This window comes from Acinetobacter sp. UBA6720 (assembly GCF_002454215.1).
GTDB lineage: Bacteria > Pseudomonadota > Gammaproteobacteria > Pseudomonadales > Moraxellaceae > Acinetobacter.
In genome coordinates this window covers 1-57,519 of record NZ_DKIK01000188.1, presented here as the reverse complement: position 1 = coordinate 57,519, position 57,519 = coordinate 1, and the positions used below count along the sequence as shown (strand labels likewise).

60 protein-coding genes (1 of these 60 only partly in view) are annotated in these 57,519 nt (G+C 40.0%); 32 read left to right on the top strand and 28 right to left on the bottom strand.

Features of this window, described 5'->3' with window-relative positions; genetic code table 11:
• Together mtlD and B4F08_RS16055 are read left to right on the top strand one after the other, a co-directional pair.
• Positions 1 to 1,775, top strand: the 3' portion of a protein-coding gene (gene mtlD / locus B4F08_RS16060; RefSeq protein WP_291375324.1) for a bifunctional mannitol-1-phosphate dehydrogenase/phosphatase. Its footprint begins 367 nt before the window's first position; 1,775 of the gene's 2,142 nt are visible here — the last part of the coding sequence; its start codon lies off the left edge, out of view; it ends in the stop codon at positions 1,773 to 1,775.
• 114 nt (positions 1,776 to 1,889) lie between these two features.
• Positions 1,890 to 2,378 carry a winged helix-turn-helix transcriptional regulator gene (locus B4F08_RS16055; protein ID WP_151706596.1) on the top strand — a complete coding sequence of 163 codons (489 nt, stop codon included), beginning with the start codon at positions 1,890 to 1,892 and terminating at the stop codon, positions 2,376 to 2,378.
• 2 nt (positions 2,379 to 2,380) lie between these two features.
• Here B4F08_RS16055 and B4F08_RS16050 read toward each other — a convergent pair whose 3' ends face one another.
• The 4 genes from B4F08_RS16050 to tusD are packed head-to-tail and all read right to left on the bottom strand — an operon-like array spanning position 2,381 to position 3,762.
• On the bottom strand, positions 2,381 to 2,692 hold the full coding sequence (locus B4F08_RS16050; RefSeq protein ID WP_291375323.1) for a TusE/DsrC/DsvC family sulfur relay protein: 312 nt from the start codon (positions 2,690 to 2,692) through the stop codon (positions 2,381 to 2,383).
• Between the two features lie 14 nt (positions 2,693 to 2,706).
• Positions 2,707 to 2,988 carry a DsrH/TusB family sulfur metabolism protein gene (locus tag B4F08_RS16045; RefSeq protein WP_110974917.1) on the bottom strand — a complete coding sequence of 94 codons (282 nt, stop codon included), beginning with the start codon at positions 2,986 to 2,988 and terminating at the stop codon, positions 2,707 to 2,709.
• A gap of 10 nt (positions 2,989 to 2,998) precedes the next feature.
• Entirely contained in the window at positions 2,999 to 3,349 is a 351-nt protein-coding gene (locus tag B4F08_RS16040; RefSeq protein ID WP_086209226.1) for a hypothetical protein, read from the bottom strand.
• Positions 3,350 to 3,393: 44 nt separating this feature from the next.
• The gene (gene tusD, locus B4F08_RS16035; protein ID WP_086209225.1) at positions 3,394 to 3,762 is read right to left on the bottom strand and encodes a sulfurtransferase complex subunit TusD; all 369 of its coding nucleotides are present in this window, start codon (positions 3,760 to 3,762) and stop codon (positions 3,394 to 3,396) included.
• Between the two features lie 71 nt (positions 3,763 to 3,833).
• On the opposite strand from tusD, the gene B4F08_RS16030 reads away from it, so the two are divergent.
• From B4F08_RS16030 to B4F08_RS16015, 4 genes are all read left to right on the top strand, one after another.
• A complete protein-coding gene (locus B4F08_RS16030) occupies positions 3,834 to 4,841 on the top strand; it encodes an NAD-dependent epimerase/dehydratase family protein (protein WP_291375322.1) in 1,008 nt (335 codons plus the stop codon).
• Positions 4,842 to 4,952: 111 nt separating this feature from the next.
• Complete coding sequence (gene fumC, locus B4F08_RS16025) at positions 4,953 to 6,347, top strand: class II fumarate hydratase (protein WP_291375321.1); 1,395 nt, start codon at positions 4,953 to 4,955, stop codon at positions 6,345 to 6,347.
• A gap of 106 nt (positions 6,348 to 6,453) precedes the next feature.
• The gene (locus B4F08_RS16020) at positions 6,454 to 6,945 is read left to right on the top strand and encodes a hypothetical protein (protein WP_110974920.1); all 492 of its coding nucleotides are present in this window, start codon (positions 6,454 to 6,456) and stop codon (positions 6,943 to 6,945) included.
• Positions 6,946 to 7,168: 223 nt separating this feature from the next.
• Entirely contained in the window at positions 7,169 to 7,771 is a 603-nt protein-coding gene (locus B4F08_RS16015; protein ID WP_291375319.1) for a nitroreductase family protein, read from the top strand.
• 71 nt (positions 7,772 to 7,842) lie between these two features.
• Here the strand turns inward: B4F08_RS16015 and B4F08_RS16010 are convergent, their stop codons facing one another.
• The 4 genes from B4F08_RS16010 to putA form a co-directional block, all read right to left on the bottom strand.
• Positions 7,843 to 8,091, bottom strand: coding sequence for a hypothetical protein (locus tag B4F08_RS16010; protein WP_119063921.1), 249 nt, complete (start codon positions 8,089 to 8,091; stop codon positions 7,843 to 7,845).
• Positions 8,092 to 8,300: 209 nt separating this feature from the next.
• Positions 8,301 to 8,525 carry a hypothetical protein gene (locus tag B4F08_RS16005; RefSeq protein WP_151706623.1) on the bottom strand — a complete coding sequence of 75 codons (225 nt, stop codon included), beginning with the start codon at positions 8,523 to 8,525 and terminating at the stop codon, positions 8,301 to 8,303.
• Positions 8,526 to 8,768: 243 nt separating this feature from the next.
• Positions 8,769 to 9,851: a tRNA (uridine(54)-C5)-methyltransferase TrmA gene (trmA, locus tag B4F08_RS16000; RefSeq protein WP_291375317.1), complete on the bottom strand. Its 1,083-nt coding sequence runs from the start codon at positions 9,849 to 9,851 to the stop codon at positions 8,769 to 8,771.
• Positions 9,852 to 10,117: 266 nt separating this feature from the next.
• Positions 10,118 to 13,873: a trifunctional transcriptional regulator/proline dehydrogenase/L-glutamate gamma-semialdehyde dehydrogenase gene (gene putA, locus B4F08_RS15995; RefSeq protein WP_291375316.1), complete on the bottom strand. Its 3,756-nt coding sequence runs from the start codon at positions 13,871 to 13,873 to the stop codon at positions 10,118 to 10,120.
• Positions 13,874 to 13,990: 117 nt separating this feature from the next.
• On the opposite strand from putA, the gene B4F08_RS15990 reads away from it, so the two are divergent.
• Positions 13,991 to 14,485, top strand: coding sequence for an Lrp/AsnC ligand binding domain-containing protein (locus tag B4F08_RS15990; protein ID WP_291375314.1), 495 nt, complete (start codon positions 13,991 to 13,993; stop codon positions 14,483 to 14,485).
• 66 nt (positions 14,486 to 14,551) lie between these two features.
• Here the strand turns inward: B4F08_RS15990 and putP are convergent, their stop codons facing one another.
• A complete protein-coding gene (putP, locus tag B4F08_RS15985) occupies positions 14,552 to 16,075 on the bottom strand; it encodes a sodium/proline symporter PutP (RefSeq protein WP_086209215.1) in 1,524 nt (507 codons plus the stop codon).
• A gap of 424 nt (positions 16,076 to 16,499) precedes the next feature.
• Between putP and aspA the strand changes: the two genes are divergently transcribed.
• From aspA to B4F08_RS15960, 5 genes are all read left to right on the top strand, one after another.
• On the top strand, positions 16,500 to 17,948 hold the full coding sequence (gene aspA, locus B4F08_RS15980) for an aspartate ammonia-lyase (RefSeq protein ID WP_086209214.1): 1,449 nt from the start codon (positions 16,500 to 16,502) through the stop codon (positions 17,946 to 17,948).
• Between the two features lie 127 nt (positions 17,949 to 18,075).
• Positions 18,076 to 18,435 (top strand): hypothetical protein, encoded by a 360-nt coding sequence (locus B4F08_RS15975; RefSeq protein ID WP_171494530.1) that lies wholly within the window; start codon positions 18,076 to 18,078, stop codon positions 18,433 to 18,435.
• Between the two features lie 140 nt (positions 18,436 to 18,575).
• Positions 18,576 to 22,034, top strand: coding sequence for a transcription-repair coupling factor (mfd, locus tag B4F08_RS15970; protein ID WP_291375313.1), 3,459 nt, complete (start codon positions 18,576 to 18,578; stop codon positions 22,032 to 22,034).
• A gap of 231 nt (positions 22,035 to 22,265) precedes the next feature.
• On the top strand, positions 22,266 to 22,700 hold the full coding sequence (locus B4F08_RS15965; RefSeq protein WP_291375311.1) for an HIT domain-containing protein: 435 nt from the start codon (positions 22,266 to 22,268) through the stop codon (positions 22,698 to 22,700).
• Positions 22,701 to 22,757: 57 nt separating this feature from the next.
• Entirely contained in the window at positions 22,758 to 24,221 is a 1,464-nt protein-coding gene (locus B4F08_RS15960) for an adenylate/guanylate cyclase domain-containing protein (RefSeq protein ID WP_291375310.1), read from the top strand.
• A 75-nt stretch (positions 24,222 to 24,296) separates the two neighbouring features.
• On the opposite strand, the gene fdx is transcribed toward B4F08_RS15960, so the two are convergent.
• From fdx to B4F08_RS15920, 8 genes are all read right to left on the bottom strand, one after another.
• Positions 24,297 to 24,635, bottom strand: a complete 339-nt coding sequence (gene fdx, locus B4F08_RS15955) for an ISC system 2Fe-2S type ferredoxin (RefSeq protein ID WP_086209211.1) — start codon at positions 24,633 to 24,635, stop codon at positions 24,297 to 24,299.
• A 16-nt stretch (positions 24,636 to 24,651) separates the two neighbouring features.
• Positions 24,652 to 26,511, bottom strand: coding sequence for a Fe-S protein assembly chaperone HscA (gene hscA, locus B4F08_RS15950; protein ID WP_086209210.1), 1,860 nt, complete (start codon positions 26,509 to 26,511; stop codon positions 24,652 to 24,654).
• 37 nt (positions 26,512 to 26,548) lie between these two features.
• The gene (hscB, locus tag B4F08_RS15945; protein WP_086209209.1) at positions 26,549 to 27,064 is read right to left on the bottom strand and encodes a Fe-S protein assembly co-chaperone HscB; all 516 of its coding nucleotides are present in this window, start codon (positions 27,062 to 27,064) and stop codon (positions 26,549 to 26,551) included.
• A 122-nt stretch (positions 27,065 to 27,186) separates the two neighbouring features.
• Entirely contained in the window at positions 27,187 to 27,507 is a 321-nt protein-coding gene (gene iscA, locus B4F08_RS15940; protein WP_086209208.1) for an iron-sulfur cluster assembly protein IscA, read from the bottom strand.
• Between the two features lie 37 nt (positions 27,508 to 27,544).
• Positions 27,545 to 27,931 carry a Fe-S cluster assembly scaffold IscU gene (gene iscU / locus B4F08_RS15935; protein ID WP_086209207.1) on the bottom strand — a complete coding sequence of 129 codons (387 nt, stop codon included), beginning with the start codon at positions 27,929 to 27,931 and terminating at the stop codon, positions 27,545 to 27,547.
• Positions 27,932 to 28,035: 104 nt separating this feature from the next.
• Positions 28,036 to 29,253 carry an IscS subfamily cysteine desulfurase gene (locus B4F08_RS15930; protein ID WP_291375309.1) on the bottom strand — a complete coding sequence of 406 codons (1,218 nt, stop codon included), beginning with the start codon at positions 29,251 to 29,253 and terminating at the stop codon, positions 28,036 to 28,038.
• Position 29,254: 1 nt separating this feature from the next.
• Positions 29,255 to 29,728 carry an Rrf2 family transcriptional regulator gene (locus B4F08_RS15925; protein WP_004697011.1) on the bottom strand — a complete coding sequence of 158 codons (474 nt, stop codon included), beginning with the start codon at positions 29,726 to 29,728 and terminating at the stop codon, positions 29,255 to 29,257.
• A gap of 113 nt (positions 29,729 to 29,841) precedes the next feature.
• Positions 29,842 to 30,489, bottom strand: coding sequence for a hypothetical protein (locus tag B4F08_RS15920; RefSeq protein ID WP_291375308.1), 648 nt, complete (start codon positions 30,487 to 30,489; stop codon positions 29,842 to 29,844).
• 193 nt (positions 30,490 to 30,682) lie between these two features.
• On the opposite strand from B4F08_RS15920, the gene B4F08_RS15915 reads away from it, so the two are divergent.
• The 3 genes from B4F08_RS15915 to B4F08_RS15905 all read left to right on the top strand — a co-directional run bounded on the left by B4F08_RS15915 (position 30,683) and on the right by B4F08_RS15905 (position 33,588).
• Complete coding sequence (locus tag B4F08_RS15915) at positions 30,683 to 31,150, top strand: phasin family protein (protein ID WP_110974930.1); 468 nt, start codon at positions 30,683 to 30,685, stop codon at positions 31,148 to 31,150.
• Between the two features lie 168 nt (positions 31,151 to 31,318).
• Positions 31,319 to 31,591, top strand: a complete 273-nt coding sequence (locus tag B4F08_RS15910) for an HU family DNA-binding protein (protein ID WP_004697018.1) — start codon at positions 31,319 to 31,321, stop codon at positions 31,589 to 31,591.
• Positions 31,592 to 31,722: 131 nt separating this feature from the next.
• Positions 31,723 to 33,588, top strand: coding sequence for a SurA N-terminal domain-containing protein (locus B4F08_RS15905; protein WP_291375306.1), 1,866 nt, complete (start codon positions 31,723 to 31,725; stop codon positions 33,586 to 33,588).
• Positions 33,589 to 33,669: 81 nt separating this feature from the next.
• On the opposite strand, the gene B4F08_RS15900 is transcribed toward B4F08_RS15905, so the two are convergent.
• Positions 33,670 to 34,539, bottom strand: coding sequence for a DUF2797 domain-containing protein (locus tag B4F08_RS15900; protein WP_110975748.1), 870 nt, complete (start codon positions 34,537 to 34,539; stop codon positions 33,670 to 33,672).
• Positions 34,540 to 34,573: 34 nt separating this feature from the next.
• On the opposite strand from B4F08_RS15900, the gene B4F08_RS15895 reads away from it, so the two are divergent.
• Entirely contained in the window at positions 34,574 to 35,041 is a 468-nt protein-coding gene (locus B4F08_RS15895) for a DUF6231 family protein (RefSeq protein WP_086209201.1), read from the top strand.
• 102 nt (positions 35,042 to 35,143) lie between these two features.
• Entirely contained in the window at positions 35,144 to 35,764 is a 621-nt protein-coding gene (locus tag B4F08_RS15890; RefSeq protein ID WP_119065053.1) for a YidB family protein, read from the top strand.
• Positions 35,765 to 36,196: 432 nt separating this feature from the next.
• On the opposite strand, the gene B4F08_RS15885 is transcribed toward B4F08_RS15890, so the two are convergent.
• From B4F08_RS15885 to B4F08_RS15865, 5 genes are all read right to left on the bottom strand, one after another.
• On the bottom strand, positions 36,197 to 37,249 hold the full coding sequence (locus B4F08_RS15885) for a porin (protein ID WP_086209199.1): 1,053 nt from the start codon (positions 37,247 to 37,249) through the stop codon (positions 36,197 to 36,199).
• Positions 37,250 to 37,521: 272 nt separating this feature from the next.
• Positions 37,522 to 37,935 (bottom strand): HIT family protein, encoded by a 414-nt coding sequence (locus B4F08_RS15880; protein WP_086209162.1) that lies wholly within the window; start codon positions 37,933 to 37,935, stop codon positions 37,522 to 37,524.
• Positions 37,936 to 37,966: 31 nt separating this feature from the next.
• Positions 37,967 to 38,236, bottom strand: a complete 270-nt coding sequence (locus B4F08_RS15875) for a YARHG domain-containing protein (protein ID WP_078426548.1) — start codon at positions 38,234 to 38,236, stop codon at positions 37,967 to 37,969.
• Between the two features lie 83 nt (positions 38,237 to 38,319).
• Complete coding sequence (locus tag B4F08_RS15870; RefSeq protein ID WP_291375301.1) at positions 38,320 to 39,192, bottom strand: NAD(P)-dependent oxidoreductase; 873 nt, start codon at positions 39,190 to 39,192, stop codon at positions 38,320 to 38,322.
• A 15-nt stretch (positions 39,193 to 39,207) separates the two neighbouring features.
• Positions 39,208 to 40,278: an alpha/beta fold hydrolase gene (locus B4F08_RS15865; RefSeq protein WP_291375300.1), complete on the bottom strand. Its 1,071-nt coding sequence runs from the start codon at positions 40,276 to 40,278 to the stop codon at positions 39,208 to 39,210.
• Positions 40,279 to 40,420: 142 nt separating this feature from the next.
• Here B4F08_RS15865 and B4F08_RS15860 point away from each other — a divergent pair, with 142 nt between their 5' ends.
• From B4F08_RS15860 to trpB, 9 genes are all read left to right on the top strand, one after another.
• Positions 40,421 to 41,608 carry an O-succinylhomoserine sulfhydrylase gene (locus B4F08_RS15860; protein WP_291375298.1) on the top strand — a complete coding sequence of 396 codons (1,188 nt, stop codon included), beginning with the start codon at positions 40,421 to 40,423 and terminating at the stop codon, positions 41,606 to 41,608.
• Between the two features lie 27 nt (positions 41,609 to 41,635).
• Positions 41,636 to 41,965 carry a YbaB/EbfC family nucleoid-associated protein gene (locus tag B4F08_RS15855; protein ID WP_004984648.1) on the top strand — a complete coding sequence of 110 codons (330 nt, stop codon included), beginning with the start codon at positions 41,636 to 41,638 and terminating at the stop codon, positions 41,963 to 41,965.
• Between the two features lie 16 nt (positions 41,966 to 41,981).
• Positions 41,982 to 42,578 carry a recombination mediator RecR gene (gene recR, locus B4F08_RS15850; RefSeq protein WP_086209166.1) on the top strand — a complete coding sequence of 199 codons (597 nt, stop codon included), beginning with the start codon at positions 41,982 to 41,984 and terminating at the stop codon, positions 42,576 to 42,578.
• Positions 42,579 to 42,781: 203 nt separating this feature from the next.
• On the top strand, positions 42,782 to 43,924 hold the full coding sequence (locus B4F08_RS15845; RefSeq protein WP_086209167.1) for a ribonuclease D: 1,143 nt from the start codon (positions 42,782 to 42,784) through the stop codon (positions 43,922 to 43,924).
• A 129-nt stretch (positions 43,925 to 44,053) separates the two neighbouring features.
• The gene (locus B4F08_RS15840) at positions 44,054 to 44,362 is read left to right on the top strand and encodes a YcgL domain-containing protein (protein WP_086209168.1); all 309 of its coding nucleotides are present in this window, start codon (positions 44,054 to 44,056) and stop codon (positions 44,360 to 44,362) included.
• A gap of 22 nt (positions 44,363 to 44,384) precedes the next feature.
• A complete protein-coding gene (locus B4F08_RS15835) occupies positions 44,385 to 44,768 on the top strand; it encodes a hypothetical protein (protein WP_110975744.1) in 384 nt (127 codons plus the stop codon).
• A 24-nt stretch (positions 44,769 to 44,792) separates the two neighbouring features.
• Entirely contained in the window at positions 44,793 to 45,644 is an 852-nt protein-coding gene (locus B4F08_RS15830) for an AAA family ATPase (RefSeq protein ID WP_058869668.1), read from the top strand.
• A gap of 13 nt (positions 45,645 to 45,657) precedes the next feature.
• Positions 45,658 to 46,845: a vWA domain-containing protein gene (locus B4F08_RS15825; RefSeq protein ID WP_086209170.1), complete on the top strand. Its 1,188-nt coding sequence runs from the start codon at positions 45,658 to 45,660 to the stop codon at positions 46,843 to 46,845.
• Positions 46,846 to 46,885: 40 nt separating this feature from the next.
• Positions 46,886 to 48,094: a tryptophan synthase subunit beta gene (gene trpB, locus B4F08_RS15820; protein ID WP_119065059.1), complete on the top strand. Its 1,209-nt coding sequence runs from the start codon at positions 46,886 to 46,888 to the stop codon at positions 48,092 to 48,094.
• Between the two features lie 100 nt (positions 48,095 to 48,194).
• Here the strand turns inward: trpB and B4F08_RS15815 are convergent, their stop codons facing one another.
• The 3 genes from B4F08_RS15815 to B4F08_RS15805 form a co-directional block, all read right to left on the bottom strand.
• Positions 48,195 to 48,626: a CBS domain-containing protein gene (locus B4F08_RS15815; protein ID WP_110975742.1), complete on the bottom strand. Its 432-nt coding sequence runs from the start codon at positions 48,624 to 48,626 to the stop codon at positions 48,195 to 48,197.
• Between the two features lie 132 nt (positions 48,627 to 48,758).
• Positions 48,759 to 49,139: a DUF2750 domain-containing protein gene (locus B4F08_RS15810; RefSeq protein ID WP_110975741.1), complete on the bottom strand. Its 381-nt coding sequence runs from the start codon at positions 49,137 to 49,139 to the stop codon at positions 48,759 to 48,761.
• Positions 49,140 to 49,281: 142 nt separating this feature from the next.
• Complete coding sequence (locus B4F08_RS15805) at positions 49,282 to 49,515, bottom strand: hypothetical protein (RefSeq protein ID WP_004697075.1); 234 nt, start codon at positions 49,513 to 49,515, stop codon at positions 49,282 to 49,284.
• A gap of 217 nt (positions 49,516 to 49,732) precedes the next feature.
• On the opposite strand from B4F08_RS15805, the gene B4F08_RS15800 reads away from it, so the two are divergent.
• On the top strand, positions 49,733 to 50,092 hold the full coding sequence (locus B4F08_RS15800) for a hypothetical protein (RefSeq protein WP_086209174.1): 360 nt from the start codon (positions 49,733 to 49,735) through the stop codon (positions 50,090 to 50,092).
• A 130-nt stretch (positions 50,093 to 50,222) separates the two neighbouring features.
• Positions 50,223 to 50,546 carry a hypothetical protein gene (locus tag B4F08_RS15795; RefSeq protein WP_291375286.1) on the top strand — a complete coding sequence of 108 codons (324 nt, stop codon included), beginning with the start codon at positions 50,223 to 50,225 and terminating at the stop codon, positions 50,544 to 50,546.
• Here B4F08_RS15795 and B4F08_RS15790 read toward each other — a convergent pair.
• A complete protein-coding gene (locus B4F08_RS15790; RefSeq protein WP_291375284.1) occupies positions 50,470 to 52,050 on the bottom strand; it encodes a M16 family metallopeptidase in 1,581 nt (526 codons plus the stop codon). The genes B4F08_RS15795 and B4F08_RS15790 overlap by 77 nt on opposite strands.
• 11 nt (positions 52,051 to 52,061) lie before the next feature.
• A complete protein-coding gene (locus B4F08_RS15785; RefSeq protein ID WP_291375282.1) occupies positions 52,062 to 53,441 on the bottom strand; it encodes a M16 family metallopeptidase in 1,380 nt (459 codons plus the stop codon).
• A 190-nt stretch (positions 53,442 to 53,631) separates the two neighbouring features.
• On the opposite strand from B4F08_RS15785, the gene ftsY reads away from it, so the two are divergent.
• From ftsY to B4F08_RS15765, 4 genes are all read left to right on the top strand, one after another.
• Positions 53,632 to 54,738 carry a signal recognition particle-docking protein FtsY gene (ftsY, locus tag B4F08_RS15780; RefSeq protein ID WP_291375280.1) on the top strand — a complete coding sequence of 369 codons (1,107 nt, stop codon included), beginning with the start codon at positions 53,632 to 53,634 and terminating at the stop codon, positions 54,736 to 54,738.
• A gap of 193 nt (positions 54,739 to 54,931) precedes the next feature.
• Positions 54,932 to 55,618 (top strand): nitroreductase family protein, encoded by a 687-nt coding sequence (locus tag B4F08_RS15775; protein WP_291375279.1) that lies wholly within the window; start codon positions 54,932 to 54,934, stop codon positions 55,616 to 55,618.
• A gap of 178 nt (positions 55,619 to 55,796) precedes the next feature.
• Positions 55,797 to 56,390 (top strand): nitroreductase family protein, encoded by a 594-nt coding sequence (locus tag B4F08_RS15770; RefSeq protein ID WP_086209179.1) that lies wholly within the window; start codon positions 55,797 to 55,799, stop codon positions 56,388 to 56,390.
• Between the two features lie 196 nt (positions 56,391 to 56,586).
• The gene (locus B4F08_RS15765; protein WP_151707615.1) at positions 56,587 to 57,249 is read left to right on the top strand and encodes a DUF2057 family protein; all 663 of its coding nucleotides are present in this window, start codon (positions 56,587 to 56,589) and stop codon (positions 57,247 to 57,249) included.
• Positions 57,250 to 57,519 lie beyond the last annotated feature (270 nt).

The window sequence follows — 57,519 nt, the reverse complement described above, 5'->3', positions numbered from 1 at the left end:
TTGCTGAAGAGTATTTAATCAATGCCAATGTTTATAAGTTTTTTGATGTCTTGGTCTGTGGTGATGAAGTTGAACAGGGGAAGCCGCATCCTGAAATTTTCCTTAGTGCAGCTCAAAAGCTGAACCTCGCACCTGCACAGTGTTTCATGTTTGAAGACTCTGAAAATGGCATCCGTTCAGCACATGATGCTGGGGGCATCTGTGTACTGTTCAAAGATATTAAAGAACCGAATGAAAGTATGTTGGCTCATGCCAATTATTATTTTGAAAATATGTATGACTATCTAATGGAATTAGATATCTACAGCTCGCATCTGGAAATGCCCAATTTACAAGAAAGCTTTCCTCAAACTTTAAATCAACTCACTGTTGGAATTCACGGCTTTGGTGCGATTGGTGGCGGTTATATCGCACAAATTTTATCGCATTGGGATGGTTATACGCGTCCTAAAAAAATCTATGCGTCTACACGGAATAGCTTATATCGCTCAGCCGTTAACGCATTTGGGGCATATTGTATTCGCTATGGGCAAGTGTCTTATGATGAACGTATTGAAAATATGCATATTATTGATGCTGAAGACTTACAGCAGATGCATGCCATGTACGTCGAGTCGAGTTTAATTGCGATTTGTTTAGCTGAAAATGCTCTAGTCAGTGAAGCAGCAACCATTGCACAGGGCCTCTATGCACGCTATTTGGCACAAGATGAGCAAGTTCAAACTCCACTGACGCTGTTAATTATCTTAAATAAAATAGGCGCCAAGCAGTTGGTTCTTGAGCAGGTACGTAAAGCCTTGGTGGAATTAACAGACCATGCTGTTGCCGACTTTATCTTAGAACAACACTATTTCTGCGATACGGTAGTCAACCGTATGGTGTCTAAGCTAAGCGATAAAAATCTATATCGTCAACTGTGCATTAAATACAATATTTTTAAGCAATATCAACTTGATGATGAGAGTAATCAAATTGAAGTTGAAGATGTCAGTAAACTCAGTGTAGAACAAGAGCGCCGTGCCAGTGAATATGTTGAGGATTTGAGACAAAACTTTCAACCGAGCCATATTTTACAACATATGGATTTAATTCTATTCAATGCTGAAATGGATATGCCAATTTATGTAGAAAACAAAAGTCCCTTACTCAGTAAAATGCGTCAAATGATCTTGGTCGATCAAATTTCAGATATTCAGCTGATTAAAAACCGCTTATGGAATGGCGTACATGCCATGACTGCGTGGTATGCAAGCCTACTCGGGCATCAGACCATTGGTGTAGCGATGGGCGATCCGCGAGTGCAGTACTATGTTGAAAAACTGCTTGCAGAAGTGACGCAAGGTCTGACGCATTACCTGCCAAAACGCAAAAATGATTTAATACGATTGGCAAAAAGTTTTGATCAGTCATGCCAGTATGCTTATAAAGACCCATGCAGCCGTGTTGCGCGTGACCCACTGCGTAAGTTGAGCGCATTTGAACGTGTTTTTTCATCGGTTGCTTACAATGTCTCGCATGGATTTTCTTTTGAAGCCTTATTAAGTGGTGCAATTTTTGGCTATGCATACCTGATGATAGAAGATGATCAGCCAATAGCAAGCCTTTTGGTTCATTTGAAACAACAGCTTCAACAGATGTCGCTGTCTAAAGAACATAAAAAAGCTTTGTATTATGTCATGGAAAAACGTCTCAATGAGCTACAAAACGGTGAAATTGAAATAGTAGACTTTATGTTCCAGACGCAGCAAAAGGCTTTAAAAGCCAGTTATGTGTAATGGAGTAGTGCATAGCTACAATTAGATGTTTAAAGAGAAGTCCAGGTAAAAGGGCTTTTCTTCTGTCTTTAAATCTTTTAACGTTACGGGAACAATCAACATGGTTCTTTTGTAATGAAATGGGATGAGATCGGGGAGCAGCCTTGTTCAATTGCACGAACACTATCGGTAATTGGTGACCGCTGGACTGTGCTGATTTTACGAAATGCATTTTTAGGAACGCGTCGATTTGAAAGCTTCCAAGAAAATTTAGGTATGACTCGGCACCTGTTGTCTGCTCGATTAAAGCGCTTGGTTGAACATGAAATTTTGGAGAAAAGACCCTACACGGATCGTCAAGCAAGATTTGAGTACTGTCTAACTGAAAAAGGCTTGGCTTTATATCCAGTGCTGATGTCGATGGCAACATGGGCCGATCAATGGATGGACGAGGGGCAAGGTCGTCCCGTGCAATTTATCCATAAAACCTGTGGGCATAGCATTCAGCCACATTTGGTTTGTAACGAATGTGGTGATGCCATACATGCCAAAGACATCAAAGCGATACCGACACAGGTTTATGTTGATGCTTTAGCAGCTCAATCAGACATTAAAGAAGCTTAAGCTTATAAACAGTTTGCAGGTTTTGGTACACCAGCCAAACGGCTCAGATGGCGCGCCACAAGCCCAGTATTAAACTTTTCTTGCAGTATGGCATTATTGATGTCTGCGTTGACTGTTTTTATTAAAAACTTAATCAGTGGACGTGTTGCAGGTGAGTGCCCAAACTGCTGGTAAAACTGACGCACTGCCATGAGGATTTCAAAGTGCCAATCGGTCAATTCAAGCTCTAAAGATTTTGCTAATTCTTTTGCAACCTCTTGATTCCAAATGGTGTAATCGACTAAATGACCATCTTGGTCTAATTCTAAATTCATCTAAACACTCAAAATTATTTTAAACTGATACAACGACTGTGGTTTAAACATAGCTCAGCAAACCTAGCATAGCTGATGGTTTCTAGGTTACTCGGATAGGCCGCAGCGATATTTTCAGCATCCTGCTCAAGCACAAATACACAAGCTAACTGCTGAATAAAAGGATGCTGTATATAAAGGACCGCATCTCCCATTAAAACCACATCATCCCCTGATTGATACAGGTTTTGCAATTTACTCAGCGCTAACTCTGTCGCGGCAAATGGAGACTGCACGAGATAAAGTGTTTTGCTCATAACTGTCTCCTTACCAATACAGCACATGGTCAAACTGTTGTATTAAATTGGCATTGAGTTCAACACATTCTATTTCTTGCTCGGTTTGTTGAACAAAGGCAGAAGCTTGATTTTTGGTTTCAATCCAAATCGGGCTTAAGTCATAAAACTCAAAGCTATCAACCATGTTTGACGCCAGTTTAAAAGCATGCTTTAAGGGTTCAAATGACTGAGCATCGTTTAATAAGCTGAGCGCAGCATCTTGTAATAAAACTTTGACTTCACAGCCAAAAGTTGCAAGAACCATCGTTGCAGAGAGGCTTTCATGCACCTGCAAAGAGTTCAAATTGGCTTGGGTTAAAATAACCAGTACAGATTTCACACAATATACCTTTTAAAAGCAACAAATTCTTGAAAACTTAGCACTTAGAATTGAATTAAGCGCTCTGCAGACTGAACAGCATCGGCCAGTTCCCCTAAGCCGACCAAGTCAAAACCTGTAGCAAGATTATGCTGTGCTAACTGATGACGCTGTGCATTTTCGGCATCGGTAATTCCTCGAGCCAAGGCTGCACTAACACAAACTGGCAGGCGAATGGCGAGTTTTTGCCACTCAGAACATAGATTCCGTTGGTCGTCAGGTACCCATTGTAGGGCATTGGCAACTTGAACAGCATCTTGGTAGAAAAACACTCGAAAGAGTTCATTTTTCGCATGCAGTGCTTGTGCTAAACCCAGCGCATGCCATGCATGAATCGAACTCGGTGCGGAGGTAATTAGTAATAAAGTACTCATCAAACTTCACTAGAGGAATGTCCAAAACTTGCTTGGTACATTCGGACTTCATAATAAAAAGGTAGTATACAATGATTTTAGTGACTGGTGGTTTAGGCTTTATAGGCTCACATATTGCTTTGAGCTTTATGGCGCATGGGCAAGAGGTCATTATTGTAGACAATTTATCCAATGCGAATTTACAAACTCTTGAACGATTAGAATTTATTAGTGGCATGTACGTGCCTTTTGTCAAAATTGATATCCGAAATACGCCTGCTTTGAACAAAGTTTTTGAGCAGTATTCCATTGATGCAGTGGTACATGCCGCAAGCTTTAAATCGCTTGAAGAGTCTGTGTTGAAGCCTTTGGAATATTATAATGACAATGTTAGTTGTATTATGAGTTTACTGCGTGCTATGCAACGCACAGGTGTTCGAACTTTGGTGCATCTTTCCAGTCTTGCAGTTTATGGTGAGTCGAGTCTACATCTAGAAGAAGACTTGGAACTGAATTTCGGCTATCCAAACCCGTATATCAAGTCGCAACAAATGGTCGAAGAAATTATTCGAGATACAGCAAAAACAGATAATGAATGGAAAATTGCCATTTTAAGAATGGGCAATGTCGCAGGCGCATTTGAAAATGCAATGCTCGGAGAGCTGTTTCCGCCTTTACCGAAAAATATTATCCCACTGTTGATGCAAGTCGCTGCCAAACAGCGTGATCATATTGAACTGAGAAAAAAAGCACAAACAGCAGACCATACGGTCGAACGTAGTTTTTTACATATTTTGGATGCGTGTGATGCGATTGCCGCTTCGTTACAATGGTTGAGCAATCAACAGTTTGCTTGTGAAGCGTTTAATATCGCAGGCCAAAGTGTGTCGATACAGCAGTTGGTTGAAAAACTGGAAAGTGTGACGCAAAGTGATATTGCTACAGTCGATATAGTTGATTCGAACATTGTGGAATTAGATCAGGTCGCATCCGAATGTAGTAAAGCAAAAAATGTTTTACACTGGGAAGCGAAGCGCAGTTTACAACAAACCCTTGAGGATGGATGGCGTTTCTACCGACAAAGTTTAGAGGGTCTTTAATTAATTTACTGATAACAATTATCATTTACATGCTTTTACTTAATCATTAAGATAAGGAAAACAAGCGCAAAATAATCATTTTGCAATTCACTTAAAAAGGAAGAGGTTAAAATGCAAACACGTATTGAACACGACACGATGGGCGAAGTTGAAGTACCAAGCGAAGCACTTTGGGGTGCCCAAACTCAGCGTAGTTTGCAAAACTTTAAAATTGGCAGTGAACGTCTACCGCGGCCAATGATTCGTGCTATGGGCTTAGTGAAAAAAGCAGCAGCGCAGACCAATGCTGAACTTAACCAAATTCCACAAGAATTGGCGCAATACATCGTCGGCGCTGCGGATGAAGTGATTGCAGGGCAGTGGGATAGTCAGTTTCCTTTGGTAGTATGGCAAACTGGTTCAGGCACGCAAAGTAACATGAACTGTAATGAAGTAATTGCGAATATCGCCAATCAGAAACTCGGAAATCCTTTAGGCGCACAAAAACCTGTACACCCGAACGATCACGTGAACCGTGCTCAGTCAACCAATGACTCATTTCCAACGGCGATTCATGTTGCAGCAAGTATTCAGATCAATGAATTACTGATTCCTGCGGTTACTCAGCTTCGAGATACTTTAGAGGCAAAGTCTCAAGCATTTGCTGACATCGTCAAAATTGGGCGAACTCATTTACAAGATGCAACACCATTAACGTTGGGCCAAGAGTTTAGCGGTTATGTTTCTCAGCTCGATCATGGCTTAAAGCGTTTACAACAGGCACTCTCAGGTTTGTATGAGCTGCCTTTAGGTGGAACGGCTGTAGGTACAGGGCTGAATGCACATCTTGATTATGCGGAAAAATCGGCGGAGCAACTGGCACAGTTGACCGGACTACCTTTTGTGACTGCGCCAAATAAATTTGAAGCATTGGCTGGGCGCGATGCAGCCGTGTTTGCCTCAGGTGCATTAAAAACGCTTGCTGTAAGCTTGAATAAGATTGCCAATGACATTCGCTGGTTGGCTAGTGGCCCGCGTTGTGGTTTTGGTGAATTACGTATTCCAGAAAATGAACCAGGCTCAAGTATTATGCCGGGGAAAGTGAACCCGACTCAAAGTGAAGCGATGACTATGGTGGTGGCTCAAGTCTTAGGCAATGACACCACGATTAATGTTGCGGGCGCATCGGGTAACTTTGAATTGAATGTGTTCATGCCTGTAATTGCGTTTAATTTGTTGCAGTCGATTCAGCTTTTGGGTGACGCATGTAATAGCTTCAATGATCACTGTGCAGTGGGCATTGAGCCGAACCGTGAAAAAATTGACCACTTCTTACATGACTCATTGATGTTAGTTACGGCTTTAAATCCAGTGATTGGCTATGAAAATGCAGCGAAAGTTGCCAAAACAGCTTATAAAGAAGGCAAAACACTAAAACAAGTGGCTGTAGAGTTGAACTTAGTCACTGCTGAGCAGTTTGATGAAGTGGTCCGTCCAGAACAAATGATTTCACCAAATGTAAAATAAATTTTCTTCAATTGCTCAATGAAAGAGCAAATGAACATCAGCAGTTTTTATCTTTGGGCGAAGTCGGTACAATGGTCGACTAAAGATAAACTGCTGATGAGTTACCATGCTTGATATTTATTTGACAGATGTTCAGAAAAACGTGCAATTTAACGATTATCCGGGTGAGCATCCTGTTAAATTTGTTTTAAATTTCAAAAAGATTTTCCCAAGTGTTATGGAATTATTGCTTCCTGTTCTACCTGAAAATGAAAATCTTGAAGAAATGACATGGGAATCAACCACGACTGACTTCGAACTTTTCAAGCTGTTATTGAGTGGTTGGGGCGTGATTGAGTTACGCTTAAACGCGATTAAGCAGTTTAAAGATAAAGATTTTGCAGATGCTCTAGTGAAACGTGCACAACAAAAGCGCAAAGACTTTGCCAAAACACAGCAACAGTTGAAAACGGTTGAACTTGATTATTTATTTATGCATGAAATACATGCGTTAATTGATGCAGAACTAGTTGAATTGGGTGAAAAATTCTATTTACCCGTGCTACGGGACTTATGGAAAAATAAAATTCCCACTCAAGTCTTAGAAGCCAAATTCTAAACAAATTTAAAATCCTCCATTTGGAGGATTTTTTATATGGATAGCAGAACTATGTATTTGTGGTAAACACAAAGCATTTAAACTACATCTAAAGCATTAAATTTTATTATTTGGTCAAATATTGGAATTAATTTTGCTTGATATATTAGGTTATCATTCATGGCAGACTAATGTTTAAATTTGCTATGAATTTTTTTGAATAGAACCACAAGGATTTTAATACATGTCAAATCAGTTCATCGACTTAATTACAAAACGTCGTACTATTTATGCTATTGGTAAAAATGTTGAGCCCAGTCCTGAATTTTTAACTGATTTGATCCAAACAGCTATTAAACAAAGCCCATCATCTTTTAACTCGCAGTCATCTCGAGCTGTGATTTTGTTCAATGTGGAGCATGAAAAATTCTGGACTTTTGTGGCTGAAAAACTGAAGTCTTATGCTAAAGACGAAGAAAGTGCAGCTAAAACAACGGCAAAAATGGCTAGTTTTGCAGCAGGTGTGGGAACAGTTTTATTTTTTGAAGATCTAGATGTCATTCAGAGCTTACAAGAGCAATTTCCATCTTATGCTGAGAACTTTCCTATTTGGGCAGAGCATTCTACAGCTATGGCTCAGTTTTCAACGTGGACTGCGTTACATACCTTGGGTCTAGGTGCATCTTTACAACATTATAATCCAATTGTGGATGAAGAAGTCCATGCTGAATGGGATGTGCCTGCTAGCTGGAAACTACGTGCGCAACTGGTCTTCGGTTCAGTTGAGGGTGAAGCTAAAGAAAAAAGCTTTGTGGATGATGCGGTGCGCTTCAAGGTATTTAAATAATGAATCAAAAAGCCGTATTCAAATAATACGGCTTTTTTTCTATGTCATTTTCTTTTTAGCAATAGAGCGGATTACTGACCAACCAAGCCTAAAAGTGAATTTTGAGTACTACACATCCGCGTTGCTTCTTCTTCGTTCATTGTTTTGATTTCCTCTTCAAATTTCTTCTTTTGTTCTTTGAGTTGTTCTTCAGCTAAACCCATTTGTTTTCCAAGTTTTTCCATCTTTTCCCATGACTCAATACAGGCCTTCGGCATTTTGCTGCACGCGGTCAAAGACAAAAGGGTAATACTTGCACTAATCATGAGTAATTTTTTCATTGCTTAAACCTTTAATTTTGAAACATTATTGATTTTTATATTGAGCCTGTAAGGTAGCAAAAATTTAAGGCTTTGTGTGATTTTTAGTCGCAAAAGTGAATTGTTTTGCACTTGTTCAATCTTCTTAGGGGGGGAGTTATATGTGTCGGCATTAAAAAAGGCATTTAGATTAATCTAAATGCCTTCTTGGTGAATATTCAGAAACTCTACTATTGTAGAGGTCGATGCTGAAGTTCATTTAACTCCCTACGGCTATAGCCACGCGAAGCCAAAACTTTTTTAATACCAACAATTACATCTTCATCTGTTGCTACTTTCAGCTTTTCGAGAAGTTGTTCGTTGGTTTTACAAGAGCAGTCATTTTCAACACAAGCAATTTGATTTTTATGCTCGTTTTGCTGTTCATCTGAAAACAGCTTTTGCCAAAAACTCATAGACACTTCATTAACAACCTAACATAGGGTGAAATATAACCAATCTAGAGAATAATGCAAGATGGGCAAAGAGATAAAAGCAACAATCAGTATCCAAAAATTCCGATTATAGTTTCATAAGTTAACGTTATTATGACAGGGAAAACTCTTGTATTTTATGTAAATTACTATTTTCTAAGAATAAATAAAAATAAAGCCTGTGACAGCTTCATTTTTGAAGTTGCATATTTTGCAACAAATTGTTTAGATTTTTTCGAGCAGAATTCCTGCTTCAACATGATGCGTATACGGGAACTGGTCAAACATCGCAAACTTTGAAATTTTATGGGTTTGGCTGAGTGTTTTTAAGTTGTCATACAAGGTGTCAGGGTTACACGAAATATAAATGATGCGCTCAAAACGTTGAATCAACTTTAATGTTTCATCATCAATACCCGCACGCGGTGGGTCAACAAACACAGTATCGAACTCATAGCTGCTCATGTCGATATTTGCTTCTTGTAAGCGACGGAATGCACGTTCACCGTTATAAGCTTGGGTGAAGTCTTCTGCTGACAAGCGTGCGACTTGAATATTGTCGATTTTATTTTGTTCGATATTCCACTGTGCGGCATACACTGAGGACTTAGCCAGTTCAGTGGCTAAGACACGGTTGAAACGGGTTGAAAGCGGTAGGGTGAAGTTACCATTGCCACAGTAAAGTTCTAACAAATCTTTGTGCGACTGTTGTGCAGCATTACAGGCCCATTCGAGCATTTTTTGGCAGACTTGCGCATTGGGCTGGGTAAAACTGCTTTCAATTTGTTTGTACTGATATTTACGCTCAAAAACTTGCAGTTCTTCCACCACAAATTCATCAGTAAGTACCACTTTTTGACCACGGCTACGACCAATCAACTTAATATTTAATTTTTCTGCGAGTTGCTTAGCTAAAACCTGCCATTGTTCATCGAGTGGGCAGCGATAAATCAGCGAAACCAGCATTTCACCTTTTAAGGTCGCTAAGAAATGTACTTCAAATAAGCGTTTTGAGAGGAGATCATTGCTTTTTAATTCTGCCAATAGAATAGGCATGAGCTGATTAATACTGGTATCAGCGATTGGGAAGTCATCAATACGAATGACTTTTTTCTGATTGTCTTCATCGCGTTCAAACATGGCATAAAATATATCATCTTCGGTATGCCAAATACGGAATTCTGCACGCATGCGAAAGTTTTTTTCAGGAGATTGAAAAACTTCAAGCGAAGGTGGAGTGAATTCAGCAAATTGAGCTGTAATTCGTTCAATTTTGGCGTCAAGTTGTTGTTGATAAGAAGAAGTCATATGCAGTAAAAATCGCAAACATATTGAAAAAAGAGATGGTAACAAAGTTTGCCGAATTAGCCTAAAGATATTCAGCAAAAGCGTGGAGTTTATTCATGCTACAGGTGGATTGATGTATTGTTATATCGGAAATTTTCGAACAGATTGAGTCAAACGAAGTCGCATAAAAAATGCCAAGTAAACAGACTAGGAGATGTTGACTTGGCAATAGAGGAAACACGGTAAAAACCTGTAACCCCAATGCGGACTACAGGTTTAAATTGGGCTTAGTTCAAAGTCATCAGACTTGCATTTCCACCAGCAGCTGCAGTGTTAACACTGATCGCGCGCTCAATCACAAAACGTTCCAACGGAATGGCAGTTTGTGATGGGCTAAGGTGAGTAATACCTACAATCGCACCTTGACGTTCAGCTATCTGTTGTTGCAGAGCTAAAAGTTGTGCTGTCGTACCATGGTGCAATACCGCATCAAATGCATCAGTTTTGATGTCTTTGATGACATGGAACGCTTGAGCCAATGCTTTAGGCATGCTTGGCATGTGTTTTAACACAAAGCTATTATCTGCGAGTACTGCTGGACGGCTACCGACTGCAAAAATCGCATTCAACTGTTGTAGTTGATCCGCTTCTTGTTCAGCTAATGACAAGACTGCATGACGTGGGATCACCATGTATTGGTTACTTTCACCTGTTGGGCCTTGCAACTCGTAATGATGGCCTGAACAGAAGTTCTCAATTTTTGCCAATTTTACAGCAGGGAAGGTTTTAGCTGCCCACTCAAGGAACAATGCAGAGTTGCTGAACTCGACCTGAGGGTTCAAATCAGCACCTGTTGCAAATGGCTTATTCAACTTTTTCGCAGAACAGTTTTGCATTAGGCGATATAGATAAATTGGACCACCCGCTTTAGGGCCTGTACCCGATAAACCTTCACCACCAAACGGTTGTACACCGACAACTGCACCTACGATGTTACGGTTGATGTAGAGGTTACCTACTTCAGCATGGGTCATCACAGTTTGAATGGTTTCATCAATACGGGTATGTAGACCCATAGTCAGGCCATAACCTTTGCTGTTGATGTGCTCAAGTAACTGTTTGAGTGAACCTTGGTTAAAGCGAATCACGTGTAGCACAGGACCAAACACTTCACGCTCTAAATCATTGAGATTTGGCAGTTCGATGAGTGTTGGTGTAATGAACGTGCCTGCATCTAGTTCAGAGTCTTGAGTATCATTACGCATCAACTGGTGTACGCGATGACCTTTTTGACGCATTTTTTCGATGTGCTTTTGGATATTTTCTTGCGCTTCAGCATCAATCACAGGGCCAATATCAGTTTTGAGTAGATATGGATTGCCCACTTGAAGTTGCTGCATTGCGCCTTTAAGCATTTGAATCACAGCATCGGCATTGTCTTCTTGTACACATAGTACGCGTAGGGCAGAACAACGTTGGCCTGCGCTGTCATAAGCTGAGCTAACGACATCAAGTACAACTTGCTCAGTCAGTGCTGATGAGTCAACGATCATGGCATTTTGACCGCCTGTTTCAGCAATCAGTGGAATGCTTTCACCATTTTTGCTCAGACGCTTCGCCACAGTTTTTTGCAAAATTTTGGCAACTTCAGTCGAGCCTGTGAACATGATGCCTTGAACCTGTTCTGATGCACTGAGCTGTGCACCTACAGTTTCACCACGACCCGGCATCAACTGTACAGCCGCTTGAGGCACACCTGCTTGCCATAAGATTTGAATCGCTTGAGCCGCAATTAGCGGTGTTTGTTCCGCTGGTTTAGCAATCACGGTATTCCCCGTAACCAATGCGGCAGCGACTTGACCTGTGAAGATGGCCAATGGGAAGTTCCATGGGCTAATACACAGCATCGTGCCTAAAGGCTCAACCTCTGCATTCGCATCTAGATCAATCATTTGCGTTGCGTAGTAGCGTAAGAAATCTACAGCTTCACGAACTTCTGCAATGGCATTGGCATAGGTTTTACCACTTTCACGGCACAGTAAAATCATCAGTTCTTCTAGGCGAGCTTCCATTAAGTCAGCAGCACGAAGTAGGTAACTTGCACGGGTGTCTTTAGCCTTACGTGCCCAAATGTCTTGAACAGCCTGTGCATTATTTAATGCTTGCTCAACTTGTTCAGTTGTTGCTTCTTGTACATAACCGACAACATCTGAGTGACGTGCTGGGTTAACAATACTTTGCTTTACAACCGTTTCATCTGTCTGGATTTGCTCACCCATAGGTGCAGCAAACCATTGCTGTTGTGAAAACTGTTGAGCTGTTTGATTGAGCTGGGTTAACTCCGTGTCATTTGCAAGGTCTAAACCTTTAGAGTTTGCACGCAGTTGACCATAAAGCTCAGCAGGCAGTGGAATCGAAAGGTGTTTTTGACCGACAACATTTTCACGTTTTGCACTGCTTAGAATGGTTTGCGTTGGATTTTCAATCAAATCATCAATCGCGAGTGACTTGTCTGCAATACGATTTACAAAAGAGGTGTTTGCACCATTCTCAAGTAAACGACGGACAAGATAAGCCAATAGTGTTTCATGGTTGCCGACAGGTGCATAAATACGACATGGGACACCCAGTTTTTTATCTAGCTTTTCACCGACGACTTGTTCATAAAGGGGTTCACCCATGCCATGTAAGCATTGGAACTCATACTGACCTACATAATATTGCTCAGGATTCGCCATTTCATAAATGGTTGCTAAAGTCTGAGCATTATGCGTTGCAAACTGTGGGTAGATTTGTTCTGGCGCAGCCAATAATTTCTTTGCGCAGGCAATGTAAGATAAGTCCGTATGTACTTTACGGGTAAATACAGGGTAGTCGGTCATGCCTTCGATTTGCGCTTTCTTAATTTCGCTATCCCAGTACGCGCCTTTCACTAAACGGATCATTAAGCGTTTTTCGCTACGTTTAGCCAAATCTACGATGTAGTCAACCACGTAGAAACAACGTTTTTGGTAGGCTTGAATAACGAAACCAATGCCTTTCCAGTCTTTGAGCTCTGGTTCAAAGCATAGGCGTTCGAGCATTTCTAAAGAAATTTCTAAACGCTCAGACTCCTCTGCATCAATATTTAAACCGATGTTATAACCGCGTGCCAATTTAGCAAGAGTAAAGACTTTGCCATAAAGTTCGTCATGCACACGTGCAATTTGGGCACGTTGGTAACGCGGGTGTAGAGCAGATAATTTAATTGAAATACCTGGGCCGTCATAGACATCTTTGTCTTTTGACGCTTGACCAATGGCATGAATGGCATCGGTATAGTCTTTCATATAACGATCAGCATCGTGGTCGGTCAGTGCCGCTTCACCCAGCATGTCGTATGAATAGCGAAAACCTTTTTCTTCAAGACGTTCAGCATGTTGCAATGCTTCACCAATGGTTTCGCCAGTGACAAACTGTTCGCCCATCATGCGCATTGCCACATCAACTGCTTTACGGATGATGCCACGACCACTACGTGCCAATAAGCCTGTTAAAGTGCCTGATAAGCTATTTTGCTTTGGTGTTTCCATCAACTTGCCAGTGAGCATCAAGCCCCATGCTGCTGCATTGACAAACATTAAGTTACTTTGACCAACGTGCTCTTTCCAGTTGCCTTGGTTGATTTTGTCCTTAATCAACAAGTCACGTGTTGCCATGTCTGGAATACGAAGTAATGCTTCAGCTAAACACATCAGTGCGATGCCTTCTTGAGAAGACAGTGCAAATTCTTGTAAGAGTCCTTGTACAATACCCGCTTTACCGCTGCCGCTTTTACGTTCACGTAAAGTATGAGCCAAATCAAACGCAAGTTCGTGAATGCGTTGATTCATTTCATCAGAAATTTTGCTGTGGTCTAATAAGTTTTGAACACACTCAGTTTCGGCACGTCGCCAAGCGGTGTTGATTTCAACCTCAAACTCATTTTTTTCTTTGAATTCGGTAATATATTCAAATGGTGTTTGAGATTCGTTGAAATGCGCGTTGCTTTCCATCATATTCATGCCTACATCCTGTGCATACAATAATGTGTTGAGAGATCTATAGTAATTAATTTATGATTACAGAAAGAATGCCGAATAACTCACTATAATTTGTATGCTATTTAGAGATTAATTCAGATGACGAGCCCAATTATTGGTTTGGACCGAACAGATATCAAAATATTGGATATTCTTCAGAGAGATGGAAAGATATCGAACATTAAACTTGCCGAGGAGGTGAACCTATCTGCCACGGCGGCTTTGGCTCGGGTGCAAAAATTAACTAAGGAAGGTTTTATTTTAAATTATGAAGCGCGTTTAAATCCAAACATGCTGAATGCCCGTTTTGTGGTGTTTGTTGAAATTCTTTTGGATAAGACGACACCGAATGTTTTAGATGATTTTCGCCATGCGGTATTACAACACGATGAAATTGTGGAATGTCACATGACCAGTGGCGGTTTTGACTTTGTGGTGAAGATTCGCTGTGCCAGTATGGACGAATTTCGTAAAATATCAGGTCAAGTGTTATGGCAGTTGCCGGGTGTGAAAGAAACGCGCAGTTATCCAGTCATGGAAGTCATCAAAGAAAGTTCACGTATTCAGCTGAAATATAAACCGCAGTCGAAATGATTGAGTGTACGAAATGTAAATAAGGGGCTTAAAAGCCCCTTAATTTTTGCCATTCCAAGCGTTACATTAACGTTGAGCAGACTCTTCTTTCATTTCAGCCATTGCTTGTTTATAGAGTGCATCTGCTTTTTCAAAGCGTTGAACCATTTCAGCTTCAGGCGCTTTGCCCAACAAGCTTACAACCACAATACTGATCCAAGAGAAGATGAAGCCTGGGATGATTTCATATAAGCCAAGATGCCCCATAGTATTTTTCCACAGAATAACAGTCACGGCACCTACAAGAATACCTGCAATAGCACCATTCAAGGTCATGCGCTTCCAGAACAAAGACAAGATAATGAGTGGACCAAATGCTGCGCCAAAACCTGCCCATGCATAAGCCACAAGGCCTAGAACTTTACTGTCAGGGTTGCTTGCTAAACAAATTGCAAGAACTGCAACAGCAAGCACCATGAAACGACCCACCCAAACCAGCTCCTTTTGAGATGCCGTTTTGCGGATAAATGCTTTGTATAAATCTTCAGTCAATGTGGTAGAACATACCAGTAACTGACAGCTTAATGTACTCATTACTGCGGCTAAAATTGCGGCCAGAACAATACCTGCAACCCATGGATTGAATAAGATTTTAGTTAGTTCCATGAACACAGTTTCAGGGTTTTGAGAAACCACTGCGGCGAGTTCAGGGTGTTGTTGGAAGTACGCAATGGCAATAAAACCTGCTCCTACCGCACCACCTAGACATAAAATCATCCACGTCATACCAATACGACGTGCAGCTGGAATTGTTTTCACAGAATCTGCTGCCATGAAGCGGACAAGAATGTGTGGCTGACCGAAATAGCCTAAGCCCCAAGCTAAGGATGATAGAACGGCAACCGTACTCAACTCAGAGAAAATATGCATCGCTTGTGGACGAGCAGTTTCAAGTAAAATCGTGAATTCAGCTGCATTACCATCAATCGCAAGGTAAGTCATGATTGGGGTCAATAGTAACGCAAAAATCATTAAACCTGCTTGGAATGTGTCTGTCCAGCTAATTGCGAGGAAGCCACCAATACAAACATAACTGATAGTCGCGATCGCGCTAATCCAAAGTGCAGTGGTGTAATCCCAACCAAAGATACTTTCAAACAGGCGAGAGCCAGCAACCATACCTGAAGCACAGTAAATGGCGAAGAAAACTAAAATTACAACCGCAGAAATCATACGTAAGATACGTTTACGGTCTGCAAAACGACCAGTAAAGTAATCGGGTAGTGTAAGTGCATTATTCTGGATTTCAGTGTGCACACGTAAACGTCCTGCAACCAATAACCAGTTCAGCCAGGCACCAATAATCAGACCGACTGCAATCCATGCCTCAGATAAACCTGATAGATAAATTGCACCTGGTAAGCCCATGAGTAACCAACCACTCATGTCTGATGCACCAGCAGAAAGGGCAGTAACGACACTTCCTAAACTACGACCACCTAAGATGTAGTCATCAAAGTTGCTGGTAGATTTGTATGCATAGAGGCCAATAGCAACCATGGCAAAGATATAAACTAAAAACGTGACGAGGGTGGGGTTAATTTGACTCATAGGCATTCCTTGGCAAAAAATCCGAGATGGGAGATTTTTTAATCGCTTTGTTTGAGAGGGCGATTCAATCATGAAAATAAAATTACACTCTGTAACAGTTGTGAGATATTTTTGTGTATTTTATGTGAATATTAATTGTTTTTTAAAATTGTCTTATAACTTATTGAAAATATTTTATTTGTTTGTTGCTTAGTTTTAGTTTGTGCAAGTTGTACAAAAATTATATTTTTCATTTTATGAAATCATTGGCTTAATTATAATTTAAAGCTTATTTTAATTACGAGATGTTACAATTAATACATAAAGCAAACATTCAAATATAAAATATTTCATTTATGAAATATATTTACAGCAATGAAACATATCGAAAAGACTAGTATTTCATTATTGCACTAATTCTGTGCATCTAAGTGAGTACTAGGCAGTGACTACGGTTCAAGTCGATCAAACAAGAATAGAACGTGATTTATTGGGAGCGAAGGAAGTTCCAATGGATTGCTACTATGGCATTCATACTTTACGTGCTTTAGAAAACTTTCAAATTTCTAATCAGAAAGTAGGAACTCAACTTCATTTTATCCGTGCTTTGGCGCAAGTTAAAAAAGCCTCAGCGCAAAGCAACTGTAAATTTGGCAAAATCTCTCCCGAAATTGCTCAGGCCATTGATATTGCATGTGATCAATTAATCCAAACTCCTGAAAGCTGGACGCATGCTTTTCCTTTAGATGTTTATCAAGGTGGAGCAGGCACGTCGATTAATATGAATACCAACGAAGTGTTGGCCAATCTTGCATTGGAGCACTTATCACTTCCTAAAGGTAAATACGACGTTATTCATCCAAATGACCATGTAAATAAATCACAATCGACCAATGATGTGTACCCAACGGCGCTACGTTTAGCAACGTATTACAGTTTGGATGACTTATTTATACAGATCCAAAATTTAATTCATTCTTTGCAAGGCAAAGCAGTTGAGTTTCAATATGTCTTAAAGATGGGGCGTACCCAGTTGCAAGATGCTGTGCCGATGACTTTGGGGCAAGAGTTTCGTGCCTTTGCAACTTTATTAAAGGAAGACTTACGTTTAATTGAACGTACACGTGAGCTTTTATTAGAAGTGAACTTGGGTGCAACTGCAATTGGTACTGGGGTGAATACACCACAGGGTTATGCAGTTGAAGTGGTTCAGGCCTTGAAAGAGCTGACGGGTCTTAACTTAATTGGTGCGGAAGATTATGTTGAAGCAACCAGTGACTGTGGTGTGTTTATTATCTTATCGAGCACCTTAAAACGTTTGGCGGTGAAGCTCTCGAAAATCTGTAATGACTTACGCTTACTCAGTTCTGGTCCACGTACCGGTTTGGCTGAAATTCGTTTACCAGAACTACAGGCTGGTTCATCTATCATGCCTGCAAAAGTCAATCCTGTGATTCCTGAAGTGGTGAACCAAATCGCGTTTAAAGTAATTGGTAATGATTTAACTGTGACCATGGCGGCAGAAGCAGGTCAGTTACAGTTGAATGTAATGGAGCCTGTTATTTCGCAGAGTATTCATGAGTCAATTGAATTGCTTAGAAATGGTATTGCTGCATTAGACACTAAATGTATTCAAGGTATTCAAGCCAATGAACAAGTATGCTATGACGCAGTTATGCGTAGTGTCGGCATTGTGACTTTACTTGATCCAATTTTAGGTCATGCGAAATGTGACGAAATTGGGAAACAGTGTATTGCTGAAAATAAAACCATTCAACAGGTGGTATTGGAGCAAGAGCTACTGACACAAGACCAGTTGGATCAAATCTTCTCATTTGAAAACTTGGTGACTGAGGTGACGCCTACAGTCGTTCCTTTGGCACAAGTCAGTTAAACATTTATAGCCTTAGAAATGTATAAAAGCAGCCAATCGGTTGCTTTTATACATTTAAGCTAAGACTGGCTAACAATCTAGTCTGGTTAGAACTACAATATGCAAAGAGAAAGATGATTAGATTGATATGCTCACTAAACTAACCAATTTGTTGAAACGAAAGAAAGATGCACCAGAACAACTGTTTTTGCAGCAGCATCAGATTGAATATGATGAACAGAATGGATTTATTATTGAGGGTGTTGTGATCAATGATATACATGCTGAACGCTTAGCGTATTTCTCAAATCGTCGAATCAGTCAGTTTGATGACCTCAATGCACTTTTTTATAGTGCGATGTTGATGAATGAAAAAATTGATTTGGAAATAGCCAGTGGGCGCTTTGTTGCTCGCTTGGGTAATAATCTTGAAAACTTAACCGAGTTAAAGCACATCATTAAACTCCTGAGCGACTATTATTATCAGTTTATTCGCGATAAAAAATAGAGCATTTAAATGACATAAAATTGAGTGGTGAAAGGGGCTTGGCTGCGTGTAAGAGGGTGTTTTGTAGCGAAAAATAACGTGCTGCTTTAGGACATCGTGCTAGTATATGACGCATGTTTTTAGGTGCTTAAGCAATGCCCATGTTCCAAGAAGAAATCTCCCAACTGAATGTGCAACAACTAAAAGCGGGCGAAAAAAGATGGCTCGGAAATCTGCTCGGCTCATCTGTTGCGCTATTTATTCAAACGCTCAGTACACAGAATAAAAAACTTTTTGTGGTTGTTGCAAAAAATAACCAACATTTGGCGCAACTCGAAAGTGAGTTTGAGTTTTACGGCATCCGACCGACGATTTTTCCTGATTGGGAAATTCTGCCTTATGACCGGTTATCTCCTCATCAAGATATCGTGTCTGAGCGTCTCGCGATTTTATCCAATATGCCACAAACGGGTGTCTTATTGATTTCGGCTTCGACCTTGGCACAACGTGTGGCACCGACTTCGTGGGTTTTAGGTGAGCATTTTGATATCCGGGTCGGTCAAAAGTTTGAATTGGAACAGCAAAAGAAACGTTTGATTCAAGCAGGCTATCATTTGGTCGACACAGTATACGACCATGGTGAATTTGCAGTTCGCGGTAGCATTATGGATATCTATGCTTCAGGTCAAGCGGCGCCAATTCGCATAGATTTATTTGATGATGAAATTGAAACTCTTAAATTTTTTGATCCGGAAACACAGCGCACCACGGAAAACTTAAAACAATTCTCTGTCTTACCTGCGAAAGAGTTTCCGCTGAAAGAAGCGCGTAGTGTATTCCGTGATCGTTATGCGGAGATGTTTCCAACGGCGAACCCTAAGAAGAACCCAATTTATCAGGATGTGCTAGAAGGGATTGCATCACCAGGGATTGAGTTCTATTTCCCACTTTTTTTTAGTGCGGAGCAGATGCAAGCTCAAAGTACACTACTTTCATACTTACCTAGTCATTCTATTGTCATTACAGATAAACAGGTTGATGATGGTTTAGATAGTTTTTGGAAAGAGGTTGATCGTCGCTATCAGGACCGTAGACACAATATTGATCAGCCCATTTTGCCACCTGAACAACTTTTTATTTCAACCAATCAAATTTTAGAACAGCTCAATACCTTTCCACGCATTATTGCCTCAGGCGATATTTTCGACTTAAAAGCGGGGGTGGTGAATTTAAAGACTGAACTTCCACCTCGTTTACCCGTCGACCCAAAAAGTGAAAAACCTTTTCATGCGGTGAAACAGTATATTGATACAGCAAATCATCCCGTATTACTGGTTGCTGAAAGCGCGGGGCGTCGTGAAACTTTAAAAGATGCATTGCGCGCAACATTGGGAGAAATTCCTAATGTCGAAAATTTTGCTGAGTTTCAAAAGTCTTTACATGCTATTGCCATTACCAATGCACCATTAGAACGTGGTTTGGTCTTAAAAAATACGCTGAGTGTTATCTCAGAAAACCAGTTGTATGAACACCGTGTGGTGCAACGTCGGCGTAAGCGCCAACAAGAGGTTTCTGAAGAGTTTCTCATTCGCAGTTTGACTGAGTTGAGCATGGGTGCGCCAGTTGTACATATTGACTATGGTGTAGGACGTTATGCAGGTTTAGTCACTTTAAGTATTGATGATCAGGACTATGAGTTCTTGCAGCTTGACTATGCCGATGCTGCCAAAGTTTATGTTCCTGTGACTAATCTGCATTTGATTAGTCGCTATAGTGGTGGTGACCCAGACTTGGCACCCTTACATAAGTTGGGTACAGATGCTTGGAGCAAAGCGAAGCGTAAAGCACTCGAGCAAATTCATGATGTGGCGGCAGAATTGTTACACATTCAAGCACGTCGTCAAGCCAAACCTGGTTTTGGCTTTGAGCTTGATCATGGCCAATATATGCAGTTTTCCAGTGGCTTTGCCTATGAAGAAACGCTAGATCAGGCTAATGCGATTGAGGTGACTTTATATGACATGCAACAGGCGAAACCAATGGATCGTTTGGTCTGTGGTGATGTGGGCTTTGGTAAAACTGAAGTGGCAATGCGGGCTGCTTTTTTAGCGGTACAAAACAATAAGCAAGTTGCGGTTTTGGTTCCAACAACTTTGTTAGCTCAACAGCATTATGAGTCGTTTAAAGACCGTTTTGCGGATTGGCCTATTCGTATAGAAGTTTTATCTCGTTTTGGTAGCAGTAAGAGCCATACTAAAACGATCGAAGATCTGGCAGAAGGCAAAGTCGATATTGTGATTGGTACGCATAAAATCTTGCAAGAAAGCGTCCAGTTTAAAGATTTAGGTCTTATGATTGTGGATGAAGAGCATCGGTTTGGGGTGCGTGATAAAGAACGGATCAAGGCGATGCGTGCCGATGTGGATATGTTAACCCTTACCGCAACACCAATTCCGCGTACTTTAAACATGGCATTTAGTGGTATGCGAGATCTTTCAATTATTGCAACGCCACCTGCACGACGTTTAGCGGTCAAAACCTTTGTACAAGAGCATACGGGTGATGCCGTCAAAGAAGCTATCTTGCGTGAATTACTGCGTGGTGGGCAGGTTTACTTCTTGCACAATGAAGTAGAAACCATTGAGCGCGCGGCTGAAAGTCTCCGAGAGTTGGTGCCTGAAGCACGTGTTGCTGTTGCACATGGGCAAATGCGCGAACGCGAGTTAGAGCAAGTCATGCAGCAGTTCTATCATAAAGAATATAATGTATTGGTTTGCTCAACCATTATTGAAACAGGGATTGATGTCCCAAATGCCAATACTATCTTGATTGAACGTGCTGATAAATTGGGGCTTGCGCAGTTGCATCAACTTCGTGGACGTGTTGGGCGTTCGCACCACCAAGCCTATGCATATTTACTGGTACCATCCATTAAAGGATTGAAAGGCGATGCTGAAAAGCGTTTAGATGCTATTCAGCGGGCCTCAACCCTTGGAGCAGGTTTCATGTTGGCGACGGAAGATTTAGAAATTCGTGGGGCTGGTGAGTTACTCGGTGAGCAACAAAGTGGATCAATGCAAGCCATTGGTTATAGCTTGTATATGGAAATGCTTGAGAAGGCGACTAAAGCTATTCAAAAAGGGAAAACGCCAAATTTCGATGCGCCACTATCACTGACCGCAGAAATCAATTTACATATGCCAGCCTTGATTCCAGATGAATATTTAGGAGATGTGCATCAGCGTTTATTGTTTTATAAGCGGATTAGTAATACAGATCGTCAGGAAAAGCTTGATAATATTCGCATGGAGCTCATTGATCGTTTTGGTATACCGCCACAGCCTGTGAAGCAACTCTTTGCTGTTCATCAGATTCGCCTAAAAGCTGAAACATTAGGGATCACGAAAGTCGATATTTCGGGCAATGGAGGAGCTATTGAATTCTCACCTGATACACCTGTACAGGCCATCAGTATTATTCAAATGATGCAAAAACACCCGACCTTTTTTAGAATGGAGGGCGGTCAGCGCTTAAAGGTTATGGTGATGTTGGAAGAGTATGAAAAGCGAATTCAGTTTATCAATGACTTATTAGCAAATTTACTTAAAGAATTGCATTAATTAGTAGCTCTAATTTGCTGTTATTTCATACAGATATCAGGTATTTCGTAGGTGTTTGCACAACAAAAAGAAATACTTGATTTTTTGATGAAATTTATTAAAGTGATAAATGTGATGTAGTTCAAAGTAAAACGTATTTTATTTGTATTGAAACACATTGCTTATAATATTCACCTCCGATTGGATGTGATAGTATTAGCCATTATTCTAATTTGCATCATTTATAAAGATATGTTTAGTTTGCATCCACAACTTGCTCAAGATACGTTTTTTGTAGGCGACTTTCCACTTTCAACATGTCGCTTAATGAATGATATGCAATTTCCGTGGCTAATTTTAATTCCACGCGTGCCAGGTATCACTGAGTTATATGAACTCAGCCAAGCCGACCAAGAACAGTTTTTACGTGAGTCAAGTTGGTTGTCAAGCCAATTAGCTCGCGTATTTCGAGCTGATAAAATGAATGTTGCTGCTTTGGGTAACATGGTACCACAGCTTCATTTCCACCATGTGGTTCGTTATCAAAACGATGTTGCATGGCCAAAACCAGTTTGGGGTACTCTAGCTGTTCCTTATAGCAATGAAGTCCTTGCACATATGCGCCAGACTTTAATGCTTGCATTACGTGGACAAGGTGATATGCCGTTTGATTGGCGTATGGACTAATTCACGTGGAAATCAAATCAGGGATGATTTGATCGTGCGCATCATGGGGAACAATCAGTGCCATTAGACGATTGGATATCTAAAGAACCCAAACAATTTGAATACTTCCATCGAGTGATGGGATATAGCATGTTGTCGCTATTGACTATCGTTTATCACTACACGATGGCGGATACGCATTATCAAATTTATGTCCCATTATTGTTATTGGTTGTATTGTTGTTTACACCACCATTTTCACGGTGGTTAGGCTATCGCTTTGACACTGATGTACGACGTAGTGTGATGTTTGTGATTGATATTGTTGTCACTTCAATTATTTTGGCAGCAATTCATCTGAATATCGTACTCACTTTTTTGTCTATTTTTGCATTGCTTTATACCGCCATTAGCAACAAAGTTTCATTTCTCATGATTTCTTTGGCGAGTCTGATTGGTGTTGTTGTTTTTTATTTATCTCTGATCTTTATCTTTGGTTTTGGTGAATATTTTGAAGCGACCAGTACCGAGCTGACCGTATTGGGTTTTTTGTGTCTGATTACTTATTTTGGTGTGGGTAGTTATTATCAGCGCAACCAAATGCAGGATATATATCGCCGCAAGAATCATTATTACGATCAAATGAATCGCTACATGGAATTTGCGAATCAGTTGAGCCGCTATGCTCCAGTGCAACTGTGGCAGTCAATTATGAAAGGTGAGTCTGAAGCGAAAATTGAATATAAACGTAAAAAACTCACGGTTTTCTTTTCAGATATTCAAGGTTTTACAGAGTTGTCTGAAAGCTTAATTCCCGATGATTTGGCATTCCTGCTTAATGACTATTTAAGACACATGACCGAGATTGCGAAGCAATACGAGGGTACTGTTGATAAATTCATGGGGGATGCCATTTTAGTCTTTTTTGGTGATCCGAATTCTGAGGGTGTAGAGCGGGATGCGCAGAATTGCTTAGAAATGGCAATGGCAATGCGCCAGCAAATGAAAATTTTGCGTGAGCGTTGGGTGAAAATGGGCTATCCGCCTTTGCACATTCGTATGGGTATTTCTACGGGTTATTGTCACGTTGGAAACTATGGTGCATCACATCGGATGGCTTATACCATTGTTGGGCGTGATGCAAACCTTGCAGCGCGTTTACAGAGTGCAGCTCAAGTGGATGAAATCTTAATTTCAGATGATACGCATAATTTAGTAAAAAATGACTATCTTTGTGCACCGAAAGCACCAATTTTCCTTAAAGGGATAAAAGGGGCTGTGAAGACTTGGCAAGTCGTTGAAAAATATACATCTCAGAAATCAGACTACCAACGCTGGTTTGATTATGAATATAAAGGGTTTCATTTACTGCTGAATTTGGATGAGGTGCAGAATTTTGAATACCCGCAGTTGATTCAAGTTTTAGAAAAAATGATTCAACGTATTCAAACGCAGCAAAAAATGACGAATTCTCAAGGTATTGTGAAATTAAATCTTGAAGATGAGGTCGTTGAAACCGTTAAAAGAAACGAATATCATTAATGATGGTATGCTTGTAAAAACAAGAGGCATTAAAAAAGCCACTACAAATGAGTGGCTTTTTTAATGCTTGAAAAATCAGTGATTTTCAGACGCATGGTTAATGGTGTATTTCGGGATTTCAACTTCTAAGTCTTCATCTACTAACTTCACTTGGCAAGATAAGCGAGAATCAGGCTCTAAGCCCCAAGCACGATCTAGTAAATCAGCTTCAATATCATTCATTTCTTCTAAGCTGTCAAAACCTTTTCGCACCACCACATGACACGTTGTACATGCAGCAGACATATCACATGCATGTTCAATTTTGATTCCATTTTTGAGTAAGCTTTCACAAAGATTTGCATTTTGCTCGACTTCAAACTCAGCACCTTCTGGGCAGATTTGCGCATGTGGAAGAACTTTAATACGTGGCATAGTCTTTACCTATAAATTAGTTTGAGTTTGACCAGTCGTCGAGTTTTGTGCCTTTCAGCGCAGCATCGATATGCTGATTCATGCGTGCTGCTGCAAAAGCATCACTGTGTATTTTAAGCTGTTCAACAGCAGATTCAATGGCCTTGATTTCTGTTGTTTCAAGCGTTGCCTCTAGTGAAATTTTGGCTGCATTTAATGCAACTTGCTGCTCACTTGTGAGTAGGTGTGCATCTACTTTTAGTGCTTGTTCTAAAGCTTCAAGTTCACGTTTGGCTTCGACTTTGGTTTCTTGTAAGTGGCGAAGATTTTTATCTTCTTCAGCAAACTTGTAACCATCAAGCAGTAAGCGTTCCATATCGCTATCAGCCAAACCATAAGATGGTTTGATGTCGATTTGCGCATGTACGCCAGAGGTTGTTTCTTTAGCTGAAACCGTCAGTAAGCCATCGGCATCTACTTGGAAAGTCACTTCAATACGTGCTTGACCTGCAGTCATAGGTGGAATACCACGAAGAACGAAGCGACCTAAGCTGCGACAATGTTCAACCAAATCACGTTCGCCTTGAACCACGTGGATCAGCATCGCAGTCTGACCATCTTGGTAAGTCGTGAACTCTTGACGACGTGCAACGGGAATGGCTGTATTGCGTGAAATAAGACGCTCAACCAAGCCCCCCATGGTTTCAAGACCGAGAGATAGTGGGGTGACATCAAGTAGTAATGCCCCATCTGCTGTATTGCCAATCAACTGGTTAGCAGTAATTGATGCACCAATTGCGACAACTTCATCTGGATTGATCGTACACAATGGTTCTTGAGCAAACACTTCACGAACAGCATTTTGTACAGCGTAAGAACGTGTTGAACCACCAACCAAGACTACGTTTTGAATGTCACTGAGTTCAAGCTTGGCATCGCGGAGCACGCGTTTGCACACGCTAATCGTCTTATCTAAAGCAACTTTGATAATGCTTTCAAATGTCGTACGATCAAGAGTCAGGCTATGCTCTAGCACCTGCAAATGCACGCTTTCGGCATTTGTTAAAGCTTCTTTGGCTTTACGCGCAGCAACCAAAACATGTGCATATTCAGTATCATCAAACTGCTCAATGTTGAGTTCTTTTTTCGCCCATTTTACGATTAAACGATCAAGATCATCACCACCTAATGCGGTATGGCCACCTGTTGCTAAGACCTCAAACACGCCTTGTGAAAAGCGTAGAATGGAAACGTCAAACGTACCGCCACCTAAGTCATAAATTACATAGTTATGATCATGTGCAAGATTGGTGTCTTGGTCGAGACCATACGCAACTGCAGCAGCGGTAGGCTCATTTAAAAGACGCAATACGTTTAAACCTGCAAGTTGTGCGGCATCACGTGTTGCTTGACGCTGAGCTTCATCGAAGTATGCAGGAACGGTAATCACTGCACCATTGACTTCATTTTTTAAGCTTGCTTCAGCACGATCTTTCAATTGCTTTAAAATTTCAGCGGACACTTCGACAGGGGTTTTGCGGCCCTGAGAGGTTTCAAAAGCGGGCATTTGATTATCTTCACCCACTAAAGTGTAGGGGTGTTGAAACTTAATGTCGGCTTTAGAACGGCCCATAAAACGTTTGACCGAAACAATGGTATTTTTAGGATCGGAAGTCAAAAAGGGTTTTGCTTCATCGCCATACTGAATTTGGTTTGTACCATAATGTGCGATCGAAGGGAGCAAGACACGACCTTGTTCGTCGTGTAAAACTTTGGCTTTGCCTGAAAGGACAGTGGCAACAAGAGAGTGAGTTGTACCTAAGTCGATACCAATGGCAATACGGTGTTCATGTGGCGCACTTGATTGTCCAGGTTCTGCAATTTGCAAGAGAGCCATGAGTTACATCCTTTGAGCGTCAAAAATTAAAAATAGGTTAAAATTCATCATCTAAATCAAAGTTATCGTCATCTTCAAAACGATCTTCAGCTTTATCTATATCATGCATGACTTTGACAAAGAAACGAAGTTTGCGGACATCATCACGTGCTTCGGCCCAATCTTCAGCTTCAAAATCAATTTTGAATTCACGAACTAAACCGTCAATCCATTGTTGAACGTCAATTTTGAGCGATTGTAATTCATCTGCTGAACGTGCTTCATCGAGTTGTTCGCGAATCTCTAATGCGGATTGAAGAAATTCAAAGTCGTTGATGGATTGATCAAGATGGTAGTCTTGTTTTTTTAAACCTAATAAATATCCTGCGCGGCTATCGACCTGAGATAAAACTTTAAATGCTTGATTGATCTCGCTTGATTTAATCAGGGCTTGATCTTTATCGAGAGCTTTATCTGGGTGATATTGTTGCTGCAACTTTAAAAACTCTGCTTTTAAGGCTGCTAAATCAATATCGAGTGCTACTGGGAGGTTAAACAACTCAAAATGATTCATAGAAAGGGGGTTCCGCGCTAAATTTGGAGTGCTTGCAAAAGCAAAAACACGCTATGTAAATGCAATTAAAACAGTGCAATACACACTGTTTTAATGTCTAAAAGGCAAACCTGTGGTTTGATTTATACAGTGAAAGATTCACCACAACCACATTCACCTTTTTTGTTTGGGTTATTAAACTCAAAGCCTTCGTTTAAACCGTTTTTCACATAGTCCATCTCCATACCATCGAGATAAACCAAGCTTTTTGGATCGACAAAAACCTTTACCCCAAACTGCTCAAAAGTGGTGTCATGTGCATCAATTGAATCAACAAATTCGAGCACATAAGCTAAACCAGAACAGCCTGAAGTTTTCACGCCAACGCGAATACCTTCACCCTTACCGCGATTTTTTAAATAATTGCTGATATGAGTTGCAGCATTTTCAGTTAAATGGATCATGAAAACTCCGTTAATCGTTCTTTAAAATGCAAAGCAATTAAGCTTTAGATTTTTTGCTGCGGTAGTCTTCAACCGCTGCTTTAATCGCGTCTTCAGCCAGTACAGAGCAGTGTACTTTTACTGGAGGAAGAGCAAGCTCAGTTGCGATATCAATATTTTTGATCGCTTGAGCTTCATCTAGGGTTTTACCTTTTAGCCATTCAGTCACTAAAGAGCTTGATGCAATAGCAGAACCACATCCATAAGTTTTGAAACGTGCTTCTTCAATCACACCGTTGTCATCCACTTGGATCTGTAAGCGCATTACGTCACCACATGCAGGTGCACCGACCATACCTGTACCAACGTTTTCCGCATTTTTATCTAATACACCAACATTACGAGGGTTTTCGTAATGATCAATTACTTTTTCGCTATAAGCCATGATGCGTCTCCAAACCTCGGGGTCAGCGTTAATATTTAATATGGGGTTAAAACTTGATTTTTCAATGAAGTCATCCAGTATGTGAATGACTTCAAAGGATAAAATTAGTGTTCAGCCCACTCAACTGTAGAAAGGTCGATACCTTCTTTGTACATGTCCCAAAGTGGAGAAAGTTCACGAAGTTTCTCAACCGCAGAGCGTGTTACTGTAAGTACGTGGTCAATGTCTGCTTCAGTGGTGTATTTACCAAAACTGAAACGAATTGAGCTGTGCGCAAGTTCGTCAGACAAGCCTAATGCACGTAATACATAAGAAGGTTCTAATGTTGCTGAAGTACATGCTGAACCAGAAGATACAGCAGCGTCTTTCAACGACATCATTAACGATTCACCCTCAACAAAGTTGAAACTGACATTTAAGTAGTTTGCAACGTTTTGTGTTGGATGGCCGTTTAAGAAAATTTGTTCTAAGTCTTGTAAGCCGTTCCAAAGCTTGTCACGAAGTACGCGAATGCGTGCTTGTTCAGAAGCTAAGTTCTTACCTGCAAGTTCAAATGCTTCACCCATACCAACGATTTGGTGTGTTGCAAGTGTACCAGAACGCATACCGCGTTCATGACCGCCACCATGCATTTGTGCTTTTAAGCGAACGCGTGGAGTACGACGTACATAGAGTGCGCCAATACCTTTAGGGCCATAAATTTTGTGAGCAGAGAAGCTCATTAGGTCTACTTTCATAGTTGAAAGGTCAATTTCAACTTTACCTGCGGCTTGAGCTGCATCGACATGGAAGAAGATCTTGTGTGCACGAGTGATTTCACCAATTGCTGCAACATCAGTCACAGTACCAATTTCGTTGTTCACCATCATTAGGGAAACAAGAATGGTATCTGGACGAATAGCTGCTTCAACCATTTCAGGGGTAATTAAACCCGTGTTTGGTAGTGGCTCAAGGTAAGTCATTTCAAAACCTTCAGACTCAAGCTCACGGCAAGTATCTAAAATAGCTTTGTGTTCAATTTTACTGGTAATAATGTGCTTGCCTTTAGACGCATAGAATTGTGCTACGCCTTTAAGTGCAAGGTTATCAGATTCAGTAGCACCAGAAGTCCAAACGATTTCGCGTGGATCTGCTTTGATCAAGTTCGCAACTTGTTCACGTGCATATTCTACTTTTTCTTCTGCCTGCCAACCGTAAGCATGCGAGCGAGATGCTGGGTTGCCAAATGTGCCGTCAAATGTCAGACATTCCATCATGCGTTCAGCGACTTGAGGGTCTACAGGAGTTGTTGCTGCATAATCAAGATAAATTGGACGTTTCATGTCAAATACCTGTTACCGATAAAAGGGCTGAATCTGAAGGTGCTGTGTTTTGGCGAATGGCAACTTTTTGGACGTTGTCACGTGCTACAAGGTCAGCAAGAGTGATTTTAGCGAGATAGTCGGCAATGTGATGGGAGAGTTCTTGCCATAAATCGTGAGTTAAGCACATTGCACCATTTTGGCAGTTGCCTTTATGGTCACAGCGAGTGGCATCAACTGTTTCGTTTACAGCTTCAATAACTGCTAATACTGTAATTTCATCAGCGCGACGAGCTAAATGGTAGCCACCATTGGCACCACGAATGCTAGAAACTAAACCGTGGCGCTTTAATTTCGCAAATAACTGCTCAAGATAAGCAACAGAGATAGTTTGACGAGCTGCAATTTCAGCAAGCGTGATCGTTTGTTCAGTTGGCTGCAAAGCTAAATCAAGTAGAGCAGTCACTGCGTAGCGTCCGCGAGTTGTTAAGCGCATGATTCGATACACATGATTAGACTAGATGTGCCGATTTTAAGAATCCTGACTAAAATAGTCAAGTTTTTTTAATAATGATTATGCGTATTTAATTTGCTTGAAATATTATGTAGTTATGCAAGCCAAATATTATATACCAATAAGCTAATCAAAAGTATAGAAAACAGTAAAAATGTGACATTTATACGTTTTTGGCGTTGCTCCATGCGACGAATACGGTTTTTGTATTGTTTCACTTCAACTTGTAGGGTGTTGATTTTAGAGCGTTGCTCATCAATTTTTTCTAAAAGTGGAGCAATACGTTTTTTTGATGCAACCACATTTTGTGGATCAGTTGGTTCAGTTAACCAATTTTTCCAGTCGGCTAAAACTTTAGGGGCACTAAAGTGTAAAATTAAATCTCGGAATTCATCTTTTAAGGTGATGTCACCATCAATACGCATAGTTTTAATACTACGACGGTTTCCAAAGACGAAAATTTTAATTAAATCCATCAATGTGGTGCGTACATCTAAGTCGACTGGTTTTTCAGGTGCTTTCGCGTCAAATAAAACACCTTGAGCGGTAAAGGTGATATAGAAGTCGAAATAAGGCAGGTAGCTATTTATTTTAATCGCAATATTTTGCTCAACAAACTTTTTTGAATGTAGAGCAACCACACGGTCATGTTTTAAAATAAGAGAAAAGATCGTCTCAAGAACAATCATTAGCATAGTGAGTAGCATATGTGTTTGATTGTGTTCTTTTTGAGAATCACTCATAAGTAGTAACCTAAATCCTGACCTGAAATGAGCATCCTGCTCGCAAAAACTTCAGACTTAAAATAAAAAATGTAATAAAGATGCTTTGTAGAACAGTTTTGCAAAACGATCAAGTCCAATATTTGCTAGTATAGTGCAATCTATAAGATTTTTTGGAAGTTTTTGCACATAAATCATGCAGGAGATGGTGCTAATGGAAAAAGCAGATAGAGCGTTGGATGATATTTTGCAAGAAGATGAAACATTAAAAAAAACAAAAACTAAGCATCATTTTCACCGTAAAAGTAGTTTAGATTTTAGAAAGTACACTAAGCAAATTTGGTTGGCTGGTTTAGGTGCTTTCTCACGTGCGGAAGAGGAAGGCAATAAATTGTTTGACTCACTCGTCCAAGTAGGCGAGGAGCTAGAATCAAAAACAACTGAAATTGCAGATCAAACAGTTGAAAAAGTATCTGAAAAGGCACGTGAATCGGTTACGGATACTAAAGATAAGGTTGAGAAAATCGTAGACCGGAGTGTAAATCATTCTTTGAACCGTATTGGTTTAGTTACGGTCAAAGATATCCAGTACTTGGAAAACTTAATTCTTCAGCTTAACGAAAAAATAGATGTTTTGATTGAAGAAAATAAGAAGTTAAACGAAAAAGTGAATAAAAAGTGATCTGGTTGTGCTTTTGTAGCAATTTCAAGGTTTTTTTGTGATTTATTTTCCAAAAAAGCCTATACAGAGTATTGCGTTTTCACCTAAAGCATTGCTATAAAGGCGTTACGGTAATTTATACTAAACTCTTGGACCTTAAATAAACGATATTAAGAGGACGCGATCCACATGAATAAATCAGAATTAATTGATGCAATTGCAGAAAAAGGGGGTTTGTCTAAGACTGATGCTGGTAAGGCCTTAGACGCTACAATTGCTTCAATCACTGAAGCGCTTAAGTCTGGTGATACAGTTACACTTGTTGGTTTTGGTACTTTCAATGTGAAAGAACGTGCTGCACGTACTGGCCGTAACCCACAAACTGGTGCTACTTTAGAAATTAAAGCAAGCAAAGTACCAAGCTTTAAAGCAGGAAAAGGTTTAAAAGATTCTGTTGCATAATCTTTTAAATAAATCCTAAACGCGCCATTTCGGCGCGTTTTTTATTAAACATTAGAAAATGTGACGATAACACATTCATTCATTGCTACTTTTCAGTTAAAATCTCGTGCAAATAAAATATTGGAATACTTATGGAATCTTTTCGTAAAGTTATTAAGGGTTGGTTGGGCAAAGCCTTACTCATTTTGTTTTTGACCCCTTTAGCACTTGTAGGTATTGAAGGATATTTTAGTAGCGGATCAAAAGACGCTGTAAAATCAGTCAATGGTCAAGATATTTCTGAAAAGGAACTAGAAACACTAACAGCGTCTTTTAAAGAACAGTTCTTGGCTTATGCTAATGGTGATGAAACTTTATTGAATCAAAGCTTTATCAAAGATAAAGCAATGGATCAACTGATCTCTAATACCTTGTTGTTGCAACAGGCGGAAAAGCTAGGCATTTCACTTAGTGATACTCAAATTGAACAGATGATCGCTCAGCAACCAAGTTTTCAAGAAAATGGAAAATTTTCTGAAACACGGTATTCTAGCTATTTACAATCTGTTGGAATGAGTAGTGATGCTTTGGTTGCAAATCTGCGCCAAGATCATGCATTAAAAATGATGCGTTCTACTTTTGCTGATTATGCTTTGGTGAGTAAATTAGATATTCAGCAGATTGCGAATTTGCAAACAGAACAGCGTACCGTACAGTTTGCCAATGTAAATCTTGATGAATACAAAAAGAACATCAGTGTTTCAGCTCAAGAAATTGCTAACTACTACAAGCAACATCCATCAGCATTTAAACAAGTAGCAAGTGTAGATGTAGACTATGTGTTGTTAACACCTGCAAATGTTCCTGCTACGACATCACCAGTCACTGATACTGAGTTACAACAAGCTTATACTCAGTTTATTGAAGCACAGAAGCAAAATGTTGCACCTTTGGTGAAACATATCTTAATTACTGTAGATACGCGTACAGATGCTGAAGCGAAGAAGCATGCAGAAGAAGTTGTTGCAAAAATTAAAGCAGGTACAAGCTTTGCAGCCGCAGCGGCTCAATACTCTGAAGATACGGCATCTAAGTCTAATGGTGGCGTACTGGCAGTCTATAACAAAGGTACATTTGGTGATGCTTTTGATCAAGCTGTAACATCACTTAAATCCGGTCAAGTGTCTGCACCTGTTAAAACTGAATTTGGTTATCATGTCATTGAAACTGATGCACCTGCTGTGAAGTTGCCATCTTTTGAAACCGAAAAAGCACGACTTACTGCTGAAGTTCAAAAAAGTAAAACAGCCAATGCGTTTTCAGACACTGTAAATAGTTTAAATGAGCAAGTTGTAGATTCTGATGCTTTGGATGTGGTTTCACAAGAAGTGAAAGGCGTACAAGTTCAAACTGTCAAAGGTATGACGCTTTCTACACAGCATCCTGTATTAAGCAATGCAGCAGTAAAAGTGAAACTGTTTAACGATGACGTTAAAAACGGTGACCGTAACGCGACCAGTAGTATTCAACTTACAAATGGTGATGTTGTCTGGGTCAAAGTACGTGATTACCATGCGGCAGGTGTGCAAACGCTTCAAGAAGCAACTCCACGCGTGAAAGCAAAATTAGTTCAACAAAAAGCGTATGAAGCGGCGAAAGCGAAGATTGCGCAAAGTTTAAAAGACTTTAAAACTCAACCAGCGGCATCAGTTGTTGCGAAGAGTGGTTTAACGTTTACTGCGCCACAAGTGTTTATTCGTTCGCAAGGTCTTCCTCGTGTAGTTGAGCGTGCGGCATTTAGCCAAGCGACGCCAAAAGCTGGGCAATGGTCTGTAACAACAGCATTATTGCCGACTGAAATGGTCGTAGTCGCAGTATCAAATGTAAACAAGACGACGTCTAATGCGTTGACGGATGAACAGTTGGCAGAGCTTTCTAAGCTATATCAACAGCTTCGCGGTCAGCAAGAGTCAGAAGATTATGTGCAATACTTAAAAGCACATGCAAAGATTAAATAATCATATCGAATAAAAAAACCTGCATTCGTGCAGGTTTTTTTATATCTAAAGGGAAGTAATTCGCCTTAGGGAGAAGTACGCTTAAGCACGGATTTTGAGCTCATAGCCTGAATATTTACGTATGTTAATTACGCCAGTATCCAAAATTAGGTACTGACCTTTGATGCCTTGCAATTTGCCACGAATGACTGGAGTTTTATCTAGGTTGTGAGATTTGATTTTCTCTGGATATTGCTCAACTGGATAAACAAATTCACGTGGTAATTCGGTTTCCAAAATTTCGACCGTTTCATTGAACTCAAGATTCTGACTAAATTCATCTCGAATGGTTTGGATTTTAGGTGAAAACTCTTCGAGCAATTGTTCACGGACTTCAATCAAGTTTAATGGGTCAGCTTCACCCTTGAGTAATTTACGCCAATCGGTTTTGTCTGCAACCTGCGTTCCAAACATGATTTCGAGCTGACCTGAAAGGCGACGTGAGCCTACTTTCATAATGGGTAGTGCTTGAGTGGCTCCTTGATCAAGCCAACGGGTTGGCATTTGGCTAATCCGGGTAATACCAACTTTTAGTGCGCTTGAGTTCGCCAAATAGACGATATGTGGTTGAAAACATACTTCATGGGCAAAGCTATCTTCGCGACAAGTCCCTAAATGATAATGGCAGGTTTCTGGCTTCATGATACACATGTCACAAGAGGCCTTAGTTTTGAAACACTTGAAGCAATGACCTTGTGAAAAAGATTTAGATGTTTTAGCACCGCACGAGACACAGAAGATTTTACCAGTCCATTCGATTTCGATTTCTTGACCTAAGTTAAAAGGAAGGTCAACTTCTGAACGATCTAAAATAAATTTATATTCAACATTTGCCTTGTGTGTATGTTGATCAGTTACACTAAGGTCCTTAAGACCTGCATGCATTTTATGGCAAATGCCTTGAAGTTCCATACAGAATTACTCACTTAATATTAAGGATGCGGTTATGGCTGAACTGAACGTCATTACTTCTATGCTAGACGATTTATCTCAAGAACAGCCTATTTCAACTGCATTATGCATTGGGCAAAATCTTAGCCCAGATCATCATCAATCTATTCAATGGCAATATTTTAGCGTATCTGATTTTTTAAGTCTGCCTTTTACACAGCGCTATGACTTGGGTTTCGTGCTTTTGGATACAATTGAAATGCAAAATGTGAATGAGCAACAAAAATCACAAGTATTGGTGCGTTTAAGAGATTTGATGGCAAAGCGGATTGTGGTGGTCAGTCAGTTACAAGATGAGCAACTGTTACGTGCTTTGGGCTTTACTCAACTCATAGATAAAACAACTCACGAACAAGACTTTGCATTATGGCAGTTTAATATTTTAACTTATAAGCATGTGCCAGATTGGTTTAATTCAAAATTTTGGGCGAACCCTGAAAACTGGAACAAATTTCGTTGGTAGTAGGACGTATATGACTTGAGTCATAGCAAAAATTAACAATTTATCCGTGTAGGCTCCATTTAAACATCGTATGCTGTTTTAAAACTTACAAAGGATAAAACGATGACGAACCTTAATAATATTATAGAAATCTTGGCTAAGCAGGCTATGGGAGGGCAGCAACAGTCAAACCAACAAGGCGGTTTGGGTGGAATTTTGGGCTCTGTATTGGGACAACTTGGAACAAATACATCAGGGCAATCATCACAGGGTGGTTTGGGTGATATTTTAGGTTCGGTGTTGGGTGGTTTAACTGGTGCGCAGTCACAACAAACGTCAAATGCTCAGAACTCTGGGTTTTCAGGTGGTGGAAAAAGTTTATTGATCGCTGTATTGCCTTTGATTTTGGGGTGGATTCAACAGCAAGGTGGTTTACAAGCGGCTTTAGATAAGCTCAAAGGGCAAGGCTTAAGCAGTCAAGTGGATGATTGGGTATCGACTGGCTCAGGAGAAAATGCCAGCGTAAATCCAGAACAGGTACAGAACCTGTTTAATGATGCTGATGTAGAACAGGTTGCACAACAAGTCAATGCGCCTAAACAAGATGTATATAGTGCTATTTCACAAGTTTTACCGCAGATCATTGATTCTTTAACCCCTCAGGCAGGACAAACCAACCCTCAAGAAGCCAATGCAGATATCCAACAGGTATTGAATTTAGTTTCGGGTTTCTTGAAACGTTAAGCTTTACATGAACAATAACTCTGCATTGAATACCAGTCAGCTAAGAAGTTGACTGGTATTTTTGATTTTTAAATTCATCCAGGTGTCTGGTGCTTAAAAACATGATTCACAACTGTTTGTCTAAAGGTGATGTTAATTCCCTTAATAAATTTTGTAGTCGCTGACACAGTAAACTAGGGTGTGCGAATGACAAGCCTGCTTTATTGCATTTAGCAAATAAGAAAAACTGCGTAAGGAATAAAATGGGTTTTGAAGATTTGATTTAAAATAGTAAGGCTCTACCGTTGTGAATAGTCAAAAACTAAGAAAATGAGGTCATTTCTAGATTGATCAGTATGAATTCTAATGCAGCAATAACCTTTTCTAGATTCAAACTTTTCAGATAAAAAAACACGCCGAAGCGTGTTTTTTTAATTTTTTGGACTGCTTAACTTAGAAGTCGTAACGCATACCGAGAGAAAGTCCAAGGCTATTTTCACCTGCGACACCACTTACGCTGTTTGTGCGACCTTCTTTCCATGGTGTTAAGTTTGACTTATCATCATTGATTACAGTTGCTAAGTTGCCGTAGACACGTACTGCTTTGTCTAGACGGTGCTCAAGGCCAACAGCGAGTAATGTTGAGTTTGCATCATCAGCATCAACATCACGGTAGAACACTTCGCCACGGACTAAAGTTTTTGGTGCAAATTTATATTCACCAGCTACACCGAATACTTGCGTGTCAGGGTTTGCATCAGAGTTGTCATGTTGAAGAAATTGGTACATACCACCTAAGTTAAAATCAGGTGTGATTTTATATGCGCCAGCAATACGGAAACCATCACGTTCGCCACTTGTTGCTTCTTCTTCATAGTGTTCGTATGCAGCAGCGAAGTCTACGTTGCCTTCTTTATAAGTTAAAGCTAAGTCGTATGCTTTATCTTTGTCTTTAGAGCCATTTTTTGTAGCATCTGGGCTATTCGCTTCGTGAAGTGAAAGAGCACCTAATACATTAAAACCATTGCCAAATTTAGGTGACTTATATTCGATGGTATTTGCATTACGCTCATCAAACTTCAAGTTGCCTACACGTGTTACGTTTCGTACATCACCAACCATGTCGCCGAAGAAGTTAACTGGACCACGTGCTGCTTTGAATGGGCTGTCAAATCGACCTACACGTGCTTGACCGAAGTTACCTTTTAAGCCAACGAAAGTATCACGTGTTGCAAATTCAAGATCACTATTTGCTGAACCGCTCGCAAAGTTAATTTCTTGTTCAATTTGACCGAATACAGTCATGCCGTTTTCAAGTTCTTGCTCAGCTTTGAAACCTAGACGTGAAGAGTTTGAAGAAATACCAACTTCGTTGTAGTCAGCACCATCATCAAGATAGTCTAAAGAAACATGCGCACGGCCATAAATTTTTACGTCAGCAGCCATTGTTAAAGCTGGTGTAAGTAATGTTGCCCCAACTGCTAATGCGCAAAGTGTTTTTTTCATGTGTAGCTCCAAGAAAGACTTTTTGTTGATTCGTCTATAAAAGGTTATTCAGTCGTCTTTTTATCCATCAGACTTCTGTCTCTTGGCGCTCATTATTGATTACAAATAAGTCATTAATATTAAAGAAATATTACAAAAATATTAAACAACTTAAAGTCAAAGGCATTTCGGCGATAAATTGTTAAAGTGTGGTTTTGAGTTTTATGTGGTTGATATTAATTATTTTTAGATATCAAAAAAGGAGCCGAAGCTCCTTGATTTGATCTGAAAAATTACAAAGCGGCTCGAATTTTTTCTGCTTGCGCTTTGATTTTTTCTTGATCACCCATTTGTAGGGCGTGCTTACCGAGCTCATGTACAGAACTTGGGATAAGGTGGAAGTGTACATGCGGAACGGTTTGTCCAGCCGCAGGGCCAGATAATTGCATAAGAACAATACCTTTTGCATCTAAACCAACTTCTATGGCTTTTGCAACTTTTTGCACAACTTGAATGGTGTAGGCTGCGGCATCGGCAGGCAGATCAAGCAGTGTCACAGCAGGTGTTTTGGGGATCACTAAGGTGTGACCATCTGCTTGAGGCATAATATCCATAAAAGCAAGAACTTGGTCATCTTCATATACTTTAATGGCTGGAAGTTCACCACGTAAAATTCGTGCAAAAATGTTTTGCTCATCGTAAGCCATGTTTATTCCTTAAATTTTACTTAAACTGAATTTACTTACAGTTTAATTCTTTTTGACGCTCTTTGATGGCATCAAGGCGTTGTTGCTCTTTTTCAGAGAACTTTGGTTTGGTAGTGTAGCAATTGTCATTGCCAAATTTTGCTTTCGCCTCAGGATCTTTAAAGCAGAATCCTTTAGATGCATAAATGACATCATGATCATCTTTTAATTTTTGACACTCTTGCTCAGGCGATGCTGCAAAACTTTGCGCCCCGATGAATGTTGCAAGACTGGCAAAAACCGCTACAGTCAACTTTTTCATGAGAATTTCCTCAGTTTGTAACATTGTATGTAGTCACATTACTACTTTATAAGGGTTGGTTTTGTTTATTCAATGGTGAGTTCTTACTCAATTGTAATTTTACTCCATGTTTCGTACATTTTTATGGCAGAAGAAAAGTCACTGTCTGCTTCAGATAAATCGCTGGCTGCCTGAATCAAGCTTTGTGCTAGTCCAATTATTGGCGCAGATAGTTTGGCTTCACGAACTAAGTCAACGGCAATACCTGTATCTTTGGCCAATAAAGGCAGTGCAAAAGTTAGAGGAAAACTACGGTTTAGGATTCGTTGTGGTAAAACTGTTTCGGTCACACCACTTTTACCACTCGATGCATTAATACAGTCCAAGGCTTCATTTAAGTTGACCCCATGGGCTTTTAAGGTGGTGAAACCTTCTGCAACGGAACATAGATTGACTGCCAAAAGCATATTGTTTACAGCTTTGACTGCAAAACCTGCACCAGATTCGCCTACATGTTTAATCAGTTTACCAAATGCCTGTATGGCAGGTAGTGCACGCTCAAATGCTGTAGCCTCACCGCCAATCATGACAGTAAGGGTTGCATTATCTGCCCCAATGGTTTGTCCGCTGACTGGTGCATCTAAAAAATCTACACCTTGTAGTTTGAGTTGTTCAGCTACTTTTTTTGCAGAAGACGGCACACCGCTGGTGCAATCGACCCAAATGCTACCAGATTTAAGCTGTACTTGATCAAGTAATTCTTCAATGTCTTGGCTGGTAGGAAGGCATGAGAAAACTACATCGGCTTGTACTGCTTTTGCAAGGTCTACAGCTTGAGTGCCATAAGCTTCAGCATGTTGCTTTGCTTTCTCAAAATTGCGATTCCATACCCAAACTTGTTCAAAGTGTTTGGGTAAGTGTGATGCCATGCGATACCCCATCGCGCCTAGACCGATAAATGCAACTGACTGAATCATGTCAAACCTTAGTATTTAAATATTAGTTGAACGTTCACTTAACCACTGAGCCAGTTTTGGCCAAAATTCATCGGCACTACGTTGACTTGACATCAGTCCTAAATGTCCACCTGGGATGAGAGTAAACGTGACATCAGTACTACTTGTCAATTGGGTGAGTGGTTTAGCGGCTTCTGTAGTAACTAATTGGTCTGTTGTGCCTGCGGCAACAAGCAATGAGCACTGTATATTTTTTAAAGCTATGCTTTTCTTATTTAATGTGATTACTCCTGTTTTGAGTGGATTCCGTAGCCAAACATTAAACAACATGTCTTGGTTGATGCCACCAGGATAATCAATCATACGGTTAAGAAAACTACCAATAGTGGCGTGTTCATATAAAGCTTCGTTGTCGTCCAAATTGAGTAACAAGTTTTTGTGGCTTTGAAACCAGCCTATAGGGTCAACCATTTTAAAACCAATCGTATTTAAAACACCTGGGGTGTGAAGTAGACGCTTCGGTATTTTGCCCTGATAAATTTGCTGTTGTAATGTTTTGCTTTTCGAAATGATTCGATTGAGATATGCAAAGAACTGTCCATTTCGCCCAGATTTATAGCTGTCAATTGGGCTACCCAATACCATTAAATTTTTCACGAAATTGGGCTGATGTAGAGCAGTATATAAGCTCACAAATATACCTGCCATACTCCAGCCGTGTAGTGAAATTTGATCACTTTGACTATGTTTTAAAATGCTTTGAATGCATAGCGGGATGTAATGATCAATAAAGGTTAAAAAATTAAAATGACGATTACGGAAACTTAATTTGCCCCAGTCAATTACATACACAGCAAAACCCTGCTGTTTGAAATACTTAACCAAAGAACGATAGGGGTAAAGGTCATAAATGGACATATTGATGGCGAGAGGAACCACGAAAACCAGAGGTTCTTTGTACTTGCGAACTTCTGGGGCGTAATAGCGAATTTGAGTCAGGTCAAATGTTTCAATCACTTCATAGGGCGTATTTTGTGACAGAACGAGTGACTTCCCTTTAAAAATGCGCGTGGACAGATTATTTATTTTAGTTTTTAAGTTCTGCATAGGGTTGATATCTCAAATAAGTAGAAAGTTTGATCGAAGTCTAATCAATATTTGCGTATTTTACCTTGACCTTAAATAGCCTAGACGCTCAAAATGTTGGCAATTCTTTATAAAGGCAGTCTTTGGACTGAAACACAGAGAAATGAGCCAATACGACAACATCGAATACCAATTAGACACTTTAGCGATTCGTACCGGTCACACACGTACTTTTGAAGGGGAACATAGTGAGCCAATTTTCCTAACATCTTCTTTCGTTTGTGAAAATGCGGCAGATGCAGCAGCTAAATTTTCAGGACAAATTGAGGGGAATACATACTCACGTTATACCAACCCAACGGTACAAGCATTTGAAAAGCGTTTAGCTATATTAGATGGTGCTGAGCGCGCAGTAGCAACCAGTTCGGGTATGGCAGCAGTACATGCAGTGACGTTGGCTTATTTAAAAGCGGGTGATCATGTCGTGTGTTCACGGGCTGTATTTGGTTCGATTATTTCGCTGTTTGAAAAATATGTCATCAAATTTGGTGTCGATGTTACATTCGTAGATTTGGAAGATTTAGACGGCTGGAAACAAGCGATTCGTCCAAATACACGTCTTTTATTTATTGAAACACCGTCGAACCCATTGGCTCAAGTGGGTGATATGCAGGCAATTGCTGATATTGCTCATGCACATAATGCTTTATTTGCAGTCGATAATACGTTCTGTACTCCAATCTTACAGCAACCCATTAAGTTTGGTGCTGACCTGATTATTTATTCATCAACGAAATATATTGATGGTCAAGGTCGTGCTTTAGGTGGGGCCGTTGTAGGTAAAGATAAATTGGTTGAAGAAATTAACGGTGTTATTCGTACACTGGGTAATTCTATGAGCCCATTTAATGCATGGATCTTCTTAAAGGGTTTAGAAACTTTAAGCTTACGGATGAAAGCACATTGTGCCAGTGCGCAAAAGTTAGCAGAATGGCTCGATGCACATCCAAAAGTTGAAAAAGTGTATTACGCTGGTTTACCAAACCATGAGGGACATGAGCTAGCAAAGAAACAGCAGTCTGGTTTTGGTGGCGTGGTTTCTTTTGTAGTGACAGGTGAGCGTGAGGGGGCTTGGACAGTCATTGACAATACTCGTTTCTTATCAATTACCAGTAACTTAGGGGATGTAAAATCTACGATTACACATCCTGCAACGACGTCTCATGGCAGAATGTCGGCTGAGGCAAAACAGGCAGCGGGTATTAGTGAAGGTTTAATTCGGGTATCTGTTGGTTTAGAAGACATTGATGATATTATTCGCGATATCGCACGTGGTTTAGACTTAATTTAATTTTTAATTTTATGTTCGGAGATTTTAATGAACATTAATATGCTTATGCAGCAAGCACAACGCATGCAAAAAGATATGGAAAGCAATATCAAGAAAGCCAAAGAAGAGCTTGCACAAACAGAAGTGCATGCCGAAGCAGGTGGTGGTTTGGTGAAAGTGACGATGACTTGCCGCAATGTCGTAAAGCGTATCGAAATCAATCCTGAATTATTGCAAGATGATGCAGATATGATTGAAGACTTAATTGCTGCTGCAATGAATGATGCTGCACGTCAAGCAGAAGCAATCACTGAAGAGCGCATGAAAGCTGCAAACTCTGGCGCAGGCTTGCCACCAGGTCTTGCAGGTTTATTCTAATAAAGGAATACCTATAGTGTTTAGTGATCGTTTCGATCAATTGGTACAAGCTTTACGCATTTTGCCAAGTGTTGGGCCGAAGTCGGCTCAACGCATGGCGCTTCACTTGATTATGAAAAATCGTGAAGGCGCAATCGGTCTTGCACATGCTTTAAATGAAGCCACGAGCTATATTCATGAATGTAGCTTGTGTCACTCTCTGACGGAAAATGAAGTCTGTGATATTTGTGTCTCGCATGAGCGTGATGATCAATTGCTCTGTGTGGTTGAGTCACCAGCAGATGTGATGGCAATTGAACAAAGTGGCAGTTTTCGCGGTAAATACCATGTATTAGGAGGGCATTTATCTCCACTTGATGGTATTGGTCCAGAAGAAATTGGTATTCCGTATCTGATTCAGCGTTTAAGCGATGGTAAAGTAACGGAAGTAATTTTGGCGACCAATGCAACTGTTGAGGGTCAAGCTACAGCACACTATTTGGTGGAGGCAACGAAGCATTTGCCTATTCAAATGACCCGTATCGCACAAGGCGTACCACAGGGTGGTGAACTTGAATATGTCGATAGTCATACTTTAAGCCAAGCTGTACATAACAGAATGCGAATGAAATAAGTATTTCGATACTTGTTTCATTTTTTATTTTGATACGAAAAATGCTTTAGTAAGATAAAAAAAATATTAATTTGAGTTTGGTTGTATAAAAAAATCACAAAAAACGGCAAATAATTAAAAAACCAATAGAAATCTTGATAGCTAAATGATCTTATTCAGGTAAGATAACCCAAAAGAGCATCTAGCATTAGACGCAGTAGGATATGTTTCAATTTATTCAGCATCAACAAGACCTTATTCCAGTCTTAGAAAAAATGGATCGTAACGCAGTCTACGGACTCGATACAGAATTCATAAAAGTCGACACCTTATGGCCAAAGTTGGGTGTATTCCAAATCAATGTCGCAAATGATATTTATTTACTCGATGGGACAACACTCGATTTAACTGAATTTTGGAATAAACTTTTTCGCGCACAGCAAAATGTCTTTCATGCCTGTAGTGAAGATATCGACTTGATTTATCATTATGCGCAGCATAAAACCTTAAACAACGTATTTGATACTCAAGTTGGCATGTCGTTTTTAGGACATGGCTTACAGGTTAGCTATCAAAATGCATTGAAGCAAATGTTGGATGTCGACATTGATAAAGGGGAGACCCGTTCGAATTGGTTGGCACGCCCACTCAGCCCTGCACAACTCAGCTATGCTGCAAATGACGTGCTGTACTTGATGAATCTTTCAGAAAAAGTTAAACAAGAACTAAATTCAAAGTCACTCCTCAACTTTGCTCTCGAGGACTGTCAGCATCTAACGCAAGAAATTGCGACAGAAACACCTTTGCATTTACTCTATCAAGATATTGGTAACTATCGACATTCACGTCGTCAGTTAATGCAGTTGCAACAGTTGGCAGTATGGCGTGAACAGATGGTAAAAGCACTTAATACGCCACGTAGTTTTATTTTAAAGAATGCAACCATGATTGATCTGGTTGAGAAGAATCCGAAAAATGCTTTCCAGTTATCAGGCGTTAAAGATATACGTCCAAACATTGTGAGAGAACATGGTAAAACCATTTTAGATCTGGTGAAGTTTTTACCTGAGCAAGCGGATTGGCCACTACGCATGGCACGACCAATTCGACATTCCTCAAAAGATGTTGGTGAAAAAATTGATCACTTAATTCAAAATGTCGTGGATGAGACCACGATTCCTAAAGAAGTGCTGATGCGCAAAAAGTGGATGAATGCCTTACATCAGCATGTGGTTTTTCATAATGATGAACAAGATTTGCCTGACTACTTATTGGGCTGGCGTTATGAACTATTGACTCAGCCTTTGATTCAACTATTGCGCCGTGATGAAAGTTATCTTTCTACCCAAATGAAAGTCATGGATTAATAATTAGTCAATTGGTCTCAAGTTTAGATATTTATACAAAATCACGACTGATGCGTTAATCATGACTAATGTCAGTTGCTTTTATTTGATGTATCCTGTGGCTTGAGTTATTTGAGTGCTGTTTTAGATATGCAATGTTCTATTTATAAATCGAGTAAAAAAGATGAAATGTATCTTTATATTGCTCGTCCAACTGAAGCTGATCAAGCAGTTGAATCGTTTAGCCCATTGAATGTTTTGCCTGAAGCTGTTCGTGGTGCATTTGGTCGCGCAAGTTTTGTGATGGATCTTGAATTGAGTGAAGCACGTAAATTAGCACGTGTAAATGTATTGCATGTCATGGACTCAATCCAAACTCAAGGCTTCTTTTTACAAATGCCTCCAGAAGGATTGATTAATCCGAACGCAGTAGAGCCAGAAGGCCTCCGTGGCGCATAAAGTATAATTCAGGAGTTGTACAGTGGATAGTTTTCTTTCAATACTTGATTCAATTCCTGAAGACAGCATCGCTGTCACAGTATATCTTTTAGGCAGTCTGCTGATTTTGTGGTGTTGGTATTCCATTGCCACACGCCTGCCTAAGCTGTTGGGTGGCATTACATGGATGATGATCTTTGCCATCTTATTGACACCAACAGTTTCTGAAGGTCCAAATGCAGCAATTGCACCTGCCATTTTTGGTTTGTTATTTGGTGTGTTAACTAAAGACTCACCACTCATTTGGTCTAATTTGTCATTGATTCTGTTTGTCATGGGTGTGGGGCTTGTGATCGGTTTCTTTTGGTCAAAATATGTGGCAAATAAAACCAAAGCAGTTGTCAGTAACCCTCATTCACCACTGTAATTAATAAAAAAATAAGGTTTAATCATGTCTGTTGAAACGCAACAATTTACGGGTACAGATCAGTACATTGCTACCGATAGTTTAAAACTTGCTGTAAAAGCTGCACGTAGTTTGCAAAAGCCTTTATTGGTCAAAGGTGAGCCGGGTACGGGTAAAACTTTACTGGCAGAACAAGTGGCTGAAAGCTTAGGCTTAAAATTATTGACTTGGCACATCAAGTCAACCACAAAAGCTCAGCAAGGTTTATATGAATATGATGCGGTTTCGCGTTTGCGTGATAGCCAATTGGGTGACGACCGTGTTTATGACATTAAAAACTATATTAAACCGGGTAAATTGTGGGAAGCGTTCACCAGTGAAGAACGCTGTGTTTTATTGATTGATGAAATTGATAAGGCAGATATTGAGTTTCCAAATGACCTATTGCATGAATTGGACAAGATGTCTTTTTATGTATATGAGACGGGCGAAACTATTACAGCATCACAACGTCCAATTGTGATTATTACTTCAAATAATGAAAAAGAACTACCAGATGCATTTTTGCGCCGTTGTTTTTTTCACTATATTGAATTTCCAGACGAAGCGACTATGCGTGAAATTATTGATGTACATTTCCCGCAAGTTTCAACGGCTTTGGTCAATGAGGCTTTGCAAATTTTCTTCAAATTACGTCAAGTTCCGGGTCTAAAAAAACCACCATCGACTTCAGAGCTTATTGATTGGTTAAGCTTGCTGATGGCAGATGACATGCCAGAAGATGTATTGCGTAATCATGACAAATCCAAAGCAATTCCGCCTTTGTATGGTGCGCTCATTAAAAACGAACAAGATGTGCAGTTGCTTGAACGTTTAGCCTTTATGTCACGTCGTTAAAGGAGAAACACGCATGTTTGTGCGCTTGTTTTATACCTTACGTAAATACGGTGTTCCTGTCTCAACACGTGAACTAATTGATCTGAATGAAGCTGTAGCTTCAGGTTTAGTCTTTGCCGATCAAGACGAATTTTATCAACTCGCCAAAACCATTATGGTGAAGGATGAACGCTTCTTTGATAAATTTGACCGAGGCATGAAGGACTATTTTGATGGCATTTCAACTTTTGATTTGGATGATTTACTCAATAAAGTCCAACAGCTCCCTAAAGATTGGTTTGATTTAGAACTCTTAGAAAAACATTTAACTCCAGAGCAGCGTGAAGAGTTAAAAAAAGCGGGTTCATTAGAAGAACTGATGAAAATGCTGGAAGAACGTCTACGGGAACAGCATAAAAAACATCAGGGTGGAAACAAAATGATTGGCACGGGAGGAACCTCTCCTTTTGGTGCTTATGGTGATCATCCAGAAGGGGTACGTATTGGCGGGCCGGGACGTAAACGTTCTGCTGTAAAAGTTTGGGAACAACGCAAATATCAGAACTTGGATGATGAGCAGATTCTCGGTACTCGTCAAATGCAAATGGCACTGCGACGTTTGCGCAAGTTTGCGAGACAAGGGGCTGCTGAAGAGTTGGACATTAACGGCACGATTCGTGAAACGGCGAAGCAAGGCATACTTGATGTGCAACTTGTACCTGAGCGCCGTAATCGTATTAAAGTTTTAATGTTATTTGATGTGGGTGGGTCGATGGATTCACACATTGCTCAATGCGAGAAACTTTTCAGTGCAGCGAAAACTGAGTTTAAAACTTTAGAATATTTCTATTTCCATAACTGTTTATATGACTATGTGTGGAAAGATAATGTTCGCCGTTCTACTACGCGCATGAATACATGGGATTTATTCAATACTTATGGACGCGACTATCGTGTGATTGTGGTGGGAGATGCTTCAATGGCACCCTATGAGCTCAATTCAGTTGGTGGTTCGGTTGAGTACATGAATGACGAGGCAGGAAGTGTTTGGCTACACCGCCTACGCAATCATTTTGAGAAAACTGCATGGTTAAATCCAGAAGAAGATCGTTATTGGCATTACACCCATACGATTGGTTTAATTAAGCAAATTTTTGAAGATCATATGTACCCAATGACTTTAAAAGGCGTTGAGGATATGACTAAGTATTTAGCTCGCTAACTGACTGATATAAAGCAAATTTAAAAAATAGGATCGTCAAATGGATCATCAAATAAACGGTATTGCTTTGCCCAACACAGAGGGCTTTTTTGGGGCTTATGGTGGACAGTTTATTCCTCCACATTTGAAAGAGGCAATGGACGAGATTAATGTTGCTTACACAAAAATCCGTGAAACTGAGGCATTCCAAACCGAGCTTGCTGATCTTTTTGCGCACTATGTTGGTCGTCCAAGTCCTTTGTTTTATGCGAAACGCTTATCTGAACAGTTGGGTGGGGCACAGATTTACCTTAAACGTGAAGACTTAAACCACACAGGCGCACATAAAATTAATCACTGTTTGGGTGAAGCACTACTTGCAAAATATATGGGCAAAACCAAAGTTATTGCAGAAACGGGTGCAGGACAACATGGCGTTGCACTAGCAACAGCCTGTGCTTTGGTCGGTATTCCATGTGAAATCCACATGGGGCAGGTCGATATTGAAAAAGAACATCCCAATGTCGTCAAGATGAAAATTCTCGGTGCAACACTTATTTCAGTAACACGTGGTACTGCAACACTCAAAGATGCAGTAGATAGTGCTTTTGAAGAGTATTTAAAAGACCCAACCAATTATATTTATGCTATTGGCTCTGTTGTAGGACCGCATCCATTTCCAATGATGGTACGTGATTTCCAGTCGATTATTGGTAAAGAAATTAAAGAGCAAACGCATGAGCGTTTTGGTTCAAACCCTGATTATGTAGTCGCGTGCGTGGGTGGTGGCTCGAATGCTATTGGAGCTTTCACAGCATTTTTAAACGATGCAGATGTGAAATTGATTGGTGTAGAGCCTGCTGGTCATGGTTTGGATACCGATATGCACTCAGCAACCTTAACTTTAGGGAAGCCAAGTCAAATTCATGGTATGGCATGTTATGTCCTTGAAGATGAGCAGGGTGAACCGTTACCAGTACATTCCATCGCTTCAGGTCTCGACTATCCTGGTGTTGGTCCACAGCATAGTCTGCTGAAAGATTTAGGTCGTGTCGAATACACCACTGCAACTGATCAAGAATGTTTAGATGCATTTATGCGCTTGTCTCGTGTTGAAGGGATTGTTCCCGCACTTGAAAGTTCACATGCAGTGGCATGGGTACTTCGTGAAGCGCCAAAGCTCAGTAAAGATTTAAAAATTGTGGTCAATATTTCTGGTCGTGGTGACAAAGATGCAGACTATGTTGCAGCTAAATTGGGCTTAAATTGAGTTAAAGCTGATAGGTTTGTATAAAAAATCCCTGCTTAACGCAGGGATTTTTTATTTTAAATTATTGTTTTATAGTATTTTCCCAATATAAAACTTAGAGCTAACCTGAAATATATTGCTGGAGTTGATCAATCAATTTCTTTTGGTCATCCATCGCGGCTTTAACCAAATCTCCAATAGAAATAAAGCCGATTAAGATACCTTCTTCAACCACAGGCAAATGACGTAAATGACGGTCAGTCATAAGATCTAAGCATTCTTCGACAGTTACAGAGGTTGTGACGGTCAGCACTTTTGCTGTCATAATTTCTTTGACGGTAGTTTGTTTTGAACTACGTTCCATCAACATGACTTTGCGCATGTAATCGCGTTCAGACAATATACCAACCACTTGTTGTTCATGAGTGACCACAACCGCACCAATACCTTTATCTGCCATAAGTGAAATTGCTTCAAATACTGTAGCATCAGGGCTAATGGTGAAAATATCTTTATGTACTTTATCATGTAAGACTTGAGCGACATTGGTCATAGGATATATCCTTTTGTTGTGGTTATTGTTTTATATTTAAATTAACGCGAATTTTAAAAAAAGCAAATACTTTGCAGTCATTTCTGCCAACAAGATAAACAACTTCTCTGTGTTTATCTTTTAGGATCAGAACTAAGCTGGCAATAAAATACTGTCATTAAAGAAAAAGTGACGCATTTGAGACGTACTGAGTTTAATACGTTTTGTACCATTACATAGTGCGGGTGTTACGTTTAAACGTGAAAGTGTTGGAAGTAAAGCGCTTTGAAAATCATGCGGGGTGATTTTTTTAGGCACATAGTTTGGCCAGTGAAGTTGAGCATATTGGTGTGCATGTAAGCCATTGAGCCAGAAAGGGAAAACATAGTCATCATGATCCGAAGTCATCGCCCAACCTTGTTGTTCGGGGTGGTAAAGTCCCCATAGGATACCGCAGTACATCATGCCTCTTAAAATATTAATTTTTAAATATAAATGATTTGAAATAGGTTGTAGTTTCAAAATTTTGTACATAGCCTTATGTCGTGTAAGAAACATGAGCCCATTTTAAATAAATAAGATGAAAGTTCAGTGTAAGCTTTGCATTACTATGTAAATAAATATGTCATTTCAAAATGTTAGGTTCAAAAAAAAACGCCACCTAAGTGACGTTTTATTATGCTTTCATGGTGGCAAGTTGTTGCCAATATTGTGCTTTAAGCGAGTCGCGTTCTACGCGGAAACCTTGGTAATAAAGCTCAGCTAAAAATAGGGCAGCTTTACCGTGACCAGCACGAGCAACGCTTTCTAACTGTTGTACCGCTTCGACAAAGTTCATTTGTGATTGAATGGTGTTTACTGCATCCGCATACGCATGTTCTAGGTCATGATGAGAGATTTGTTGAATCATATTAAGCTCCTTATTCTAATTATGATCACTTAAAGGTATTTTTACCTTTAGATATAAATATCACGCTAATGTTAAATATTTATTACAAATTGCTTGAATTGTCAAATATATTGTCACTTATACTTTATATATTACAGTTTACATGATTAAACAATGAACAGTCAAAAGATTGAATATGATAATAAAACAGGAAACTGTAATTTATAAGGAGAATAACATGACAAAGACATTAGACGGTTTTGAATTTGATATGCCTCCAACTGTTTCGCAAATTGTCGCATTGGCACAGTATCACCGCACACAATTAGATGAAGCAGTTTTCCATCAAGAAATTCATCTCGGGGATTTTTGTTTGGCACAGCGTAAAAGAGTATACGATTTCACAAGACAGCTTGATGAAAATCAACGGGTTGATTTTTATGAAACCTACAATGGCGAACTGGTACGAATTGCCGATGATGACCCAGCTCATCCTTCTGATGCAGAAAATGGCGTAGGGGCTTTCGCCATTGTCATTGCATTGGTTGTGATTGCCTTGGTCCTTTATTTCGCAGTGATTCGTAGCATTGTTAGCTAAGCTTCATGTTTGGAAACAAGATGACTTGCTGAAATTATGTTCTCTTTAACCATTAATGGGGATATTTTTCAGCATTTCAACTTGTGATTCTGCAATTCGCTACTTACACTAGTTCAACTAGAGGTAGGTTATGCATATTGCGATCCAAAAAATTTTTAAACTAAAAACACAGATTACACTGGTACAAATCTATAATGGTCTCATGTTATTGATCATTCTGGTCATTCTGCTGATATCTAGCTTCGCTTTGTCTCGACCTATTTCTCCAACCCAATTTGAAAATGTCAGTCGTTTGTCGCATCAAGCTGTTTTCCCAGAAACTCAAGAGATGGCGCAAAGCCTTATTCAGGAAACCCGCATTACTTATATTGATTATTTTAGATTAATGCAGGCTCATCAGTTTGAGCAGAGTCGGGCAAAGCAGCTTCCGGCATTGGCTCCAGAGGTTCAATAATTGCAGGAATCTGATCAGGATGAGGTATGCTTTGCTTGATATTGGGATCAAGATTTAGCTCTAAAATATGTCTAAGTTGAACTTTGTCTAAGCTCTTACTTACAATAACTAAGGTAAGCTTTTCAGGGTGCAAGTGTTTACGTATCGCATTTTGAACATCTGTTGGGCTAATCTCGGCGAGACGTTTCGGATAGTCAGACAAATAGTTAATATTTTGATGATAAAAACCCATAGAACCCAGTTGGGCATTGATATTGGCATTACTACTAAAGCTATTGGGTAAGCTACGTAACATACCAGCTTTGGTTTCTTCGAGTTGCTGTGCGTCGATGGGTTGGCGAACAAAGTCGACCAGTGCTTTATGCGCTACTTGGATACTGTCCATCAGCTGATCTTGTTGGGTTGAATAGCTCAAGCTAAAGCTCCCAGCGGTCTGACTAAATGTAAAACTACTGTTTGCACTATAGGTATAGCCTCGTTTGACGCGAAGTTCTTTCATTAAGACTGAATTAAATCCGCCACCACCAAACATGCGGTTAGCCAGTTCGAGTGCTAGGCGGTCAGGGTCATCACGTGTGGTGGAGAGGTGTCCCATCGTGACGTGAGCTTGTGCTGAATTAAATACAATATGTTGAATATCAAAGTCTGATTTGTCTTGTGGAACGGCAAGTGTTTTTGCAGTTTCTCCTTGCGGAAGTGCGGCACTGATTCGTTCAGCCAGTTTTTGGGCTTGTTTTACGCTGAGTTGGCCTGTAAGGGCTATGTTCATATTTTTGCTGACCAAGAATTCATCACGAAACTTTTTTAAATGTTGTGTACTAATTTTTTTAATGCTGCCATTGGTACCAGTAATCGGTTCTGCATAGGGGTGCGAACCATATAATGCACGGTAAAAGCGAATACTCATCAAACGACTTGGGCTTTCTTTGAGTTGTTTTTGTCCTACTTGAGTATTACTCACCATTAAGTGAATACTGTTGTTTTTGAAGGTGGAATCTTTTAGGACTTCAAGCATGGTGTTGACAGCTGCATCAAGCTTCTTTGGATCAGATAGAGAACGCAGTCGAACCACAAACATGTCTCGATGTGCAGCCATACTAAAACGTGCACCGACGTGTTCAAAGGCGTTGGCAATCTCTACAGCATCATGTTGAGTTGTACCTTCATCCATCAACTGTGCCGCCATATTTGCTACGCCATAAAGTCCTTTTTCGACTTCTATATCCCGTGCAGAACCTGCATTAAAGGTGAGTTGAATATCTACCATTGGAAGGGCTGGTGATTCGACGAATAAACTTCGAACTTTGTATTTATTTTTTAGCTCATGGACATGCGGCGCTGTGTAGAGTTCAGCTGTTTTGACTTGTTTTAGGCTTTGTAATGACGAAATAGACTGTAATGAATTTGGATCATCATTGGTTATAGGATTTGTATTGATTTCTGCAATTACATTGGTCGTACAAAGGGCAGACAATGCAAGAAATAAAAGCTTAGACTTTGACATATTATTCTCCATCATTTTTCTGCCTGAGTTTCTGGTTGGAGGTATAAGGTGCTTAAGTTATTTTTTATAAAAGACGTTTGGCTGACTCGTTGAATGTCTTCTGGCGTGATGGCCTCATAACGCTGTGGAAGTTGATCCATTATGCGGTAATCAATACCGTTTACCGCTAAATTTCCGATCAGTTTGGCTTGCCCGACTATGTCATCTTGGCCATAAATAAGATTGGCAACAAAGCGTGTGCTAATACGTTCTAATTCTTTAGGATTAACAAGTTCTGTTTTGAGTAGGTCAATTTCTTGCTCTATGGCTTTTTGTAGTTCGGGCAGTGTTACGCCATTTACAGGTAGTGCTGAGATGGTGAATAAACTGTCACCACGGTTATAGGGGTCATAGCTCACGCTGAGTGCGGTAGCCAGCTTTTTGTCACGAACAAGGCGCTGTTGCAACCTGGAACTGACTCCGCTATCTAATAAGCTGCGAATGAGTGTGAGCGCGTAAACGTCTTCTGAATTGGTTGTTGTTGCAAGTGATTTGACATTCCAAGCCATATATAAATTGGGCACTTCAACATTGCTATACTGTTCCATGTGACGGTAGCCAATGTTTTCAAACTCAGTCACATCATTGCGTACAGGTGTAGGCTGACTTTTGATATCGCCAAAGTATTTTTGAACTTGTCTAAGGGCAGATTCTGCATTGACATCACCCACAATTACCAAGATCGCATTATTGGGGCTATACCATTTTTGATACCACTGTTTAACATCATCTAGAGTGATATTTTGCAAGTGTTTCATGTGTCCGATGACGGGTTGACGATAATGGCTAGTTGGGTAAGAAATCCATTTGAAACGTTCGAACGCGAGTGAACGTGGGTTGTCATCGGTACGTAGGCGTCGTTCTTCCATCACCACTTTAATTTCAGGGTCAAAGTCTTGTTGGCGTAGCAGAAGATTGTTCATGCGGTCGGCTTCTAGCTCTAAAGCCATCGGGAAGTATGTTTTTGGATAAAGCTGATAGTAATTGGTGTAGTTGGTAAATGTGGCCGCATTGACATTGCCACCATAGATACGACTCAAGCGACTGAATTCGTCGTTCGGTACTTTAGATGTTCCTTTAAACATCATATGTTCTAGTACATGAGAGATACCTGTTGTATTTCCTGACTCATCAGTGCTACCGACTTTGTACCAAATTTGGGTCATGACCATTGGGGAGCGGTGATCTTCACGGATAATCACCTGTAAGCCATTGCTTAAAGTAGTTTCAAAACTGCTGCGAGTAAGCTCACTACGTATTTGTGCATAGCTTGTTATAGGTAAACAAAGTAGAGTTAAACCCAGTGCAACTAAATTTTTTTTATAAGAATGCGTGACTAATAAGTGATGCATATAAAATTGGGGCTCAGGTTGAAGTGAAAGCATTTCAATAAATAACCATTCTTAAGAAAAATGCGAAGTAGATCAAGCACCAGAAGTATTGATTTGTTAAGTGTTTACATAAAGTATTGTTACTAAGCGAAAGCCTATCTTTTATGGTAGAATCCGTCTTTTTTAACGCAGTGCTTTTCAAGGATTCGGCATGCAACAGCAATCTAATGAGCAGAACAAATTTTTGATTGATGCTGATATCGGGGATGACGATGTCACATTACCAAGTTTACCTGTGGTCAATGTGCCAATCGTTGAAACAAAAGAGCAAACAGTTGTTAGTCCAGTTGTGGTTGCTGAAACAAGCTCAGAAGAAGCAGAGGCGTCTGCAAAAGGCGGTTTCTTTAGCCGTATGAAAGAAGGGTTAACCAAAACCCGTAAAAACCTTGCTGATGGTATGGTCAATATTTTGATCGGAGGTAAGGAGATTGATGATGAACTGCTTGAAGAAGTTGAAGAGCAACTTTTAGTTGCAGACATTGGTGTTGATGCAACGAAAACCATCATTACCAACTTAACTGAACGTACTGCACGTGGTGATTTAATTTATTCGCATTCATTGTATAAAGCGCTTCAAGAAGAGTTGGTAGCGTTACTCGCGCCGCGTGTTAAACCTTTGCATATTGACCCAAACAAAACACCGTATGTGATTTTGGTGGTGGGTGTAAACGGTGTAGGTAAAACCACAACTATTGGTAAATTGGCAAAGCGTTTACAAGGTGAAGGCAAAAAAGTGATGCTTGCTGCGGGGGATACTTTCCGTGCGGCGGCGACCGAGCAGCTTCAAATTTGGGGCGAGCGCAATAATATTGCCGTAGTTGCACAAGGTCATGGTGCTGACAGTGCTTCTGTAATTTTCGATGCGTTTGAAAGTGCACGTGCCAAAGGGATTGATGTTTTAATTGCAGATACCGCAGGCCGTTTACATAACAAAGGTCATCTCATGCAAGAGTTGACCAAAGTAAAACGTGTCATGCAAAAAATTGATGCAACTGCGCCACATGAAGTTATGTTGGTGGTTGATGCAGGAACAGGTCAAAATGCGATTAATCAAGTAGAAATGTTTGATGAGGCGGTTGGTTTGACAGGTCTAACGATTACCAAACTCGACGGCACTGCGAAAGGCGGTGTGCTGTTTAATATTGCCAGTCGTACGCATGTTCCAATTCGTTTCATTGGCGTGGGTGAGAAAATTGACGACTTACGCCCTTTCTCTGCAAAATCCTTTGTTGCTGCTTTGTTTGAAACAGAGAAATAAGCTTGAACAACACTATTTTTAAAGTGTTAGATCAGTCACATAAACTCCGCTAAATGCGGAGTTTATTTTTTTATTCAATTTGTTTGTTTTAAAACAAACATTTAGGAATCACATAGTAAATATAAGTAATTCTCCTGCGATTACACTAACGCCTAACACAATAGGCATCACTGTACATTTTGGGGAACACGGTATGGCTTTATTACATAAAATTGGACAAGTTCTAACAAAGGATTTAACCAAAGACTTAAAATTTAAAAAAAATCACAAAGAAGACCTAAAACAAACCATATTTATCGATCAACTAAAAAAGCGCCGTAGTATTTATGTTTTAGGGAAGCGTGTACATTTAAGTCAGGTGTATTTAGCTGAATTGATCCAAGAGGCCGTGCGAAGTTGTCCTTCGGCACATAATTCACAAAGTACTTGTATTGTGATTTTAATGGGCGATGCGCATCATCACTTTTGGAATGTCGTAAAAGAAGTGCAACGCAAGTTAGTCCCTGCGCATATTTTTGCTGGTGCAGAACTGAAGGTTGATCAATGCTCGGCAGGATTTGGTACAGTTCTATTTTATGAAGATCAGCAGATCATCCAACAGTTACAAAAGAAAATTCCTTTTGATGCGGCAGAATTTCCAGTTTGGTCTGAGCAAGTTTCAGGTATGGCCCAATATGCTGTATGGACATGTTTAGCAGATGCGGGTTTGGGTGCGTCATTACAACATTATAACCCGAGTATTGACGCTGACATTTTAAAAGTTTTTGAGATTCCAAAACATTGGCTGTTACGTGCGCAATTGGTCTTTGGTTCGATAGAGGAAAAAACCGCTGAAAAAGAACAGCATAAAGATGAAGAACGCTTTATGATTTATGCTTAGTGGATTGACGGTGAGATTGAGCTAATCGAGTATTTATGTTTTAAATCATGAGCGAATTAAGATTGTTCTATTTTTAAGACACTATGTCGCTCAATTAAGCATGTTCAAATTTAAAATAATGATTATGATAAATACGAATCACATATAACGAGATCGAGAGATCATTGAGGAAAATAACATGTCATTTTTAGACCAAATCAAACAGCGTCGCACTATTTATGCAATTGGTAAAAATGTTGATTTAACACCAGCAAATATCGAGTCACTCATTAAGGAAGCTGTAAATCACAGTCCATCGGCATTTAACTCACAGACTTCCCGTATTGTGACTTTATTTGGTGAGTCGCATTTACAGTTTTGGAATATCGTACGTGAAACTTTACGTAAAATTGTTCCTGAAGCTGCGTTTGAGGCGACAAATAAAAAGCTTGATAGTTTTTCAGCAGGCTATGGCACGGTTTTATTTTATGAAGATCAGGATGTTGTAAAATCATTACAAGAACAGTTTGCACTTTATGCAGATAACTTCCCCGTTTGGTCTGAACATTCCTCTGCAATTGCTCAGTTTGCTGTATGGACAGCTTTATCTGAACACAACATTGGTGCGTCATTGCAGCACTACAACCCAATCGTAGATGCTGAAATCGCGGAGCTTTTTGAAATTCCTAGTAATTGGAAATTGCGTGCACAACTTGTTTTTGGTTCTATTGAAGCACCTGCGGGTGAGAAAACATTTATGGCGGAAGCGGATCGCTTTAAAACATTCAATTAATAGCTAGTTTTTAAAATGAAAAAGAGCAGAGTAGATCTGCTCTTTTTTGTTTGGGTATTTATCTTTAAAATATAAAAGCTTAGCAATATATATTGTAGTTGTAGGTTGGTTCTAGGCTCAGAAATTGTCATAAAATTGTCATTTATACACTGCATAGTGCAACTAAACTTTAATAAACAACGGATAGAGTGTAAAAATGACCTTACGTGCAACCCTTGCAACAGTAGTATTGATGTTGAGTACTTCCGCATTTTCAGCAGTAACCATTACCGCGCCTGAAGAAATTAAAATTGAAGGTTTAAATGGGCAAGAGGTCAAGAGTCGTTTATTTAGTTCAGACAGTACATATAGTATTGATGCAGGCGAAAATATTATCAGTGTTCGTTATATCCAGTTCTTTGAAGAGCATCCTGGCATTGGTTCGCATGATATTGTTCGCTCTGGTGTGGTGAACATTAAAACTCCAATTCTACAAGATCAGCAGACCTATCGTTTAGCTTTACTCAATCCGCCACAAAACCATGATGATGCAAAGGCATATGCTAAACAGCCCGTTTTTGGTTTATATGATGCCAAGAATCAATTGTTGGTCGAACAAAAAGGCAGTAAAACGCAAAGCTCTGGCATTCTGAAAAATTTATTTAATGATGCGCCAACTGATCTCACTCAAAAAGCAACTACGATTGCGCAGCCTGCACCGATATATACGTCACAAGCAGTGGTAGGAAAAGCTGAAGTAGTGAAACCAAAAGATCTGCCAAGTGCTAACAATGCTCAGCAATTAATTAATACTTGGAAAAGTGCATCGAAATCTGAACGCCAAGCGTTTATGACTTGGTTAGCTGAACAAGCACAATAATCTACTCACTAAATAATAAAAAACAGCATTAGCTGTTTTTTATTATTTAGATAGCGCATTTATATAGTGGATAAACTGCAAATATTGTCTATAATTTAATCTAAAATAGATATTTTGATTTAAAAATAACCAGTCAGGTGGTTTTCTTGAAATATTTATATGAATGGGCTTGCGTTACAAATAAAACCATATAGAATACGCAGCACACCAACGCAATATAGTGAACAACTTGAGGTGGAGGTCTTAATGGTGACGAACCATTGAGAAGAT

Bases quoted from the DNA above. Each gene is read 5' to 3' on its own strand.
- B4F08_RS16055 (WP_151706596.1), top strand. From the start codon at position 1,890: ATGAAATGGGATGAGATCGGGGAGCAGCCTTGTTCAATTGCACGAACA.
- B4F08_RS16050 (WP_291375323.1), bottom strand. From the start codon at position 2,692: ATGAATTTAGAATTAGACCAAGATGGTCATTTAGTCGATTACACCATT.
- B4F08_RS16045 (WP_110974917.1), bottom strand. From the start codon at position 2,988: ATGAGCAAAACACTTTATCTCGTGCAGTCTCCATTTGCCGCGACAGAG.
- tusD (WP_086209225.1), bottom strand. From the start codon at position 3,762: ATGAGTACTTTATTACTAATTACCTCCGCACCGAGTTCGATTCATGCA.
- B4F08_RS16030 (WP_291375322.1), top strand. From the start codon at position 3,834: ATGATTTTAGTGACTGGTGGTTTAGGCTTTATAGGCTCACATATTGCT.
- fumC (WP_291375321.1), top strand. From the start codon at position 4,953: ATGCAAACACGTATTGAACACGACACGATGGGCGAAGTTGAAGTACCA.
- B4F08_RS16020 (WP_110974920.1), top strand. From the start codon at position 6,454: ATGCTTGATATTTATTTGACAGATGTTCAGAAAAACGTGCAATTTAAC.
- B4F08_RS16015 (WP_291375319.1), top strand. From the start codon at position 7,169: ATGTCAAATCAGTTCATCGACTTAATTACAAAACGTCGTACTATTTAT.
- B4F08_RS16010 (WP_119063921.1), bottom strand. From the start codon at position 8,091: ATGAAAAAATTACTCATGATTAGTGCAAGTATTACCCTTTTGTCTTTG.
- B4F08_RS16005 (WP_151706623.1), bottom strand. From the start codon at position 8,525: ATGAGTTTTTGGCAAAAGCTGTTTTCAGATGAACAGCAAAACGAGCAT.
- trmA (WP_291375317.1), bottom strand. From the start codon at position 9,851: ATGACTTCTTCTTATCAACAACAACTTGACGCCAAAATTGAACGAATT.
- putA (WP_291375316.1), bottom strand. From the start codon at position 13,873: ATGAATATGATGGAAAGCAACGCGCATTTCAACGAATCTCAAACACCA.
- B4F08_RS15990 (WP_291375314.1), top strand. From the start codon at position 13,991: ATGACGAGCCCAATTATTGGTTTGGACCGAACAGATATCAAAATATTG.
- putP (WP_086209215.1), bottom strand. From the start codon at position 16,075: ATGAGTCAAATTAACCCCACCCTCGTCACGTTTTTAGTTTATATCTTT.
- B4F08_RS15975 (WP_171494530.1), top strand. From the start codon at position 18,076: ATGCTCACTAAACTAACCAATTTGTTGAAACGAAAGAAAGATGCACCA.
- mfd (WP_291375313.1), top strand. From the start codon at position 18,576: ATGTTCCAAGAAGAAATCTCCCAACTGAATGTGCAACAACTAAAAGCG.
- B4F08_RS15965 (WP_291375311.1), top strand. From the start codon at position 22,266: ATGTTTAGTTTGCATCCACAACTTGCTCAAGATACGTTTTTTGTAGGC.
- fdx (WP_086209211.1), bottom strand. From the start codon at position 24,635: ATGCCACGTATTAAAGTTCTTCCACATGCGCAAATCTGCCCAGAAGGT.
- hscA (WP_086209210.1), bottom strand. From the start codon at position 26,511: ATGGCTCTCTTGCAAATTGCAGAACCTGGACAATCAAGTGCGCCACAT.
- hscB (WP_086209209.1), bottom strand. From the start codon at position 27,064: ATGAATCATTTTGAGTTGTTTAACCTCCCAGTAGCACTCGATATTGAT.
- iscA (WP_086209208.1), bottom strand. From the start codon at position 27,507: ATGATCCATTTAACTGAAAATGCTGCAACTCATATCAGCAATTATTTA.
- iscU (WP_086209207.1), bottom strand. From the start codon at position 27,931: ATGGCTTATAGCGAAAAAGTAATTGATCATTACGAAAACCCTCGTAAT.
- B4F08_RS15930 (WP_291375309.1), bottom strand. From the start codon at position 29,253: ATGAAACGTCCAATTTATCTTGATTATGCAGCAACAACTCCTGTAGAC.
- B4F08_RS15925 (WP_004697011.1), bottom strand. From the start codon at position 29,728: ATGCGCTTAACAACTCGCGGACGCTACGCAGTGACTGCTCTACTTGAT.
- B4F08_RS15920 (WP_291375308.1), bottom strand. From the start codon at position 30,489: ATGAGTGATTCTCAAAAAGAACACAATCAAACACATATGCTACTCACT.
- B4F08_RS15915 (WP_110974930.1), top strand. From the start codon at position 30,683: ATGGAAAAAGCAGATAGAGCGTTGGATGATATTTTGCAAGAAGATGAA.
- B4F08_RS15910 (WP_004697018.1), top strand. From the start codon at position 31,319: ATGAATAAATCAGAATTAATTGATGCAATTGCAGAAAAAGGGGGTTTG.
- B4F08_RS15905 (WP_291375306.1), top strand. From the start codon at position 31,723: ATGGAATCTTTTCGTAAAGTTATTAAGGGTTGGTTGGGCAAAGCCTTA.
- B4F08_RS15900 (WP_110975748.1), bottom strand. From the start codon at position 34,539: ATGGAACTTCAAGGCATTTGCCATAAAATGCATGCAGGTCTTAAGGAC.
- B4F08_RS15895 (WP_086209201.1), top strand. From the start codon at position 34,574: ATGGCTGAACTGAACGTCATTACTTCTATGCTAGACGATTTATCTCAA.
- B4F08_RS15890 (WP_119065053.1), top strand. From the start codon at position 35,144: ATGACGAACCTTAATAATATTATAGAAATCTTGGCTAAGCAGGCTATG.
- B4F08_RS15885 (WP_086209199.1), bottom strand. From the start codon at position 37,249: ATGAAAAAAACACTTTGCGCATTAGCAGTTGGGGCAACATTACTTACA.
- B4F08_RS15880 (WP_086209162.1), bottom strand. From the start codon at position 37,935: ATGGCTTACGATGAGCAAAACATTTTTGCACGAATTTTACGTGGTGAA.
- B4F08_RS15875 (WP_078426548.1), bottom strand. From the start codon at position 38,236: ATGAAAAAGTTGACTGTAGCGGTTTTTGCCAGTCTTGCAACATTCATC.
- B4F08_RS15870 (WP_291375301.1), bottom strand. From the start codon at position 39,192: ATGATTCAGTCAGTTGCATTTATCGGTCTAGGCGCGATGGGGTATCGC.
- B4F08_RS15865 (WP_291375300.1), bottom strand. From the start codon at position 40,278: ATGCAGAACTTAAAAACTAAAATAAATAATCTGTCCACGCGCATTTTT.
- B4F08_RS15860 (WP_291375298.1), top strand. From the start codon at position 40,421: ATGAGCCAATACGACAACATCGAATACCAATTAGACACTTTAGCGATT.
- B4F08_RS15855 (WP_004984648.1), top strand. From the start codon at position 41,636: ATGAACATTAATATGCTTATGCAGCAAGCACAACGCATGCAAAAAGAT.
- B4F08_RS15845 (WP_086209167.1), top strand. From the start codon at position 42,782: ATGTTTCAATTTATTCAGCATCAACAAGACCTTATTCCAGTCTTAGAA.
- B4F08_RS15840 (WP_086209168.1), top strand. From the start codon at position 44,054: ATGCAATGTTCTATTTATAAATCGAGTAAAAAAGATGAAATGTATCTT.
- B4F08_RS15830 (WP_058869668.1), top strand. From the start codon at position 44,793: ATGTCTGTTGAAACGCAACAATTTACGGGTACAGATCAGTACATTGCT.
- B4F08_RS15825 (WP_086209170.1), top strand. From the start codon at position 45,658: ATGTTTGTGCGCTTGTTTTATACCTTACGTAAATACGGTGTTCCTGTC.
- trpB (WP_119065059.1), top strand. From the start codon at position 46,886: ATGGATCATCAAATAAACGGTATTGCTTTGCCCAACACAGAGGGCTTT.
- B4F08_RS15815 (WP_110975742.1), bottom strand. From the start codon at position 48,626: ATGACCAATGTCGCTCAAGTCTTACATGATAAAGTACATAAAGATATT.
- B4F08_RS15810 (WP_110975741.1), bottom strand. From the start codon at position 49,139: ATGTACAAAATTTTGAAACTACAACCTATTTCAAATCATTTATATTTA.
- B4F08_RS15805 (WP_004697075.1), bottom strand. From the start codon at position 49,515: ATGATTCAACAAATCTCTCATCATGACCTAGAACATGCGTATGCGGAT.
- B4F08_RS15800 (WP_086209174.1), top strand. From the start codon at position 49,733: ATGACAAAGACATTAGACGGTTTTGAATTTGATATGCCTCCAACTGTT.
- B4F08_RS15795 (WP_291375286.1), top strand. From the start codon at position 50,223: ATGCATATTGCGATCCAAAAAATTTTTAAACTAAAAACACAGATTACA.
- B4F08_RS15790 (WP_291375284.1), bottom strand. From the start codon at position 52,050: ATGTCAAAGTCTAAGCTTTTATTTCTTGCATTGTCTGCCCTTTGTACG.
- B4F08_RS15785 (WP_291375282.1), bottom strand. From the start codon at position 53,441: ATGCATCACTTATTAGTCACGCATTCTTATAAAAAAAATTTAGTTGCA.
- ftsY (WP_291375280.1), top strand. From the start codon at position 53,632: ATGCAACAGCAATCTAATGAGCAGAACAAATTTTTGATTGATGCTGAT.
- B4F08_RS15775 (WP_291375279.1), top strand. From the start codon at position 54,932: ATGGCTTTATTACATAAAATTGGACAAGTTCTAACAAAGGATTTAACC.
- B4F08_RS15770 (WP_086209179.1), top strand. From the start codon at position 55,797: ATGTCATTTTTAGACCAAATCAAACAGCGTCGCACTATTTATGCAATT.
- B4F08_RS15765 (WP_151707615.1), top strand. From the start codon at position 56,587: ATGACCTTACGTGCAACCCTTGCAACAGTAGTATTGATGTTGAGTACT.